The following is a 57,671-nucleotide window of genomic DNA, read 5'->3' on the forward strand; positions in this document are numbered from 1 at the left end:
GCGCCGCTACGCGCCGGTGCGCGGGTGCGCCGGTGCGCCGCTGGTGCGGCTGTTAAGAGGGGGCCCCTGCTATACACGAGGCGTTAATAGGGGGCCCTTCCTTACATCTCTATGTCGCGACGCGGACGGCGGCGGTTAGGACCAGTTGGGCGAGGGCGGTGGGGACGAGGACGAGCCAGCAGAGGCGCTGGAGCTGGTCTTCACGAAGCCGGGGATAGGCGACCCGGAACCAGATGATCACGAAGCTGACGGCGGCGACCTTGAGCAGGGTCCAGAGCCAGCCGAGCTGCGCGTCGGCGAACGGGCCCTGCCAGCCGCCGAGGAAGAGCACGGTGGTGAGCGCGGCGATCACCACGATGCCGACGTACTCGGCCAGCAGCAGGAACGCGAAGCGCAGGCCGGTGTACTCGGTCAGGTAGCCGAAGACCAGCTCCGAATCGGCCACCGGCATGTCGAACGGTGGCCGGCGGATCTCGGCGAGACCGGCCACGAAGAAGACCACCATCGCCGGGGCCTGCCAGAGCAGCCACCACGGCTGCCACGCCTCGACGATGCCGGAGAGGCTGAGGGTGCCGGCGGCCATCGCCACCGACGCGGCGGCCAGCACCAGCGGCAGCTCGTAGCCGAGCAGTTGGGCGGCGCCGCGCAGCCCGCCGAGCAGGCTGTACTTGTTGGCCGAGGCCCAAGCCGACATCAGCACGGCCAGCACCCCCACGCCGACCACCGCCAGCACGAAGAACAGACCGACGTCGAGCGGCTGGCCGACCAGGTCGTTCGGGCCGAGCGGGATCACCAGCAGGGCGAGCAGGTACGGCACCAGGGCCACCGCCGGAGCCAGCCGGAACACCGGCCGGTCCGCCGCGCCGGGAGTGACGTCCTCCTTCTGCACGAACTTCACCCCGTCGGCGACGAGCTGCGCCCAGCCGTGGAACGCGCCCGCGTACATCGGCCCGAGCCGGCCCTGCATGTGCGCCATCACCTTGTGCTCGGCCTGGCCCACCAGCAGCGGCAGGACGAGGAAGGCGACCAGCACTCCACCGACCCGGATCAGCAGTTCCAGCCACACTGGCATCAGCCCGTACCCTCCTCGTCGGACTCCGCGCGCCCACCAGCGGGACCGGCCGACGCCGGACCAGCCTCCGAGCCGGCAGACGGGCCAGCCTCCGAGCCGGCGGGCGGGCCGGGCTCGCGGCCGGCGGGCGGGCCGGGCTCGCGGCCGGCGGGCGGGCCAGCCTCCGGACCAGCGGATGGGCCGGGCTCGGCGCCGGCGGGCGGGCGGGCCGCCGGGGACGCGCCGGCAGCCCTGGGGGTACGGGGTGTGCGGGCGCCCGGGGCCGGCCGGGCGGGCCGCTCCCGGGCCGGCCGGGCCGGGGTGCCGCCGCGCGGGCCCTCGCCGACGCCACCGGCACCGGCCGGGGTGGGGATGATTCCCCACTCCCCCGACGCGGGTACGCCCGGCGGCCGGATCGGCCGTCGTCCGCCGCCGGCCTCCGACTCGCCCGGCTCCTTCGCCCCGGGCCAGGGCTTGGCCACCCGCGAGGCGAGCACGAACTCCTTGCGCAGTGGATGCCCCTCGAACTCCGGTGGCAGCAGCAACGGCCGCAGGTCGGCGTGCCCGGCAAAGTCGATGCCGAACATCTCGTGGGTCTCCCGCTCATGCCAGGCTGCACCCGGGTAGACCGCCACCACCGAGTCGACCGTCGGCGTCGCACGCGGTACCCGGGCGCGCAGCAGCACCCCGTGCCGGTGCACGGTGGACCAGAGGTGGGCCACCACGTCGAAGCCGTCGGCCAACTCGTCCACCGCGGAGAGCCAGTCGAAGTAGTCGCAGGCCAACGCGGCGTCGTCCCGGGCGGCCAGCAGCGCCGCGCGCCAGGACTCCGGGGGGACGTCGACGGTGGCGCGGGAGTGGGCCTGACCGCCGGAGACCGTCGCGGTGGCCTCGACGGGCGCGAGCAGCGCGACGAGCCGCCGGCCGACCTCTTCCGGTGTCATGTCGCTGATCCTAGGGCGTCCCCTGCCGATCTCGCCGAGCCGAGCCGAGGCCCCAGACCGGGACGAGGGGAGTCGCCGTCCCGGGACGGGGCGGGGTCGCCGGCCCGGGACGGGGCGGGGTCGCCGGCCCGGGACGACGGGAGGTCCCGGCGGCGGTCGGGCAAGCTGGAGGCCGTGGGCCCGGCACCGGGCCGCGCCGGTGTGCACGCGGCGGGGTGACGATCCGGGCTTTGCCGGCGGCGGCCCGCCGGTGGCCGCCACCATGGATCCGTGCGTGCTGTGACTGTCATACCCGGAGTGCCCGGCTCGCTGCGGCTGCTCGACGACTATCCGGAGCCGGCCACCGAGGAGGGGTCGATCCTGGTGGAGGCCCTCGCGGTGGGCATCTGCGGGACCGACATCGAGATCATCGAGGGGCAGTACGGCGAGGCGCCGCCCGGCACCGACCACCTGGTGCTCGGGCACGAGTCGCTGGGCCGGGTGCTGGAGGACCCGACCGGCACCCTGCAACCCGGTGACCTGGTGGCCGGGATCGTCCGGCACCCCGACCCGCTGCCCTGCCCGAACTGCGCAGTCGACGAGTGGGACATGTGCCGCAACGGCATGTTCACCGAGCACGGCATCAAGGCCCTGCCGGGCTTCGCCCGCCAACGGTGGCGGCTCCAGCCCCGCTTCGCCGTCGGGCTCGACCCGGAACTGGGCGAGGTGGGCGTCCTGCTCGAACCGACCAGCGTGGTGGTCAAGGCGTGGGACCACATAGACCGGATCGGCCGGCGGGCGGAGTGGCAACCACGTACCGCACTGATCACCGGCGCCGGGCCGATCGGCCTGCTGGCCGCGCTGCTGGCCAGCCAGCGGGGCCTTTCCGTACACGTGCTCGACCTGGCCACCGAGGGGCCGAAGCCGGCGCTGGCCGGCGCGCTCGGCGCGACGTACCACAGCGGCCCGCTCGACCAGCTCGACTTCGAGCCGGACGTGATCGTCGAGTGCACCGGGGCGCCGGTGGTCGTCCTCGAAGCGATGTTCAAGGTGGCCCCCACCGGGATCGTCTGCCTGGCCGGCGTCTCCACCGGAGGCCGGACGATCGACTTCGACGCGGGTGAACTCAACCGCACCCTGGTTCTGGAGAACAACGTCGTCTTCGGCTCGGTCAACGCCAACCGCCGGCACTGGAACACCGCCGCCGAGGCGTTGGCCCGGGCCGACCGCGACTGGCTCGGCTCGCTGATCACCCGCCGGGTGCCGCTCTCCGGGTACGCCGCCGCCTACACCCCCGGCGCGGAGGACATCAAAGTGATCATCGACTTCACGGCCTGACCCGGCCAGCCGGGCCAGAACCTGGCCGGCCGGGTGGGGCCGCTGGTCAGACGCCGGGAAGCCGGCCGTTGCGGAACAGGTCGACGAAGAGCTGGTGGTCCTCGCGCGCCCGCAACCCGTAGGCGTGGGCGAATTCCACCAGATGGGTGACGAAGCCCTCCGCCTCGGCCTGCACCGCCGCGACGATCGCCTCCTCGGTGGAGTAGTCGACCAGGTCGTGGCTGGACTCGTCGTCGGCCACGGAGTGCATCCGGGCCACCGAGCGGCCCAGGTCGGCCAGCACCCCGGCCAACTCCTCCGGCTCGTTCACGTCCGCCCAGTCGAGGTCGGCCGCGTACGGGGAGACCTCGGCGACGAGTTGGCCGACGCCGTCCAGTTCGGTGAAGCCCACCCAGGGATCGGCGTGCGCCTGCAACGCGCGCTGCGACTCGGCGGTGCGGTGGCCCTGGTGCCGGAAGTAGCCGCGGACGCGCTCGTCGTCGACGTGCCGGGCGACGGCCGGCACCTGCGCCTGCTTCATGTAGATGACGACGTCGTTCTCCAGCGCCTGGGTGTGCCCCTCCAACAGGAGGGTGTACGACGGCAGGCCGGCCGAGCCGATGCCCACGCCCTTGCGCAGCACCACGTCCTTGATCTGGGCCGCGATCGGCCGTCCCCGGGTGGTCGAGGCCGGCAGGGTGCCGAGATACGCCTCGAAGGCCGCGCAGACCCGGTCCCGGGTGTCGCCGTCGACCTCGTACACCCCGTCGCCGAGGGAGAACCGCCGCTCGTAGCTGTCGATGGTGGTCTGCGCGGAGAGCAGGCTGACCCGGGTGTTGAGCCGCGCCTGCTGGAGCACCCGGCGCAGCACCCCGTCGGCGTTCTCCAGGGTGATCGAACCGATCGCATCGTCGCCGCCCGCGGCGATGGCCCGCAGCTCGGTCAGGTACGAGTGGGCGAATCCGGCGACCAGGTCGCCGATCACCCGGTCGGAGAGCGCCTTGCCGTAGCCGATCAGCGCCACGCTGGCCACGAACCGCCGCAGGTCCCAGGTGAACGGCCCGACGTACGCCTCGTCGAAGTCGTTGACGTTGAAGACCAGCTGACCGGAGCCGTTCATGTAGGTGCCGAAGTTCTCCGCGTGCAGATCGCCGTGGATCCACACCCGACTGGTCCGGGCGTCCAGGAAACGGTCGTCGGCGAAGTCGCCCCGCTGGTCGGCGTAGAAGAGGCTGGCACTGCCACGGTAAAAGGCGAACGGGGAGGCGGCCATCTTGCGGAACTTGCGCCGGAAGGCGGCTGGGTCGAGCGCCATCAGGCTGCCGAACTCCTCGGTCAGCACCCTGACGATGAAGGCGGAACGCTGCTCCGCGGCATCGGTCATGGCCCGTACGCTAGCGAAGCTCCACGACCGCGACGACCAGCCGCACGACCGGCCGCGCCGCGAACCGTCAGGACGTCGGCGGGCGTACCGGCGGGGCGGTGAGGGAGGCGACGGGACGGGGTGCTGCGCCGTCACTCGGCGCGGCGTCGACCGGCGGGGCGAGCAGGTCGGGGCGGGGTACGCCGCCGATGCCGGACTGCTCGGCGGCGATCTTCTCCTGGAGCCGGAGGATGCCGTGCAGCAGGGCCTCCGGACGGGGCGGGCAGCCGGGCACGTAGACGTCGACCGGGATGAGCTGGTCGACGCCCTTGGTCACCGAGTAGGAGTCCCAGTACGGGCCGCCGCAGTTGGAGCAGGCGCCGAACGAGATGACGTACTTGGGCTCGGGCATCTGGTCGTAGAGCCGCTTGATGGCCGGAGCCATCTTGTCGGTGACCGTGCCGGAGACCACCATCAGATCGGCCTGCCGGGGGCCGTGCGCGAACGGGATCACGCCGAGCCGCATGAAGTCGTGCCGGGACATGCTGGTCGCGATGAACTCGATGGCGCAGCAGGCCAGCCCGAAGTTGAAGACCCAGAGTGAGTACCGCCGGCCCCAGTTGAGCACGAACCGGATCGGCTCGCCGAGCACCGCCGGCAGCTGCACGACCGCCCCCTTCCCCTCCCCCACAGTCAACCACAACCCCCACCCACCCCCAGCCCGGGTGAAAGGAGGGGCCCCCTATTAACGCCTGGCGTTGTACAGGGGCCCCCTCCTAACGTTCTGGAGCGCTTCGGTGGGTGCAGCGACCGGCTGGTGGGTGGGTGGTTTAGTGGGTCGGGCGTTGCAGCAGGCTGACGAACTCGACCAGCAGTCGTTCCCGCAGCGCCGGTGGCGCGGCGTCGAGCAGCGTGTTGACCGGTGCCATCCGCTCCGGCAGCCCACCGCCGCCACCGAGCCCCAGACCGGCGGCCAGACCGGCGACCAGGTCGGCGGTGAGAGCCTGCGGGGAGAGCGAGCCGGCCAGGGCGAGCAGTTCCGCCGGCAGCGCGATCGGCCCCGCCGCGCGGGCCGCGGCGACCGCCTCGGCCAGGTCGGGGGCGAACTCGGCGGCCCGGGGCGCCACCGCCGCGGTCACCGTGAGGTGCACGCTGCGCGGCAGACCGGCGTACGTCAGCTGCGGCTGGGTGTGCCAGCCGCGCGCGGCCAACTCGTCGACCAGCACGAACAGGTCCGGCCCGGAATCGGTGGTGGCGGTGGCGGTGGCGGTGGCGGTGGCGGTGAAGCAGACCACGGTCGACTCCGGCTCGGCGACCAACCGCAACCCGTCCACGCCGCGCACCGCATCGGCCAGCACCCGTACCGCCTCCCGGGTCCGGCGGGTCAGCTCCAGGTAGCCGTCGTCGCCGAGGTGCCGCAGGGTGGCGTACGCGGCGGCGATCGGACCACCGGAGCGGGTGGAGGAGATCACCGGGTTGATCATCGTGTACCCGGGCCAGTCGGCGTACGCGAAGTACTGCGGGGCACGCAGCGCCGGGTCGCGGTGCAGCAGCACCGAGACGCCCTTCGGGGCGTACGCGTACTTGTGCAGGTCCACCGAGATCGAGGTGACCCCGGGCACGGCGAAGTCGAACGCGGGCACCGGCGCGCCGAGGCGGCGCAGGTACGGCAGGGTCCAGCCGCCGAAGCAGGCGTCCACGTGGCAGCGCACCCCGGCCGCGGCGGCCACCTCGGCGATCCGCTCGACCGGGTCGACGACGCCGTGCGCGTACGACGGGGCGGAGCACGCCACCAGCACGGTCTCCGGCCGGATCGCGGCGGCCACGTCGGCGACTGCCGGCCGTAGGGTCGCCGGGTCGAGCGGCACCGTGTCGAGCTCCACCCGCAGGTAGTGGGCTGCCTTGGCGAACGCGGCGTGGGCGCTGGCGGGTACCACGATCCGGGGCGCGGCGACGCCCGTTCGGGCGTCCCGGGCCGCCTTCACGGCCAGGATGAGCGACTCGGTGCCGCCGCTGGTGACGCTGCCGACCGCCTCCGGCGCGCTCGTGCCGGGACCGCCGCCGAGCAGTCGCGCCGCCGCGCCGACCAGCGCGTTCTCCATCGTCAACAACGACGGGAAGGCGGTCGGGTCAAGCCCGTTGACATGCGCGCACTCCGCGTACGCCGCAGCGGCCAGCTCGTCCAACCCCGCCACCCCCGGGTCGTACACGTAGGCGAACAACCGCCCCCCGTGCGTAGGCCGGTCCCTCCCCCGCAGCTCCCGGATCTCCCCCAACACCCGCTCCGCGGGCACCCCGTGCGCCGGCAGCGCCGACCCGTTCTCGTCGATCATGGAATTGTGGTGCCCTTTCCGTGCGGCTCGGCGGCTTTCGTCCCCACCACAACTGCATGATCGACGGCGGAGGCGGGGGTGGGGGCGGCGAGGCGGGGGTTGGTGGGGATGCGGAGGAGGAGGGTGGGGAGGGCGATGAGGAGGGCGGGGAGGAGGGTGAAGCCGAGTAGGACGCCGAGGCGGGCGGTGTCGGACTGGGTGGCGGCGGTGCCGGTGCTGGAGGAGACGTAGCCGGTGAGGGCGAGCACCAGGCCGTAGATGCCGGGGCCGAGGGCAAGACCGAAGGTCTCGCCGGCCGTCCAGAGACCGGTGAAGACGCCGGCCTGCCGACGCCCGGTGCGGACCGTGTCGTACTCGATGCAGTCCGGGAGCATGGCCAGGGCGAACACCTGCTGACCGGCGTACCCGACGCCGAGCAGCGCGACCAGCAGGTAGATCACGACGGCGGGCAGGGCCGGCGCGGCGACCAGGGACAGCCCGCCGGCGGCCAGGATCAGCGAGGCGACGACCAGGCCGGCGAGCTTGCCCAGCCGGGCGCCCACCCGGGACCAGAGCGGCATCACCACCAGCGCCGGCCCGACGAAGCAGACGAACAGCACGGTCGGCCCGGTCGCCGGGTCGCGCAGGATCTGGCCCGCGAAGTACTGGACCCCGGCGAGGATCGTCGCCACCCCGGCGGACTGCACCACGAAGCAGAGCAGCAGCGCGCGGAACGGCCGGTTGCGTCCGGCGACGGCGAGTTGGGCGCGCAGGCTGGGCTCGCTCTCCCCGACCGTGCCCTGCGGTGCGGACCGGGTGCCGAGGAAGGCGCCGACCGCGCCCAACGCGATCAGCGCGGCCACGAACACGCCCATCCATCGGTGTCCCGGCACGCCCCCGCCGGCCGCGTCGCGGACCAGCGGGGCCACCGCCCCGGAGACCAGGATGGCCAGCGCCAGCACCGCGATCCGCCAGGTCATCATCCGGGTACGTTCGGCGTAGTCGCTGGTCAACTCGGCCGGCATGGCCACGTACGGCACCTGGAAGAAGGCGAACGCGGTCGCGGTGGCCAGGAAGGCGATCGCGACGTACGCCCCGGCGGCGGGACCGGCGCCGAACGGCGCGGCGAAGATGGCCCCGAAGAGCACGGCCAGCGCCAGCCCACCGACCAGCAGGTACGGGCGGCGGGCGCCCCAGCGCGACCGGGTGCGGTCGGAGATCCGCCCGACCACCGGGTTGACCAGCACGTCCCACGCCTTCGGCAGGAGCACCAGCAGGGCTGCCGCCCCGGCGGCCACGCCCAGCGTGTCGGTGAGGTACGGCAGCAGCAACAGGCCCGGCACGGTGCCGAACGCCCCGGTGGCGAGCGAGCCGAGCGAGTATCCGGCGTGCACCCGGCGCGGCAGCCCGGCCGACGCGGCCGAACCCACCGATGCGGCGGAAAGCGGCGATGCAGCGGCAGGCGGCGGCGCGATGGGAAGCTGCGGGGAGCCGGCAGCGGGCTGCGGCGGTGCAGCGGCAGCCGGCGGCGAGCCAACGACGGGGAGCGGCGGTCCAGCGGCAGGCGGCGGTGTAGCGGCAGGCGGCGGCGCGCCAACGACGGGGAGCGGTGCTGCGGGAAGCGGAGGGGAGCCGGCGGGTGGTGGTGGGCCGGATCCGCCCGGCGGCGCGCTCATGACGCCGAATGTTACTCACGTTATGGCGTCGGTCACATCCCCTCACCGGGCCACCAGGTGGCCGCCCGCATGTCCACCCGGTCCTGGCGCAGCGGTGTGCCCTCGGCCAGCCAGCGCGCCCGCGCCTCGGCCGCGAGTCGGGGCGGCATGCCGCCGGACGCGTTGACCACCCGGTGCCAGGGAGCGCCAGCACCGTGCCGGGCCATGATCGAGCCGACCAGTCGGGCCGACGCTCGGCCGGAGCGCTCGGCCAGCGCGTCGGCGACCGCCCCGTACGACATCACCCGGCCGGATGGGATCCGGTCGACAAGCCCCAGCACTGCCTCGACGTACTCGTCAGGTGTCACAAGCGGCCAGACTATGGGAACGCCCGCAGGCGGCGCGCGGGCGACCACGCAGAATAGGCGGGTGCGCGACGCAGTCACGGCGGCCCGGCGGGTCGTCGTCAAGATCGGATCATCCTCGTTGACCACCGCTACCGGTGGGCTGGACGACGGGCGGCTCGACGCGCTCGTCGACGCCCTCGGCGCCCGCACGGTCGACGGCCGCGAGGTGGTGCTCGTCTCCTCCGGCGCGATCGCGGCGGGGTTGGCACCGCTCGGGTTGACCCGGCGACCGCGCGACCTGGCCACCCAGCAGGCCGCCGCCAGCGTCGGCCAGGGCCTGCTGATCGGGCGGTACGCTGCCGCCTTCGCCCGGCACGGTCGTACCGTCGGGCAGGTGCTGCTCACCGTCGACGACGTGACCCGCCGGGCGCACTACCGCAACGCGTACCGCACCCTGCGCAAGCTGCTCGACCTGCGGGCGGTGCCGATCGTCAACGAGAACGACACGGTCGCCACCGAAGAGATCCGGTTCGGCGACAACGACCGGCTGGCCGCGCTGGTCGCCGCGCTGGTCGACGCCGACCTGCTGGTGCTCCTCTCCGACGTGGACGCGCTCTGGACGGGCGACCCGTCGCGTCCCGGCTCCCGCCGAATCCCCGAGGTGCGCGACGAGGCGGACCTCGCCGGCATCGACATCGGCGGCACCGGCCGGTCGGGGGTCGGCACCGGCGGCATGGTGACCAAGGTCGAGGCGGCGCGGATCGCCACCGGGTTCGGCATCCCGGTGGTCCTCACCTCCGCGCCGCAGGGCGACGCGGCGCTGGCCGGTGAGCCGGTCGGCACGTACTTCCACCCCAGCCTCCGCCGCCCGGCCGCCCGGCTGTTCTGGCTCGCCCACGCCACCGCGCCCCGGGGTCGGCTGCACCTCGACCCGGGTGCGGTCGCCGCGGTGGTGGGCCGGCGCAAGTCGCTGCTGCCGGCCGGGATCACCGCGGTGGACGGAGCGTTCACCGCCGGCGACCCGGTCGACCTGGTCGACACCTCCGGCGCGCCGGTCGCCCGGGGGTTGGTCAACTACGACGCGGTCGAGCTGCCCGGCCTGCTCGGGCGCTCCACCGCCGACCTTGCCGCGGCGCTCGGTCCGGCGTACGAAAGGGAGGTCGTCCACCGCGACGACCTGGTGCTGCTCTGAGCGGGCGATCCGCCGGGTGAAGTGATTGCAGGGGGCCCTTCCTATACACGAGGCGTTAAGAGGGGGCCCTTCCTTACACGAAGGAGCTTGGGATGAGCGTGAGCGAGCAGGCCCGTCGGGCGCGTACGGCGGCGGAGGCGCTGGCCGTGACGACGCGTACCGCGAAGGATGCCGCGTTGCACGCGATGGCCGACGCGCTGGTGGCGCGTACCCCGGAGATCCTGGCCGCGAACGGCGCGGACCTGGCGGCCGGGCGCGAGGCCGGGCTGAGCGCGGCCGTGCTGGACCGGCTCGCCCTCGACGATGCCCGGGTGGCCGGCATCGCCGACGCGCTGCGCCAGATGGCCTCGCTGCCCGACCCGGTGGGCGAGGTGGTCCGGGGCTCGACCCTGCCCAACGGGCTGGAGTTGCGGCAGATCCGGGTGCCGTTCGGCGTGGTCGGCATCATCTACGAGGCCCGGCCCAACGTCACCGTGGACGCCGCCGGCATCTGCCTGAAGTCCGGCAACGCGGCGCTGCTGCGCGGTTCCTCCTCGGCCGCGCACTCCAACGCGGCGCTGGTGGCGGTGCTGCGCGACGCGATCGCCGGCGCCGGCCTGCCGGCGGACGCGGTCCAGCTGCTCGACGCCGCCTCCCGCGACTCGGTCAAGGAGCTGATGCGCGCCCGCGGCCTGGTCGACGTGCTGATTCCGCGCGGCGGCGCATCGCTGATCCGGACGGTGGTCGAGGAGTCGACGGTGCCGGTGATCGAGACCGGGGTGGGCAACTGCCACGTGTACGTGGACGCCGGCGCCGACCTGGCGATGGCCGTCTCGATCGCGCTGAACGCCAAGACGCAGCGCCTCTCCACCTGCAACACCGCCGAGTCGCTGCTGGTGCACGCCTCGGTGGCCGACGCTTTCCTGCCGCCGATGCTGGCCGCCTTCGCCGAGGCCGGGGTCACCGTGCACGGCGACGCCCGCACGGCCGCGTATTCCGACGCGGTGGCCGTCGCCACCGACGAGGACTTCGCTACCGAATACCTCTCCGCAGACATCTCGGTCGCCGTCGTCGACTCGCTCGACGCGGCGGTGGCGCACATCCGGCGGTACGGCAGCGGCCACACCGAGGCGATCGTCACCGACTCGCAGTCCGCCGCTCGGGAGTTCGTGGCCCGGGTGGACTCGGCCGCGGTGATGGTCAACGCCTCGACCCGGTTCACCGACGGCGGCGAGTTCGGCTTCGGCGCCGAGATCGGCATCTCCACCCAGAAGCTGCACGCGCGCGGCCCGATGGGCCTGCCCGAGTTGACCAGCACGAAGTACGTGGTGACCGGCAACGGTCACCTCCGTTAGCGGGCCGCCTCGGCCGGCCCGCCACGCCGGTTCGGGCTACCGGTTCGACACCGAAAAATGATCAAATATATCTATGATCACCCCCACTCCCCTCATGCAGTTGGTGACCGGCTACTGGGCGTTCAAGACTCTCGCCGCCGCGGTCGACCTCGATCTGTTCGGTCGGCTCGCCGGCGGGCGGGTGGTGACCCGGCCGGAGGCCGAGAAGGAGTTCGGTCTCCCCGAGCGGCCGGCGGATCTGCTGCTCGCCGCCTGTGCCTCACTCGGCCTGCTGGAGCGGGCCGGCGAGGGCTACCGCAACACCGCCCTGGCCGAGGAGTTCCTCGTGCCGGGCCGTCCGCACTACTTCGGCGGCCAGGTGCGTTACTGCGACGAGCGCACCTACCTGCCCTGGCACCGGATCGGTGAGGCGCTGCGTACCGACCGGCCGCTGACCTGGGACCCGGACACCCAGGAGTCGATGTTCACCACCGCCGACCCGGTCATGCTCGCGTTGTTCTGGGAGGCGATGTACTCGACCTCCAGCTTCACCGCCCGCGCCCTCGGCGAGGCGTACGACTTCGGCGCGCACCGCCGGCTGCTGGACGTCGGCGGCGGGGCGGGGGCCTTCCCGATCGAGCTGTGCCGGCTCTACCCCGAACTGCGGGCGACCGTCTTCGACCTGCCGCACGTCGCGACCAAGGCGGAGGAGAAGATCGCCGCCGTCGGGCTCACCGACCGGATCGCCACGGCCAGTGGGAACTTCCTCACCGACCCGGCACTGCCGGCCGGACACGACGTCATCCTGCTCAGCATGATCCTGCACGACTGGGACGAGACGCAGAACCGCGCGATCCTGGCCCGCTGCCACGCCGCGCTCCCCTCCGGCGGGGCGATCGTGATCTCCGAACTGCTGCTCAACGACGAGCGGACCGGCCCACCGGCCGCCGCCCTGATGGGGATGAACATGCTGCTCGAAACGGAGGGCGGGAAGAACTACTCGGCCGCCGAGTACGCCACCTGGCTCGCCGACACCGGCTTCACCGACGTCCGAGCCATCACCTTCGACGCTCCCGGTGCCAACGGCGCCGTCCTGGCCCGCCGTCCCTGACCCCCGGCCCACACCCTTGTTGATCAAGAAGTTTGGGTCGCCGGCAGACGATTTCCAGAACCGAAACCTCTTGATCAGCAGGGCGGCGGCAGGCCGGGACGGGTTCAGCGGAAGGCGCGGATCACCGCGAGGGTGGCATGCACGTCGAACTGGTGGCCGTCGTCGCTGCTCCAGCCGCCGTCGCTGCGCTGGGTTTCGGTCAGCCGGCGGCGGGCGGCAACCATCGTCCACTCCTGCTCGTCCACGCCGACCCGGCGCAGCGTCGCGGCCAGCCAGGCGGCGTCGGTCGGTGACGCCTGCGGAAGCCGTTCGGCGAGCACCGCCTTGATCTGCGCCGACTCGTAGAACATTTGCTGGCGGTGCAGGACCGCCGCGCTCAGCCAGCCGGTGGCCAGGAAGGACGGCCAGCTGCCGTCCGGGCGCAGCTGGGCGGCGAGCGCCTGGCCGGCCGAGTGCACCACGCCCGCGTACGCCCCGCCGACCCGGTGGTCGAGCGGCCCGGCGGCCCGGGCGTCCAGGCCGGCCACGGTGAGCCAGAAGGCGGCGTTGGCGGTCAGGAAGAGGCGTGCCTCCGGATCGCCCGGCCGGGCCCACTCGGGCGCGGTGTCGGCGAGCGCCGCATCCTCCTCCCAGCAGCCGTCGCGCTGTTGCGCGGCGGCGAGCCAGTCCAGCGCCCGGCGGGCGGCCGGCCGGCCCAGCGCGCCGAGATCGTCCAGCTCGCCGAGGCGGAAGCAGGTCGCGTCGACCGAGGCGACCTCCGCACCCCAGGTCGCCGGCCAGCCGCCGCCGAGGGTCTGGCCGACCTCGGCGATGTCGAGCGCCTCCTCGGGCGGTGGCGTGCCGGTACGCAACCACGACAGACGGGCACGCTCCACCGCGTCCCCGTGAGCCACCACGAACCCGATCGCGGCGTCGATGTCGACCACGGCGGACACGCTACCGGCGCGAACGTGATCCCGCCTCGGAGAATCGGGCAGCCGAAACCGTCCCGACGGCAGGGCCGAGCAAGGCGTTGGGGCAGGTGTTAATAGGGGACCCCTCCTCTACCGGAGGCGTTAAGAAGGGGCCCTTCCTTACGTCAGTATGCGGGGAGGGAGGGGTCGATCTGCTTGATCCAGGAGAGCACGCCGCCCTGGACGTGGACGGCGTCGCGGAAGCCGGCCGCCTTCAACGCGGCGAGCGCCTCGGCGGAGCGGACCCCGGACTTGCAGTGCAGCACGATCTGCCGGTCCTGCGGCAGCTTGGACAGCGCCTCGCCGGAGAGGATCTCGCCCTTGGGGATCAGGGTCGCGCCGGGGATGCGGACGATCTCGTACTCGGCCGGCTCCCGCACGTCGACCAGGAAGATGTCCTTGCCGGCGTCCTGCCACTCCTTCAGCTCGGCCGCGGTGATGGTCGCGTCGACGACCGCCTCCTGGGCCTCGACCGAGACCGCGCCGCAGAAGTCCTCGTAGTCCTCCAGCAGGTCGGTGAGGGTCGGGTTCTCCCCGCAGAGCACGCAATCCGGGTCCTTACGGACCTTGATCTTGCGGTAGCTCATCTCCAGGGCGTCGTAGACCATCAGCCGGCCGACCAGCGGCTCACCGATGCCGGCGAGCAGCTTGATCGCCTCGTTGACCTGGATCGAACCGATCGACGCGCAGAGCACGCCGAGCACGCCACCCTCGGCGCAGGACGGGACCATGCCGGGCGGCGGCGGCTCCGGGTAGAGGCAGCGGTAGCAGGGGCCGTGCTCGGCCCAGAAGACCGACGCCTGGCCGTCGAAGCGGTAGATCGACCCCCAGACGTACGGCTTGCCGAGCAGCACCGCCGCGTCGTTGACCATGTAACGGGTGGCGAAGTTGTCCGTACCGTCGACGATCAGGTCGTACTGGGCGAAGATCTCGCGGACGTTCTCCCGGTCCAGCGCGGTGTTGTGGATCTCGACGTTGACCAGCGGGTTGATCTCGCGGATGCTCGCCGCGGCCGACTCGGCCTTGGAGCGGCCGACGTCGGAGACGCCATGGATGATCTGGCGCTGGAGGTTGGACTCGTCGACGGTGTCGAAGTCGATGATGCCGAGGGTGCCGACCCCGGCGGCGGCCAGGTACATCAGGGCGGGAGAACCGAGGCCACCGGCACCGACACAGAGCACCCGGGCGTTCTTCAGCCGCTTCTGCCCGGTGACCCCGACGTCCGGGATGATCAGGTGGCGCGAGTAGCGGCGGATCTCGTCAACGGTCAGCTCGGCGGCGGGTTCGACGAGCGGGGGCAACGACACGGTGGACTCCCCGGGGATCGATGTGGTGGACAACCGGGCCATTGTCGCTCGCCAACGCGCCCATCGACCATGAGCAGCGACACGTCGCCCGGCATGCGGGAGCGGGAATAGCCGGCCGCACGCCGAGCGCCGGTCAGGGCGGGTGGCGGCCTGGGCGGCGGCGGCCTGGGGTGCCGTGAAGCTCACCGCCGTTCAGTGCGGCGGTCTGGGCGGGTAGGCCGGCGGCGGACGGACGGCAGGCGGCGGGCGGCGGGCGGGCTCAGGGGATGAGGTCGCCGGCGTACCGGTGGCCGTCGAGGAATGGCCAGGCGTTCGGCAAGCAGCCGGCCAGGCCGTACGTCTGCTGCTGCATGACCGGCGCCGGCCGGCCCGGCGCGGGGCACGCCTCGTGCCCCGCGCCGAACTCGTGCCCGACCTCGTGGTTGATCACGTACGCCCGGTAGACCGCCAACGGCGCCCCGTAGTCCGGCACCGCCTCCAGCCAGCGCGCCAGGTTGATGATCACCTTTCCGGGCAGCCGGCAGGAGGTGTAGCCCTCCGTGCTCAGGCCCCCCTCGGCGCACATCGCCTCGGAGGTGACCGGGGTGGCCAAATAGACGGTGAAGTCCGCGTCGGCCACCTCGTTGATCCGTTGGACCCGCAGCTCACCGGAACCGATCCAACTGCGCGGATCGGCGAGCACCGCGTCGACGTCGGCCGCGAAGCCGTCCGGATCCTGGCCGGTGCCCTGCTCGACGGCCACCCGGTAACGGGCGATCGGCCCGTCCAGGCCGCGCACCGGGGATTCCTCACCGGCCAGCGCGAAGCTGCCGGCGCCGACCCTCGGGTACGCGCTGGGCCGGGCCTGCTCGTCCGCCCCCGCCCCGTACGCGATGCGGTTGCGGCCCGCCGGCTCCGGGTTGGCCCGGTCGCCGGGTCGGGCCAGCGACACGGTGGCGGTGGCCGAGAGTGCCAGCACCAGCCCGAGGGTCACGGCGAGCCGCCGTCGCCGTCGCCGCGCCGCCGGCCGAAGCCCAGTCGACCGATCCCGCCCCGCCAGCCTCGGCGGCCGATCCGGCCCCGCCGGGCGATCCGACCCGATCGGCCCCGGCGGGCGCTCTGGCACGGCCGGCCTCGCCCGCCGATCCGGCCCTACCGGACGATCCGGCCCTTCAGAGGGGCGATAGCGGGGTGAACGTGACATGGAACCATCGTCGCAGCCAATCGGTCATATACCCGCATTACGGCTACGGCCGCGCCGAGCCAGGCCGCGCCCTGCCAGGTCAGGTCAGGTCAGGCCGAGCAGCACCCTGCCGAGCCGAGCCGCGCCGAGCCCTGCCGGGCCGGGCCGGGCTGACAGTCAGAGTGGCGGACCGGCATAGCGCCGGCCGTCGAGGTACGGCCAGGGATTCGCCACGCACCCCTTCAGGAACAGCGTCTGCTGCATCATCACCGGGGCCGGCTCACCCGGCCCCGGGCAGCGCTCGTGCCGATGGCCCAACTGGTGCCCGACCTCGTGGTTGATCACGTATGTGCGGTAGACCGACAGCGGCACGCCGGCCTCGACGAAGTGCGGCACCGACAGCCGCCACCGGTCCAGATTGATGATCACCTTTCCCGGAGTCCGGCAGGAGGTGTAGGGCCGCCCGCCGACCCGGATGTCGACACCACCGGCGGCACAGAGTTGGCGCGCCGTCCCGGCGGTGACCAGGTAGACGGTGAAGTCGTACCGGGAGGTGGAGGCCACCTGCCGCAGTCGCAGCCGCCCGCTGTCCACCCAACTTCCCGGGCCGGCCAACGCGGTCCGCACGGCCAGCCCGAAATCGCCCGCGTCCACACCGGAGCCGGACTCCACCGCCACCCGGTAACGCCGCACCTCACCGGCCGTGCCGAGCACCGGGCCCGCCCGGTCGTCGTAGCCGTAACGGCCCTTTCCGGTCGCCGGAACCGGCCCCGGCTCCTGTAGCACCGGGGCCTCGGGCGGCAGGGCCTCGGGCGACGGGGCCTCGGGCGACGGGGTCACCGTGGTCGGCGCGGAGAACGGGGTCGCCGCGGGCGGCGGACCCACCAGCGTCGGGGAGGGCGCCGGGGCCACCTCGGCGCCGGCCGAACCCCTGAGTCCACCGGCGCCGCCGGCGACCAGCGCCACCGCAGCGCCCACCGCGGCCACCAGCACGACCGCCTTGACGACAGCCCCCGAGCGGCGCGGTCGGCGGTGCCCGCCGGTATGGCCCTCGGTGGCCGGTGCCGGAACAGCCGAGCGGACGTGCCGGCCGCCGCGGCGCTGGCTACGGGGACTGCGCATTCGGCTTATCCTGCCAGGTCAGCGCGGCGAACGGAGTCCCCCGTCTCGGTGAGCAGGCCGACCACGGCGCGGGCCACCAGGCGTGGCACCTCCAGTTGCGCCACGTGACCGACCCCGTCGAGCATCAGCAGCCGGCTGTCCGGGATCACCCGGGCGGTCTGCGGCGCCACGCGTACGTCGACCATCCGGTCCTGCCGGCCGCCGACGACCAGCGCGGGTGCCCGTACCGAGCGGGCCATCCGCCACAGCGAGCCGGACCCCGGCAGGTACGCCCGTACGAAGCTGGAGACCAGCCCGCGGAACGTCCGAACGTAGGCCGATGCGTAGTGCGCCGCCTCGTAGCGCACCCGGATCTCCTCCAGCGCCTCCTGCCGGCGCTGGTCGCAGATCCGGCTGAGGTCGGCCACACACGCCTCCATCACCTCCTGGGCCATCACCTCCGGCGACGTCTGGGCCAGCCGCCAGGCGGCCAGGCGTTCGCCGCGGGGGATCGCCAGCAGCGGCAGCATCCGACCCTGCAACGACCGGCGGAAGTCGAGGAACGGCAGGGCCGGCGAGACCAGGGTCAGCGTACGGACCAGGTCCGGCCGGAGGGCGGCCACCCGCACCGAGATCGCCCCACCGAGCGAGTTGCCGAAGAGGTGCACCGGGCCCCGACCGGAGTACTCGATCCAGCGGACCACCCGCTGCGCGAAGGCCGGCACGGTGTAGCGCTGACCCGGCTCGCTGCGTCCAAAGCCCGGCAGGTCGATCGCCTGGCCGTCGAGCCGGTCGGCGAGCAGCCCGGCCAGGTCGGTCCAGTTCTGCGACGAGCCGCCCAGCCCGTGCACGTACAGGGCCGGTTCCGCGTCCGGTCCGGTGGCCGGCGTCTCCCGAACGTAGGTGACCGTCCCGTCGAGGCGTACCTCGTGGCCCGGCCAGGGCGGCGGGACCGAGTGGGCGGGCAGCAGCCGGTCAGGCCAGAGGGTGGCAGGCTTCACCGTTCCAGTCTGCCCGGCCGGCTCAGGCGAGCAGTGCCTCCAGCCGCCGGTTCACCGCGGCCAGCGAGGCCCGCACCACCGCCTGCCGGGGGTCGCCGGCCACCAACGCCGAACCGGCGAGTTGCTCGACCCACCCGTCGCAGACCAGCAACACCACGACGGTGGCCACCTCGCAGTTGCCGAACGGCACCACGGCGGCGTGCTCCACGAAGCAGCGGCCCCGGTCGGCGGTGGTGCTGGCGCCGGCCAGCAACTCGTCGACCGCCGCCGCGGCGGCGACCGCGCAGAGCCGCAGCACGTACCCGTCCACGGCGGGACCGGTGGCGTAGCCGGCCGCGCTCTGCTCGCCGGCGATCAGCCGGACCTCGACGGTGGCGTCGAGCCCGAAGGTGCTCACCTGGACGTGGTCGAGCACGACGCGGGGACCGGGCGCACCGTCGGTGTTGATCGGCCGGGACGGAGCGGACTCCGTGGTGGTCAGCTGGCCACCGGAGTAGGAGGCGCCGAGCGTCGCCGGGCTGCCCGGCGGCCCGGTTTCCTCCACGGTGGCCCGGCCGCGATGCGGTACGGGTGCCGGGCGGCGCCGCCGTAAGGTGTCCGGCGCCGGTTCGGCCCGTGCCGTGCCGGCCTCCGCCCTGGCCCCCGCGGGGCGGGTGCCGGGACGGCGGGGCTCGGCGGACGGGCGGGACTCGTCGGCGTCGCCGCCCCGGGCCTCGGCGAGCCGGCGACGCACCAGTGCGGCGGGCAGCGCCGGCACACCGTGCGGCGCGGCGGCCAGCCCCATCCGCTCCTGGAGCAGGCGGGCGACCTGCCGGCTCACCTCGGCCGGGTCGGCGCCGTCGGCAAGATCGAGCCGCAGGCTGTGGGCGCCGGCCGGGGTACGGCGCAGGGCCGCGTCGCGTACGCCGTCGACCCCTCGGACGGCGTCGAGGATCGCGTTGACGTCGAAGCCCTCCGGCCGTTCGCGCAATGGCGCCGGCTCGTCGTCGCGACGGAGATGGGTGGCGATCCGGGCGAGTTCCGGAGTTTCGGCGGGTGGCTCCACGGCTGGCGGCTCCGGCACGACGGGCACGTCCGGCTCGGCGGGGACGCGCTGCGGCAACACCGCCGACGTGCTGTCCGGCGACCGGTCGCCGGCCGGCTCCGCCGGTTCGGGCGCGGATCGGCGTGCCGCGTAGGGGGCTGCGCTCGTCGGGGCGGGCGCGGTGGGGATGCGCTCACGGTAGCCGGGCACAGCGCCGGCCGGCCCGGTCAGCGGATCGCTCGCGGCCGGCGCCGTGCTCGGGCCGGGCGGGGCCGGAGCCGGCGCGGGCGGGCCGGGCGTCGGCTCGCTGGGGACCGGCCGGAGCCGGAACGGTCGATGGGCCGGCACGTCGGACGCCCCGGCCTGGGCGACCGGCGACGCCGGACCGGATTCGGGCAACGCCTCCCGCCCGGCCACCGAGCCACCGGCGGGCGGGGCAGCGGCCGGCGACGTGGCAGGGGGCGGGGCAGCGGCCGGTGGCGGGACAACGGGCGGCGCGCTGGCCGGGGACGGCGGCGGGTAGGGCGGGCCGCTGGCCGGGGGCGGAGTGAAGGGCGGCGCGCTGGCCGGGGGTGCGCTGGCCGGGCGGAGCGCCCAGGGCAGGCGCTCGTCGGCTGGCGGCTGGCTGGCGGCCCGGGAGCCCCAGGGCACCCCCTCCTCGGTCCGCGCGCCCCACGGCAGACCCTCGTCGCCCGGAGCCCCGCTCACCGGGCGCGATGCCCAGGCCGGGCGCTCGTCGGCCGGCGGCCCGCTGGCCGACCGGGCGGCCCAGGATGGGCGCTCCTCACCCGACGGCGCGCTGGTCGGCCCGGCCGCCCACGACGGGTGGTCGACCGGACCGGGTTCGACCGGCGGATCGTACGCCGGACCGGGGCGGTTCTCCGGCGGCGTCGCATCGTACGGACGGGGGCGCTCGGCGCGCACCGGCTCGTAGGGGCGGGTCGGCTCGGCGCGCACCGGCTCGTACGGCCGGTTGGGCTCGCTGGCCCAGCCGGGGGCGGTATCTCGCGCGCCTCGCGCGACCGACGGCCGGCCGGCTCGCCCTCGCCCCGGGCCCAGGACGGGGCCCAGTCGCTGGCCGGGCCGGAGCGGGCCCAGTTTGGCCGGTCGGCCTCGGTCGGTGGTGGCTCGGCCCGCGGCTGACCCGTCATCGGGTCGGGGCCGGACGCCGGCGGACGGGGGCCGACGGACGGTCGGTGGCCGCCGGAGCCGCGCTGCGGTCGCTGGCGGGCGGCGCGGGCCGAGGCTCGGGTGTCGGTTCCGGCGGGAACCCTTCGTCCCACCCGTACGGCTGGCCGTTCACCGGCTCCTCCCCGGGCCGCTCCGCACCGGGCGCGTGCAGGCCGGGCGGCATCTCGAAGCCGGAGGCGGCGGTGCCGACCGGCGGCACCTGCATCGCCGGCGGCGCGGAGGCCGGCAGGCCGGTGACCGGCGTCACAGGCTGTTCACCGGCCGGGGCGGGGCGGGGCGCCGGCACAACGAGCCGTTCGTTGCCGGTGTCGTGGTGGCCCGGCTCGCGCAGCCCGGGTGGGGCACTCACCGGGGCGTGTCGGCCGGCCGCCGGGTCGTCCGCGGGCTGAACGCCGTTGGCATGTTGAACGCCGTTGGCATGTTGAACGCCGTTGGCGTGGTGCACACCGTTGACGTGGTGGCCGTTGGCGCGTGCTGGTTGCTCGGGCTCCGCCGGCACACCGGCCGGCGCGGGCAGGTCGGCGTAGCGTGGGGAAGCGGTGGCCCAGCCGGAGGGCGGCTCGGGCCGACGCCAGGCCGGCACGGCGTCGCGGGAGTCCTCCGCACCCCAGGACCAGTCGGCCGCCGACGGGGCCCACCCGTTGCCGGAACGGGCCAGGTCATCCCATTGACCCGTACCGTCGCCGTGCTCTCCCGGGGTGGCGGCACCGGGTTGTCCTGTTTCACTCACCGCGCGCTCCTTGGTCGCCCCCGCTGAGGCTACCGTGTGGCGACAGTGGCGATAAGTTACAGCGGCGGGCCAATTCCGCGAGGGGCCGAGGGGTCCCGACCGGTTCGGGTGAAATGCCGGCCCGTACGACGAACTCGGAGGTTCCCATGACCGCTGTGGGGAACGGTGCCCAAACCGCCGGCCGGCCCACCCGCCTGCCCCGTTCGGCGCGCCGCAAGCAGCTTCTTGCCGCAGCTCAGGAGGTGTTCGTCGCGCAGGGTTACCACGCTGCGGCCATGGACGACATCGCCGAGCGGGCCGGGGTCTCCAAGCCCGTGCTGTACCAGCACTTCCCCGGCAAGATGGAGCTCTACCTCGCGCTGCTCGACACGCACTGTGACGCGATCGTCGCCAAGGTACGTGACGCCATGGCGAGCACCGCCGACAACAAGGAACGGGTCAGCGCCTCGGTACGGGCGTACTTCGACTTCGTCGACCACGAGAGCGAAGCCTTCCGCCTGGTCTTCGAGTCGGACCTGCGCAACGAACCGGCCGTACGGCAGCGCGTGGAGCGGGTCGAGCAGGGCTGCATCGCGGCGATCACCGACACCATCATCTCCGACACCGGGGTCAGCCGGGCGCACGCCGAACTGCTCGCCTCCGGCCTGGTGGGCGCCGCCGAGACGGCCGCGCAGTTCTGGCTGGCCGGCGGACGCCCGGTGCCCAAGGCCGAGGCCGAGGCGCTGGTCGCCGCGCTGTCCTGGCGGGGCATCGCCAGCTTCCCGCTGCAGGGTGAGTCAGCCTGAACTTCGGCCTCGCGATCGGATAGCCTTCGCACGGCGGCCATTTCGCCAGACGGAGGAGGCACAGTGGAGGTCAAGATCGGCGTGCAGTACGCGCCGCGCGAGCTGGTCCTGGAGAGCGCGCAGTCGCCGGCCGAGATCGAGCAGATTGTGACCGACGCCGTCGCCAGGGGCGAGGGCACCCTTTCCCTGACCGACGAGAAGGGCCGGCGGATCATCGTGCCGGTCGGCAAGGTCGCCTACGTCGAGATCGCCGAGGCGTCTCCCCGAGCGGTCGGTTTCACCGTCCGCTGACGGTCCGGTTTGTTGGGGCCGGCGGCGGCCAGCCGTGCGGTATGCGCGGCGGCCAGCCGCCGGAACAATCCCGCCACACCCACCACCTGCTCGCCCTGAATGATCAGGGTGGTGAGCGCCCCGCCGTCGGCGGCGGCCACCCATCCGGCCCGGGACAGGGCCTCACGGCACCGGCGTCGAGCCCACACCGACGGCAGGCCGGCCTCCTTCAGATTCGCCGGGATGGCGGCTTCGGACCCGCCGAGATGGCGAGCCGGATCTCGGCGGTGCCCATTTCACTCAGCGCCGCCCGACGACAAGCGTGCCAAAACCCCACTCTCAGAGTGAGCTAGGTCACATGGAAACGCGCCCGGCGATGCTTGCCCCCATGGAATCGGGACGACGTTTGGCCCGTTCAGGTAACATGGAGGAGTTGCCGTAGGTGCCGATCCCGGCCGGAGTCGCATCCGACCCCGGTCGAAGTCCGACCCGCGGCGCGCGTGCGGCCCGGTCCGCTCGGCTTTCTGCCGCCGACCGTGTGGCCCGCGCCATACCGAACGCGCCCTGAGGACATGATGGGGCGCACCCACGAGAGGGCACCCCCAAATCCACATGAGTGAGCCGATTCAAGACCTCACAGATGGCCAGGAACTGGCCCCGACCGCCCCGGTCCGACCGGAGGCACCGACCTTCGCCGAGCTCGGCGCGCGCGCCGAGACCGTCGACGCGCTGGCCGCGGCCGGCATCACCCGCGCCTTCGCCATCCAGGAGTACGCGCTCCCGATCGCGCTGCGTGGCGCCGACCTGATCGGGCAGGCCCCGACGGGCACCGGCAAGACGCTCGGCTTCGGCGTACCGCTGCTGGAGCGGGTCTTCGCACCCGGCGAGGGCGGCGACGGGCTGCCTCAGGCCCTGGTCGTCGTACCCACCCGTGAGCTGGGCATCCAGGTCGCCAAGGACATTGCCGCCGCCGGCCGCACCCGTGGCGTGCGCGTGCTGCCGATCTACGGCGGCGTGGCGTACGAGCCGCAGATCGAGGCGCTACGCAAGGGCGTGGAGATCCTCGTCGGCACCCCGGGCCGGCTGCTGGACCTCGCCAAGCAGAAGCACCTGCGCCTGCACGGCGTACGCGCGCTGGTGCTGGACGAGGCCGACCGCATGCTCGACCTGGGCTTCCTGGACGATGTCGAACGGATCCTGGCGATGCTGCCGGAGGAGCGGCAGACCATGCTGTTCTCCGCGACCATGCCGGACCCGATCGTGACGTTGTCCCGGCGGTTCCTCCGCCACCCGGTCACGATCCACGCCGGGCACACCGCCGAGACGGGTCCGTCGCCGCAGACCGAGCAACTGGTCTACCGTACCCACTCGATGAACAAGATCGAGATTGTGGCCCGGATCCTCCAGGCCGAGAACCGCGGCCTGACCATGATCTTCACGCGTACCAAGCGGGCCGCCGACCGGGTCGCCGAGGACCTGGACTTCCGCGGCTTCGCGGTCGCGGCGGTACACGGCGACCTCGGCCAGGGCGCCCGCGAGCGGGCCCTGCGGGCGTTCCGGGCCGGAAAGATCGACACCCTGGTCGCCACGGACGTCGCCGCCCGAGGCATCGACGTCAGTGGCGTCACCCACGTGATCAACTATGACTGCCCGGAAGACCAGGACACCTACACCCACCGGATCGGCCGCACCGGCCGGGCCGGAGCGAGCGGCGTCGCGGTGACCTTCGTCGACTGGGACGACATGCCCCGTTGGCGGATCATCGACAAGACGCTCGGGCTGGACATGCCCGAGCCGCCGGAGACGTACCACACCTCCGCGCACCTCTACACCGACCTGCACATCTCGACGGAGGTGACCGGCACCCTGCCGACGGCCGAGCGCACCCGCGCCGGCCTGGCTGCCGAGGTCGAGGAGGACCTGGGCGGCGGCCGTTTCCGCCGGGGCGGCGAGCCCCGCGGATCCCGTCGCCGGGGCCGCAACGAAGGCGGCCGCAGTGAAGGCGGTCGCGGTGAGGGTGGACGTGGTGAGGGCGGTCGCGGACGTGGTGACGGTGGTCGCGGCCAGGGCGGCGACGCCGCGCCGGACGCTGCCGGAGCCGCCACCGACGGCGAAGGTGCCCGTACCTCACGCCGCCGCCGGCGCCGCCGGGCCGGCGAGGTGGTGACCGGCACCGACGGTGCCTCGACCGCCGACGACGGCACGCCCACCGAGGCCGCCGCCACCGGCAGCGAGAGCGCCATGGGTGAAACCGCACCCCGTCCGCGCCGCCGGCGGCGCCGCCGTGGCGCCGGTTCCACCGCCGGTACGCCGGCCGAGGCGACCAACGACTGATCACGCGCCGCCCGGCCGCGTCCGCCCAATGCTCCGCCGGACCAGCTGATCGTGCGCTGCTCGGCCGGCTGGTCACGCTCCGTCCGGCCAACCGCCGAGCGGTGTCCACGACGACGACAGCTCCCGCCGCCCGGTCCGGTGCGGCGGGGAGCTTGTCGCGCCCGGCCGACCCCCGCCCGCTTCGGCGCCAAAGGCGAGAAGACGCGCCCGTGCCGCTGAGCACGCAGAATCGCTGAGCACGCAGGGCCGCTGAGCACGCAGGGCCGCTGGCGAGTCGCGGCACGTTGCTGGCCTTGGCCCAGTGTGGGTACAACAGACCCGGGGGCACGCCAAGAGGCCGGGGCCTCGGTGGAAGGCCGTGCGCCGCGTCACCGTCGCCGAGCCGATGTCGGTGCGGCCGGGCGAGACCTGGAAGATGGAACGATGCCCGAACCGTTGGACTCCGCCCTCGCCGAGGTCCGCTCGATGCTGCTCGGACCCGCGCTGACCAGGGCCGTGGCCGCGGGTCGGCGGCGCGGCCAACGCCCCTCGGTGGTCCGCGCCGAGCTGCGGCCGGTCGCTCTCAAGGCCGGTGCCCGGCTACAGATCGCCACCTCCGACGGCGCCCGCCCCTACACCCGCAACGTGGCACCGGGACCGGAGGCGGACGCGGCGGTCGAGGAGCTGCTGGCCGAGCCGTTCGGCAACTGGCACGTGGAGACCGCCGACCGCACGTTGCAGCTGCGGGTCACCAAGTCGGGCGAGGCGCAGGTGCACCGCACGGCGGCGGCGCGGCCGGCCACCGCGCCGAGCGGGCACGACCGGGCCAAGGAGTACCTCCTCGATCCCGGCGACCCGATCTTCACCGAGATCGGTGGCTCGGCGGCCAAGCGGCGGCAGGTGGACGCGTTCCTGCGGGCGTTGGTGGCCACGCTGCCCACCGAGCCCGCCCGGGAGCTGACCGGCCCGCTGCGCGTGGTCGACCTGGGCTGCGGCAACGCGTACCTGACCTTTGCCGCGTACCGATACCTCTCCCGGCTTGGCCTGGACGTCGAGTTGGTCGGCGTGGACGTACGCGAGGACCAGCGCCGCCGCAACACCGAGCTGGCCGAGCGACTCGGCTGGGCCGAGCGGGTGCGCTTCGTGGCCGGCACCATCGCCGACGCGGTCGTCGAACCGGCCCCCGATCTGGTGCTCGCGCTGCACGCCTGCGACACCGCCACCGACGAGGCGCTGGCCCGGGCGGTGCGCTGGGAGGCCCGCTGGGTGCTCGCCGCGCCGTGCTGCCACCACGACATCGCGGCGCAGTTGCGGGCCCGGCCGGCCCCGGCGCCGTACGAGTTGCTGACCCGGCAGGGCATCCTGCGGGAGCGCTTCGCGGACGTCCTCACCGACGCGCTGCGGGCCGGCCTGCTGCGGCTGCACGGCTACCGGGCCGAGGTGGTCGAGTTCGTCGACTCCGCGCACACCCCGCGCAACCTGCTGATCCGGGCCCGGCGTACAGATTCCGTACCGACCGCCGACCAGCGTACGGAGTATCGGGAGCTGGTCGCCCAGTGGCAGGTCACGCCGCGGCTGGAGATGCTGCTCACGCAGCTGCCGCCGGACCGGTCGCCGAATCCGGTCCCGCCACTGGGACCGGCTGGTCGGTCAGTCAATTGATTCGCACCCCTCCCGTACTACTCTCGAAGAACGCACCGTCGGGTGCCGGTCGGGAGGGAAGACCCACCGGATGGGTTCGGCAGAGGTTTCGCCACAGATGGCGTTCGCGCGCTTCGTGCGCCGGGCTATCGACGAGGCTCGCGAGGAACGCGGGTGGACGGTCACCGACCTGGCCACACACACCGGCGTCGGTCGCTCCACAGTCTTCCGCTGGTTGGCCGGCGACTGGCAGGACTACCCCGAGTTGGCCAAGGTCCGCGGCTTCTGTGCCGCGCTGGATCTACCGGTGGCGGCGGCGTTCCGGGCGCTCGGCCTGCCCGATGCCGGCGCGCCCCCGCGGCGGCGCGGGGACGACAGCCAGGTCGAGTCCGACGTGCGGGTGATCCTGCAACGGCTGGCGGACCCCAGCGTGCCGGTCGAGGAGAAGCACCACATCCGCGACCTGCTGCGCTACCTCGCCCGCCGGCCGATCCGCCGGGCCGGCTGACCCCCCGCCGGGTCTACTCGACGATCACCGTGAACTCGGCGGTCCGCACCTCGCCGCCGGTGGCGAAGTCCAGGTAGAGGCGGTACCGCCCCGGTCCCGGCGTGGTCAGCCAGAACCGGATCGTGCCGTCGATCAACTCCGGCTCCGGGTGCACGTGCAGGTAGCCGAGGTCACCGTCGCGCAACGCGACGAGGTGGCCGTACGCGCCGAGGTAGCGCTCCAGGGTCGGAGCCGCGCCGTCCGGACCGGTGACCCGGAAGGCGAGCGGCACCGTCAACCCGGGTTCCGGCGTGCCCTCGTAGCCGACGGTGAATCCGTCGACGGTGGTCGTGGTCGTCGGGGCGGGCAGCGGGCGCGGGGTGTAGTCGCCGGGGGCGACCAGGTCCACGCCGAGCGTGGTGGCCGTCTGTCGGCCGTCGTCGGCGAGCGCCGTGAAGTCGGCGTACGCCCGCCAGATGCCCGGCTGCGGCAGGGTGAGCGGCACCGACCAGGTGCCGTCCGGCGCCATGGTGGGGTGCAGGTGCTGGTAGCCGGTCAGGTCCCGGCGTACCACGATCACGTGCATCGGCTTGTCGTGCACGACCGCGAAGCGGGTGACCGTCCGGCGCTGCCCGTCGTCGATCCGGAACCGCAGCTCACCGGTGCGGCCGGCGGTGAACCCGGCGGTCAGCGGGGTGAGCGTGTAACCGTCCCGGCTGACCGCCAGACCACCGGCGTCGGCCGCCGCGGCCTGGTCCGCGCCGTGCGAGTGTGCCCCGACGCCGGGAGCGTGGCTGTGGTCGGCCAGCGCGCTCTCCGCCCCGCCCACCGCGGCCCCGCCGCCGTTCAGCCGGCCGAGCCCGAACCCGAGCAGCACGGCCAGCACCAGCCCGCCGACCACCAGGGCCAGCCGCAGCGTGGCCCGGTCCGGCACCGCGGAAACCGCAGCGGGGTCGCTGCCCGCCGCCGGCCGCTCGGCGACCCGCACCGACCCGAGCGCGGGCGCGGCGGGTTCCTGGTCAGCCATGCACCCACCGTAACCGCCCTGCCGGCCCCTGCCCGCCGGGGGTCAGCCGGTGAGGGCCAGGGCCAGTGGTAGGACGTCGGGAGCACCGGCGCGGCGGAGTTCGCGGGCCGCCATGGTCATGGTCCAGCCGGTGTCGATCAGGTCGTCGACGAGAAGGATCGGGGCGGCCAGGTCGGCGAGGGCGTCGGACAGGGCGTCCGGGACGGTGAGGGCGCCGTGCAGGGCGCGTACCCGCTGGGCGCTGTTGCCGCGCGGGCCGCCGCCGGCCGGCGGCCCGGCCGCGGTCACCCGGCCCAGCAGGGGCAGCCGCCCGACGGCGGCGATCCGTTCGGCCAGCGAGCCGACCAGCAGCGGGTGGGTACGCGAGTCGACCGCGACCACCCCCGCCGGGCGGCTCGGCCACGGGTCGTCGCCGTGCGCCCACGACTTGAGCACCTCGATCACCGCGGCGGCCACGTCGTCGGGCACGGTGCCGTCCGGCGCATCCGGCCCGACCAGGCCCCGCAGCCGCCCACCCCAGCCGAGGTCGGAGAGCCGCCCGACGGCCCGGCCGGGCAGCGCCTGCTCCGCCGGAGCGATGCGCCCCTTCAGCGGTACGCCGACCGCCGACAACCCGGTCGGCCAGAGCTTCTTTGGCGCGATCTGGACGCCGGGACGTCCGAGGAAGTTCTGCGCGGCGGTCAGCGCGGCCGGCGACACCTCGGGTGGGAACAGTGCCACCGCGCAGCGGTCACACCGGCCACAGTCGACGGCCTCCGCGTCGTCCAGGCATTCCCGCAGGTACCGCATCCGGCAACCGGTCGTCGACGCGTACCCGAGCATGGCCTGCTGCTCGGCGGTGCGAGCGGCGGCGACGCGGCGCAACCGGGCCGCGTCGTAGACCCAGGGCTCGCCGGTGGCGAGCCAGCCACCGCGCACCCGGCGGACCGCGCCGTCCACGTCGAGCACCTTGAGCATCAGCTCCAGCCGGGCCCGACGCAGGTCGACCAGGGGTTCCAGGGCCTGGGTGGAGAGCGGCCGGTCGGTGTGCAGGGCGGCGAGCACCGTGCGGACCTGCTCCTCGGGCGGGAAGGCGAGCGAGGCGAAGTAGCGCCAGATGGCCGCGTCCTCGGTGCCGGGCAGCAGCAGCACCTCGGCGTGCTCGACGGCCCGGCCGGCCCGGCCGACCTGCTGGTAGTACGCGATCGGCGACGGTGGCGCGCCCAGGTGCACCACGAAACCGAGGTCCGGCTTGTCGAAGCCCATGCCGAGCGCGCTGGTCGCGACCAGCGCCTTGATCTTGTTGTCGAGCAGGTCCTGCTCGGCGGCGCGGCGGTCGGCGTCCTCGGCCTGCCCGGTGTACGCGGCCACCGGCCAGCCCCGCGACCGCAGGAACTCGGTGGTCTCGGTCGCCGAGGCGACGGTCAGCGTGTAGACGATGCCCGAGCCGGGGAGCCGGTCCAGGTGGTCGGCGAGCCAGCCGAGCCGGTGTGCCGGGCTCGGCAGGTCGAGTACGCCCAGCCGTAGCGATTCCCGGTCCAGGCTGCCCCGCAGCACCAGGACGTCCGGCCGCGGCCCGGCCGGCGCGGCCAGCTCGGTGCCGAGCTGCTCGGCCACGTCCTGGGTGACCCGGGCGTTGGCGGTGGCGGTGGTCGCCAGCACCGGCGTCTGCTCTGGCAGGTTGCCGAGGAAGGTCCGCAGCCGGCGGTAGTCCGGCCGGAAGTCGTGCCCCCAGTCCGACACGCAGTGCGCCTCGTCGACCACCAGCAGGCCGGTGGTGGCCGCCAGCCTCGGCAGTACACCGTCCCGGAAGTCCGGATTGTTGAGCCGTTCCGGGCTGATCAGCAGCACGTCCACCACACCCGCGTGGATCTCGCCGGTGATCTCGTCCCACTCGTCGAGGTTGGCCGAGTTGATGGTCCGGGCCCGGATGCCGGCGCGCGCCGCGGCGTCGACCTGGTTGCGCATCAGCGCCAGCAGCGGCGACACGATCACCGTCGGGCCGGCCGGGCGGGTTTCGCCGCCCTGGCGCAGCAGCGCGGTGGCCACGAAGTAGACCGCGGACTTGCCCCACCCGGTGCGTTGCACGCAGAGCACCCGCCGCCGGTCCACCACCAGCGCCTCGATCGCCCGCCACTGGTCCTCGCGGAGCCGGGCGTCCGCGCCGGCCAGCCGCCGCAGCACCGCCTCGGCCCGCTGCCGGACCGCCGTCCGTTCCTGGCTCATCCGGCCTTTCTACCAGCGCCCGCCCCGTCCCGGCGGCCCTGTCATACGATGCCCGTTCGAGCCGCGAGAGAGAGACGAGATGACTCAGCGAACCGGCACCACCACGATCATCCGGCGCTCCGCGGTCACGGCGGTCGCCCTGCTGGCTGCGACCCTGGTGGCCGGCTGCGACGTCAAGTTCGGCCGGGAGGCGGCGCCGCCGGACCCGAAGCAGCAGCTGCTGGCGGCGGTGCCGAACGAGCAGGATCTGCCCTTCCGCTTCACCACCAGCGACGCCTCGGGCGACGTCTCCGGTGTGGTCGACCCGGCAAACCGCGGCATGGACATCGACACCGTCACCGAGGACAAGGACTTCACCCTGGAGATGTCCTTCCGGATGGTCGAGTCACGCACCTGGATGAAGGTCAACTTCAAGGGTGCCCAGGACATCCAGAAACTGATGAAGCTGCCCACCAAGTGGATGGAGCTGGACCCGACAAAGATCGAGGGCCCGGATTCCCTGCCCACCTACGAGGGCACCGACCCGGGCAACGCGGAGGCGATCATCCGCGCGGCCACCGACGTCCAGGCCGGCGAGGGTGGCACGTACAGCGGTCTGATCGATCTCGCCACCGCGCCGGAGCTGGCGGATGCCCTGGAGGGTGTGGTCACCCTCGGCGACGACGCCGCGCAGATCCCGCTCAGCGCGGTCGTGGGCGCGGACGGCAACCTCTCCTCGCTCACGCTGGAGATCCCGGCGGCCGGCAAGCAGAAGGAGTCGACGTACGTCGTCGAGTACTTCGACTTCGGCAGCGCCCCCGAGATCGTCGCCTTCACCGAGGACGAGGCACAGAAGGCACCCACCGCCGCCTACGACCTCCTGAACGGCTGACCCCGGTCCCCGAGGCGCAGGGAGTTGCGGAGCAGGGCGAGGCGGGGGGCGAGGCTGGCCAGGCCGCCGGGGAAGAAGTAGACGGCCAGGATGAAGACGGTGCCGAGGACGAAGAGCGGCTGGGAGAGCGGCCGGCTGAGAAAGGCCGGCAGCGCGTTCACCGCGTCGGAGGTGCCGAAGGACACCAGGCGGTGGTCCAGGTACATGTAGAGGATGCCGCCCAGCACCGGGCCCCAGCGCGTGCCCGGCCCGCCGAGCACCACCATCACCAGCAGCGACAGGGTGAGTTCGCTGCTGGTGATGTGCGGCGAGGCGCCGCCGACGATCAGGCAGTAGACCACCCCGCCGGCCGCCGCGAGGCCGCCGGCCAGGGTGAAGGCGACCAGCTTGTAGCGGTACGGATCCAGCCCGAGCACGCCGATCCGCCGCTCGTCGTCCCGCACCCCGGCCAGCACCCGTCCGGTCGGCGAGCCGGTCACCCGGTGCACCACGAAGACCACCACGACCAGGTACGCCAGCGCCAGCCAGTACAGGTTGACCGTGTTGGCGACCCCGACCAGCCCGGCCGGCAGCCCGGCGACATCCAGCGGCAGCCCCTCCTCGCCGCCGGTGAGCCCGCCGAAGTCCCGGGCCACCAGGATCGCCCCGACCTGGGCGAAGGCCAGCGTCACCATGGCGAAGGCGATGCCGACGGTACGCAACGCCACCGCGCCGACCAGGCCGGCGAGAGTGGTCCCACCGACGATCGCCAGTGGCGCGGCCTGCCAGAGTGGCAGCCCGGCCCGGGTGATCAGGATGTCGGTGCCGTACACCCCGGCGGCGAAGTAGAGGGCGTGCCCGAAGGAGAGCATCCCGGTCCGCCCGAAGAGGAGGTCGTACCCGGCCGCCAGGCCGCCGAAGACCAGGCAGACGGCGAGCAGTTGCAGGGTGCCCGGCGAGTTCAGCGCGCCCTCCAGGATGCCCGGCAGGTGCAGCGTCGAGTACGGCAGGAACAGCGCCACGGCCAGCACGGCCAGCGGCAGGAACGGGCGGATCCGGGCCCACCGGGTCGACGCGGCGGTCGGCTCCGGCGGTGCCGCGGCAGGCGTCGACACTTCGGGACTCTTGACCTCGGTCATGCCGTAGCCACCTTTCCGGCAATGCCCTGCGGGCGCAGGAGCAGCACCACGGCCAGCAGCGCGACTACGCAGATGTCGCCCAGCCCGGAGGTGCCGTAGTAGTTCACGAACTGTTGCAGCAGCCCGACCGCGACCGCCGCGTACGCGGACCCGACCACCGAGCCCATGCCGCCGATGACCACCACGATGAACGCGAAGATCAGCAATGAGCCGCCCTGCTGGGGCGAGACGGTGCCGAAGTAGACGCTGCCCAGCGCCCCGGCCAGCGCCGCGGCCGCCCCGCCGATGGCGAAGACCAGGGTGAACGCCTTGCGTACGTCGATGCCCAGCGCGGTGACCATCTCCCGGTTCTCCACTCCGGCCCGGATGATCAGGCCGTAGCGGGTCCAGCGGAGGAAGGCCAGGATCGCGCCGAGCACCAGCGCCGCGGCGACGATGAGCAGCAGCCCCCCGTTGGGCACCTGCGCACCGAGGATCGACGTCACCTGCCGGGTCCACTCCGGGCGGGGGAACGGCCGGGCGTCCGCCCCCCAGGTGGCCTGCAACAGCGCCACCCCGGCCAGCGAGAGGCCCACGGTGACCAGCACCTGCTCGATGGTGCGGGAGTAGAGCGGCCGGATCAGCACCAGCTCCACCAGCACCGCCATCAGCGTGCCGGCGGCCACCCCGAAGGCGACCGCCACCACGAAACCGAAGCCTTCCGGCCCGGCGCCGGGCAGGTTCCCGGCCGCCCACCAGGTGGCGTACGCGCCGACGCCGAGGAAGAGCCCGTGCGCGAAGTTGAGCACGTCGGCCAGGCCGAAGACCAGCGACAGGCCGGAGGCGACGAGGAAGTAGAGCGCCGCCAGGCCGAGCCCGGTCAACGTCAACAGGATGATCGTGTCCATCAGTGGTGCACCTCCGCCGAGCCGACGCCGAGCAGCGACCTGGTCAGCGCGGTCTCCCGCAGCAACTCCTGGGCGTCACCGGTCCAGGCCACCCGGCCGGCGGCGAGCACCACCGCGTCGCGGGCCAGCCGCCGGACCACGGCCAGGTTCTGTTCGACCAGCAGCACCGGTACGGATTCCGCCACCCGTTCCAGCACCTCGGCCACCTCGGTCACCACCTTCGGCGCCAACCCCTTGGTCGGCTCGTCGACCAGCAGCAGCCGGTTGTCGTTGAGCAGCACCCGGCCGATGGCGAGCATCTGCTGCTGCCCGCCCGACAGCGAGCCGGCCCGTTGCCGGGCCCGCCGCTCCAGCTCGGGGAAGAGCGCGAACACCCGGTCGTACGCCGGGGTGGTGCCGCGCCGCTCGGCGAGCCGCAGATTTTCCGCGACGGTGAGCCCGGCGAAGACGCACCGGTCCTCCGGCACGTAGCCGAGCCCGCCGCGGACCAGGCGGTGGGTCGGTTGGGAGAGCAGGGTCTGCCCGCCCATCCGGACCGTGCCCTGCGCCTCGCCGTTGCGGGGGGTCAGCCCGACGACGGCACGCAGGGTGGTGGTCTTGCCGACGCCGTTGCGGCCGAGCAGCACGGTCACCCCGGTGGGCCCGACCGTGAACGACACCCCCTGGAGGATGTGCAGCCCGGCGATCCGGACCGACAGCGCCTCCACCGTCAAGATCGGCTCCATCAGAGCGACTCCCCCAGGTACGCCTCTTGCACGGTCGGGTTGGCCATCACCGTCTCCGGGGTGTCGCAGGCCAGCAGCGCGCCGTGGTGCATCACGGCGATCCGGTCGGCCAGCTCCAGGATCACGTCCATGTGGTGCTCGACCATCAGCACCGCTCGCCCGCTGTCCCCGGTCAGCGACCGGATCACCCGGACCAGTTCCGGCACGTCCTCGGCGCTGACCCCGGCCATCGGCTCGTCCAGCAGCATCACCCGTGGTTCGCCGGCCAGCAGCAGGGCGATCTCCAGCTTGCGCTTCTCGCCGTGGGCGAGGGTGCCGGCAAGCGCCGTACCCCGGTGGGTCAGGCCGACCCGGTCGAGCGCCGCGTCGGCGGCGGCGGCCACCTCCCGGTCGGCCGCCGCCCGCCGCCACAGCTTCATCGAGCCCCCGCGGTGCGCCTGTACGGCGAGCCGGACGTTCTCCCGCACGCTGAGCGAGCCGAAGACCGAGGACGCCTGGAAGGTACGACCCAGCCCGAGGCGGGCCCGCCGGTGCGGCGGGAGGGCGGAGATGTCCCGCCCGTCCAGGGTGACCCGACCTTCGGTGGCCCGGCGCAGGCCGGTGATCAGGTTGAACAGTGAGGTCTTGCCGGCGCCGTTGGGCCCGATCACGCCGAGGAACTCCCCGGGCGCCAGGTCGAGGTGGACGGAGTCGACGATGGCGACCTCACCGATCCGCCAGGTCAGACCGCGGGTGGCGAGCATCCTTTCGTCAGCCCTTCATCGCCTGGACCGGCGGGGCGGTCTCGTCACCGGCGAGCGCCTTCTGGGCGCTGGCGGTGAAGGTGTCGCCGCTGCCGGTGAGGCTGGCCTGGTACATCGGCTGGAGCAGGGCGTGGTCCTCGGCCCGGATGGTCATGGTGCCCTTCACGCCCTCGAAGCTCCACCCCTCCAACGCGGTGATCATCTTGTCGACGTCGTCGCCCCCCTCCTGCACGGCCCGGACCACCATCTGCGCGGCGGCGAAGCCGTCCGGGTGGAACAGGTCGAGCGTGCCGCCGGGAATCTTCGCCTTCGCGGCCTTGGCCGCCTCGGTGTCGCTGGCCCCGTCGAAGTAGTGCGAGAGGAAGGAGATCTTGCTGCCGGCCGCGCCGAAGGTGGGCCACGAGGCGCGGATGTCCAGCCCGGTGACGACCGTGGTGGCGGTGAGTACGCCCTGCTGGTCGAGGGTCTGCCACATGGCCGGGGCGGTGGTGCCGGCCCAGGCGACGAAGAGCAGGTCCGGCTTGGCGGACTTGATCTGGCTGGCGAACGGGGTGAACTCGGTCGCGCTGGCCGGGGCCCGCACGGCGCTGACGGTCGCGCCGGCACCACCGATGACGGCCTTGACGGCCGCCTCGTTGGCGTCGCCGAACGCACCGTCCTGGGCGAAGACCACGACCTTCTTGCCGGCCGGGTCACCGATGAACGACCTGGCGGTCACCACGTCCTGGTACGACTGCCGGCCGGAACGGAACGTGTACCTGTTCGCGCCGGTCACCGCGTCGGTGGCGGCCGGCCCGGAGATGAACAGGACCTGGTTCTGGGCGGCGATCGGGGCCACCTGGAGCGCCACGCCGGACGCCGTCGAACCGGCGATGATCTTGTGCCCCTTGCCGATCAGGTCCTTGGCCGCAGAGACCGCCTTCGCCGGGTCACCCGCGTCGTCGACCTCGGTGATCTCGATCGCCCGGTCGCCCACCTTGTTGCTGCCGTTGGTGGCGAAGTCCAGGCCGGCCCGGAACCCCTCGATGTACTGCTTTCCGTAACTGGCCAGCGCTCCCGACTGGGAGTAGACCAGACCGACCTTCACCGGGGCGGCGCTGTCGCCGCCGCCGTTGGCGGTGTCCTGCGGGCTGCCACAGGCCGTGGCGGCGATCGCCGCGGCCATCATCGTTGCGGCGGACAGCAACACCCGCCGCGTCGTCCGGACCGTCATTGCGACTCCAGGTGAGAATTCAGGGGGAGGAAACCTTATGTGTCGGCTCACGCTAGAAGTGACGTCACCCACGGGCCATGTGGCGGAAACACACAAGTAACAGGGGTGGGGTGGCCCTCGGTTACAACCGCGATGACCAGACGGTGACGGCCCAGCAGGACGATGGTCCACGGTCCCACGGCGACGGGCGGCCGTGTGTCGCCCCCCGCCACTACCGTCGCCGAACCGCACGGGCCCGGGTGACCGTGCTGAAGTCACGTCAGGCCCCGGGCGATCGACAGGGCCCGTCGTGGTCGGCCAGGCGGCAGCATCGGCCCCCGCCGTCGGGCGGACGGTCGCAGAACACCCAGTGGCCCGACCGCGCCCGTGTGGGGCTTCCGGGCCCGCCCCTGCCGCAGCGGCAACTTCCCTGATGTTGCTGGGTCAACTCAAGTCGAGACAGCAACATCAGGGAAGTTGCGGTGCCGAGCGGCGCGAGCGGGCCGTCGTCCGGGTGGGGCGGGGTGGGGTGGGATGGCGAGGCGGGGCGGGGGGCGGGGTGAGAAGCGGGTTAGCGGCGGGGTAGGGCGGCGCGGGCGGCCACGGCGGTGTCGGGGTGATCGGTGAAGACGCCGTCCAGGCCGAGGCGGTAGAAGAGTTCGTATTCGGCCTGGATGTCGCCGCGGGCGTTCGGGTCGGCGCCGATGCGGAAGTCGACCGGAAGGAACTGATTCTCCGCCCGGAAGGTCCAGGCGTGCACGATCAGCTTCTCCTTGTGCGCGTCGCGGACCAGCGTGGTCGGGGCGAGCAGCTTGCCGGCGGCGTCGCGCGGCACGATCAGGTTCTTGTGCGCACCGATCCCGTCGGCGTACCGGGCGATCCACTTCAGGCCGGCGGGGGTGGCCAGGTCACGGTACGTGCGGGGGTCGCCGGAGACGGTGAAGTCGTACGGGCGGCCGGCGGCGTCGAGCAGCTGGGCCAGGCGTACGTCGATGATCCGATCCAACCGCCGCAGGTTGGCCGTCTCGAAGGACTGGATGATGACCGGCGCGGACCGTTTCGTCCAGCCGGCCCGGCGGAGCACCTCGACCAGCGGCTCCTCCAGGGGCAGCCCGATCGAGGCGAAGTACGTCGGGTGCTTGGTCTCCGGGTAGACGCCGATCACCCGGCCCCGGGCCTTCCCCTCGGCCCTGGCCAGGTCGATCACCTCCTGGAAGGTGGGCACCTGGAACTGGCCGTCGAAGGCGGTGTTGGTCACCCGCACCTGTGGCAGCCGCTCCTTGGCGCGCAGCGTCCGCAGCTCGGCGAGGGTGAAGTCCTCGGTGAACCAGCCGGTCACCGACACGCCGTCGATGGTCCGGCTGGTCCGGCGATCGGCGAACTCGGGCCGGGTCGCCACGTCGGTCGTACCGCTGATCTCGTTTTCGTGCCGGGCGACCAGCACGCCGTCGGCGGTCGCGACCAGGTCCGGTTCGATGTAGTCGGCGCCCATCCGGATCGCCAGCCGGTACGCCTCCAGGGTGTGCTCCGGCCGGTAGCCGCTGGCACCCCGGTGGCCGATCACGACCGGCTGGTCGCCGGCCCGCGCCGGGTCCGCGTCGCCCGGCGGCCTTGCCGAGGCGACCATCGTGGGCGTGGCCACCGCGCCGGCCAGCAGGGCCACCGACACACCGAGGACGGAAAGGGTACGTCGCAAAGCGGTCTCCTCTCATCGATGGAACCCGCTCAGCAGACCCTTCCGTCCTGACCGAAGGTTGGTGCTTACCTGACCATCCGGTGAATCCTCGGGATTTCGGTTTCCGCACCCTGATATCGGGTGGAGTCAGAAGATTGTCTGGTGCGCCGGCAACTTCGTCACCCCGTACGGCTGGTGCCGCTCGGGTTCCTGGTGGCGATCATGCTCGGCACCGTCGCGCTGATGCTGCCCCTGGCCACGGTCGAGGGGAAGAACGCACCATTCGTCACGGCGTTGTTCACCTCCACCTCGGCGACCTCGGTCACCGGCATGGCGATCACCGACACCCCGCACTACTGGTCCGGCTTCGGGCTGGCACTGATCACCATCCTCACCCAGCTGGGTGGCCTCGGCATCCTGACCGGCGCGGCGCTGGTGATCCTCACCGTGTCGCGGCAGCTCGGCCTGCGCAACCGGCTGCTCGTGCAGGCCGAGTCCGCGGAGTACCGTCCCGGCGACGTACGTCGCCTCCTGGCACACATCGCCGCGACGGTGCTGGCCTGCGAGGCGGTGATGACGGCCATCGTCACCGCCCGACTCTGGCTCGCCTACGACTACCCGCCGTGGCGCGCGCTCTGGTCGGCCACCTTCCATTCGGTCCAGGCTTTCAACAGCGGCGGCTTCTCGCTCTACTCGCACGGCCTCCTGGGCTTCTCCGGCGACCCGTGGATCCTCCTGCCGCTCACCTTCGGCGGCATCATCGGCGGGCTCGGCTTCCCCGCGCTCTTCGAGGCGGCCCGCGGGTGGCGTCGGCCGGTCCACTGGGGAGTCGCCACCAAGTTGACCATCTGGGGCACGGTCGTCCTCCTCGTCTTCGGCTCCCTGATCCTGCTGATCGCCGAGTGGACCAACCCGCAGAGCATCGGCCGGCACGGCGTTCCCGGCAAGGTCATGGACGCCTTCAGTCAGCTGGCCCTCGGCCGGTCCGCCGGTTTCGAGGTCATCCCGATCGATGCGCTCCGGGAGGAGAGCTACCCCCTGCTGATCGCCCTGATGTTCATCGGCGGCGGCAGCGCGAGCACCACCGGCGGGATCAAGGTGACCACCTTCTTCCTCCTCGCCTTCGTCATCTGGGCCGAACTGCGCGGCGAGCCGGACGTCACGGTCGGGCAGCGCCGGGTCGCCACGTCCAGCCAGCGGCAGGCGCTCACCGTCGCCCTGCTCAGCGTCGCCGTGGTGGTGCTCGGCACATTCCTGCTGATTCTGATCACCCAACACGTCGCCTTCTACCGGGCGCTGTTCGAGGTCACCTCGGCATTCAGCACCGCCGGCCTGTCGGTCGGACTCGCACCGTCGCTGCCCGCCGAAGGGCAACTGCTGCTGACCACACTGATGTACATCGGCCGGGTCGGGCCACTCACCCTGGGATCCGCGATCGCCCTGAACACCCGACGACGGCTGTACCGCTACCCAGAGGAGCAACCCATTGTTGGCTAAGGGCAAGGAACGGGAAGGCATAGTGGTGATCGGGTTGGGGCGCTTCGGCTGGCACCTCACCGACTCGCTGGTCAAGCTCGGCCACGACGTGCTGGCCGTCGATCGCAACGCCGAGCAGGTGCAGAAGTGGTCGAGCCAGCTCGACCGGGTCGCCCAGGCCGACGGCACCGAGGAGCAGGCGCTACGGCAACTCGGGGTAGCGGATCTCCGCCGCGCGGTGGTCGCCATCGGCGCTTCGGTGGAGGCCAGCGTGCTGACCGTGCTCGCGCTGGTCGAACTCGGCGTGCCGGAGATCTGGGCCCGGGCGACCTCCGGGCAGCACGCGAAGATCCTTTCCTCGGTCGGCGCCCACCACGTGATCTTTCCCGAGCGGGAGACCGGAGAACGGGTGGCCCACCTGATCGTCAGCAACCTGCTCGACTTCATGGAGTTCGGCGACGCCTTCGCCATCGCCAAGATGCGGGTGCCCCGAGCGCTGGTCGGTCAGGTACTGACCGAGTTGCAGCTGTTGGACCGGTACGGGATACGGGTCATCGGGATCAAACCGCCGGACGAGGGCCGGTTCCGCTACGTCTCCGACGGTCTGGCACTCGACCAGGACAGCACGCTCATCGTCGAGGGGACCATCGACCAGATCCAGCGCTTCTCCGCGCTTCACTGACCGCCTGCCGGCCCGGCGTTCGGCCTATCCGCCCTCGCCGGGGCTCGCCGGCTTCGGCTGCTCCTTGCCCGGCTCGGCCTCCTTCCCGGCCCCCGTCTCCTTCCCCGGCTTGGCTGCGGCCCCCTCCGACTTCGCCTTGGCGCCGTCCGGCTTCGCCTTGGGCCCCTCCGACTTCGCCTTGGCGCCCTCCGGCTTCGCCTTGGAGGCTGGCTTGGCCTTGGCGGAGGCTGGCTTGGCTTTGGCGGAGGCCGGCTTGGCCTTGGTGCCACCGGCGCCGCCGGACCCGGCCGCGGCCTTGACCGACTTGGCGGGCGTCGGCTTCGGGCTCGGGGCGGTGCCGGCGATGCCGGAGACCTGCACCCCGCAGAGCGCGTCACCGATCCGGAACTCCACCGGGAGCGGATTTACCCCGGTGTACGTCCCGGTCAGGGTCACCTTCTCGGTGGCGCCCGGCGCCAACGCCGGCCGTTTCGGGGCGGCCTGCACGGCGACCGCCCGCCCCTGCTGGCGTACCGACGCGGGTTTCGCCCCGGTCACCTGCTGCTGGCTGGGGAAGGCGAACCGCATGGTCCAGTCACGCAGCTCCCGGTCGCCGGTGTTGGTCAGGCTCAACTCGGCGGTGAAGTCCTTGCCGGAGTCCTTGCGCAGCGCGTACGCGACCTGGCAGGGAATCCGCTGCTCGCCACCCATCCGGGCCTGGGTCGGCCGGTCGATGCCCCCGCTGGCCGGGCGGTACGAGGTGACGCCCCAGACCGTCACCGTCACCGCCATCAGCGCGGCGGCGGCCAACACCGACTCGACCCGACGGCGACGGTCCAGCGTGCGGCGGGTGCGCAGGCCGACGAAGGGCAGCGCGCCGGTCGCCGCCGACCAGGGCAGGATCGTGGTCCCGGCACCGGCCAGCAGCATCGGGTCGGCCTCGCGGTCGGCGGCGGGCACCGGCACGATCGGCGCCTTTCCGGCCGCCTCGCCGAGGGTCCGGGCCAGCTCGGCGGAGGCCGGCCGGTCCGTCGGCCGCTTCGCCAGGCAACGGTGGACCAGGTCGGCGACCAGGTCGGGCAGGTCCGGCACCGGCGGCATCGGCTCGGGCTTGCGGTACATGTGCGCCCGCAGCATCTGCGTGGTGGTCTCGGCCTGCCAGGGCAGCCGGCCGGTGAGCATCCGGTACAGCAGCAGCCCGACCGCGTAGACGTCGGTGGCCGGGCTGACCTGGCCGTCGTCGAGCCGTTCCGGCGCGAGGTAGGCCGGGGTGCCGAGCAGGGTGCCGTCCGGACCCTTCTCGCTCTCCCCGACCAGCGCCGAGATGCCGAAGTCGACCATCTTCACCCCGGTGGCGGTGAGCATCACGTTGCCGGGTGTGACGTCCCGGTGCACCACACCGCGGGCGTGCGCGGTGGCCAGCGCGGAGGCGACCTCCGCGGCCACCGTCACCGCCTCCCGCCAGGGCAGGCGGCGGTCGCGGCCGAGCCGCGCGGTGAGCGGGCCGCCGTCGATCAGCTCCATCACCACGTACGGCACGGCCAGCCCGGCCTGCTCGGACTCGCCGTAGTCGTACACGTTGGTGATGTTGGGGTGGCAGAGTCGGGCGGCGGCCTGGGCCTCGATCCGGATCCGGTGCCGGAACGCCCGGTCGCTGGCCAGCCGCGACGCGAGCACCTTGACCGCCACCTGGCGGCCGAGCACCTCGTCGTAGCCGCGCCAGACCACCGACATCCCGCCCGCGCCGAGTTGCTCGATGAGCCGGTACCGCTCACCGAGCAGCTGCGCGCCCCTGCCTGTCCCGCCACCCATGGTCGGCGTTGTTGCCCGACGCGAACCCGGCTACACCTTTCTGGGCGGATTCGGTCGGCGATATCACCCGATCAGGCGGTCGCGAGCAGTTGGTCCACCGGGGCGTAGTCGTCGGTCAGCACCATCGCGTCACCGACGAAGTCCGCCAGATCACCGCCGGAGAGGAGGCTGACCGGCTCGTTGCCGGCGTCCAGCCGGGCCCGCACCGCCGCCAGCGGCAGCGGCGAGTCGGAGGCCATGATGACGAAATTGGCGCCCCGTTCACCGGCCAGCGCCTCCGGCGGCGCGACCAGCGCGACGTGCCGGAACTCGGCGGCGACGGTCGCCACCTCGCTGCGGATGAACCGCAGCGGCGGGTAGTCGATGACGTTCTGCACGTACACCCCGGTGGGCCGGGTGACCCGCCGGATCTCCGCGGCCATCTCCCGGGTGGCCAGGTGCCAGGGCACCACCAGGTGCCCGAAGGCGTCGCCGACCACCAGGTCACGGCTGCCGGTCGGCTCCGCGGCCACCAGCAGCCGGGCGTCGCCCACCACCGCCCGCAGGTCCGGCCCCTGGCGTACGCCGAGCCGCCGCTCGCCCAACTCGACCAGCCCGCCGTCGATCTCGAAGACCAGGTTGTCGGTGCCGGGCCGGGTGGCGGTCAGGTAGCGCGGCACGGTGAACCCGCCCCCGCCCAGGTGCAGCGCGTCGAGCCGCTGGCCCGAGGGGGCGACCACGTCGGCCACCGCCCCGATCCACCGGGTGTACGCGTACTCCAGGTGGGTCGGATCGGCCAGGTCCACGTACGAGTGCTGGGCCGAGTTGAGCAGCAGCGTCCGCCCGCTGGCCCGGCCGGGGTCGGCCTCGACCCGGGCGCAGTGGTAGGCCGTCTCGACGTCGCACGGGTTCGGCGCGACCATGGTCAGCCCGGCCCCGGCCAGGCCGAGCACCGCCAGGGCGGCCTTGAGCCGGGCCGGGCCGGGCAGCGCCGCCTTGTCCTGCCGGTGCAGGTACACGCCGAGCGCGATCCCGGTGATGCCGAGCGAGGCGGCCAGCCCGAACAGGATGACCGTGCTGGGCAGGGCGGCCACCAGCACGAAGCCGGTGACCAGGGTGGCCGTGACGGCGCCCAGCGTGCCGATGCCGGAGAGCCGGCCGACCACCTGACCGGTCCGCCGCAGATCGGCGAGCTGGAGCTTGACCACCAGCGGGCTGACCGCGGAGAGCAGCATCGCGGGCGCGAAGACGGCCACCGCGACCAGCAGCAGCACGCCGCTGACCGCACCGCCGCGCAGCACCTCGCCGGCGTACCGCACCGCGGGCAGGGTGATCGCGGTGGCGATGCCGGAGAGCACCAGCGCCGGCGCCAGCAGGGTGCGCGGGTTACGCCGGTCGGCCAGCCAGCCGCCGGCCCACGCCCCGTACGCGATGGCGGCCAGCGCGATGCCGATGACCGAGCTGGTCACCTGGAGGGTGACCCCCACGTACGGCCCGACCAGGCGCAACGCGGCGGTCTCCAGGACCAGGACGGCACCGCTGGAGTAGAAGACCAGGAACGCGGCGAGCCCGTTGGGCAGGGCCCGCGGCGCCGTCGGTTCGGAGGGCGCGGACGGGACCGCGAGGTCCGGCGATCGAGAGTTCACCGTGGCGATGGTACGCAGCGACCGGCGGGGCACGGGTCAGTACATCGAGAGATGAACATGGTTCGTGTGGTCGGCGGCGGGGCTGCCGCTGCCGCCGTACGCCCGCCACCCGGTGCCCGGGTGCCAGATCTGCCGGTACCAGATCACGTAGAGCACGCCGAGCCGGTCGGCGTTGCGGACGTGCCAGGCCGCCAGGCTGTCCCCGTACGACTTGTCCCCGCCGGTGGCCGACCGGTTCTCGAACCCGTTGGTGGCGGCGGCGAAGTCGCAGGCCCGGCCCTTGGGGTGCTCACCCGAGCCGCCGCTGCGGTAGCAGGAGACGTGCCGCTTGTAGCCGGCGGCCTGGGTCTGCTGGAGCGCGTGCAGGGTGCGCGGCGTGATGCAGCCGGAGGTGGTCGGGTCGTTCACCGAACAGGACTCGCTCGGCCAGGAGCCGTCGGAGTTGCGCGGGGCCGGCTTCGCCGACGTGGAGCTGCCGCCGCTGAAGCCGCCGCTGCTGCCCGAGCTGACCGCCGCCAGGGCCGACTCGGCCTCTTTCTTCTTCTTCGCCATCACGGCGAGCTGCTTGGTCTGCTCGCGCACCTCGGCGTTGATCGCGAGCTTGGCCTGCCGGGCCTCCTCGCGCGCCTCGGACAGCTCGCGTACCCGGCGTCCGTCCCGCTGGGCCATCATGTCGAGGCTGGCGGCCCGCTGCACGAACGCCTCCGGGCTGGCGCTGTCCAGCAGCACGGCCGCCGCGCTCAGCCGGCCGACCCGGTAGGACTGCGCCGCCACCTCACCGACCTGGACGTTCAGCTCGACCAGCCGGCCCTCCACGTCGGCCAGCTCGGTCGCCAGCTGCTTCTGCTTGCGCTTGGATCCGTCGAGCTTGCGCTTGGCCTCGATGTGCGCCTTGGCGGTGGCCTCCAGGGCGTCCCGCAGCTTCTTGCTGCCCCCCTCGTTGGGCTCGGCGTACGCCGGCACGGCACCGACCCCGACCAGCAGCGCCACGGCGGCGAGCAGGGTGATCAGCGGCCGATGAGCACGCCGCCAGATAGGCATGGACCTGCGCACGAAAGCATCCTTCCGTCGGCCGCCGGCCCCCGGTGAGATCACTGCGCGGCGGCGGCCCTCGCCGGCGCCGGTCGGCGGCCTGCTGGCGAAGACCGCCGGTCAGGATACCGGACCCACCCCCCACCACCAGCCCCCCGACCCCGGCGCCCCGCCAACTATCGACCCACCGCAACCCCGCCCCCACCCTCCGGGGTCAGCTGGCGAGGAGGGCGGCGTGGACCTCGGTCCAGATCTGGTCGTCGACGGCCACCAGGAGACCGTGGTCGGTGCCGGTGGGGTGGTAGTCGGTGCCGTCGAACCGGCGGGCCACCCCGCCCGCGGCCCGGACCAGGAAGGTGCCCGGGCCGTGGTCCCAGGGCAGGGTGCGCCAGAAGAGCACGAACTGCTGCCGACCGGTGAGCAGGTCGAGGTACTCGCGGCCGGCGCAGTGCTGGCCCGGCAGCAACTCGCCGATCCGCGCGCCGCCCGCCTCGACCCTGCGCCGGATGGGCTCCGGGAGGAACCTGGTCATCGCGGCACCCCGCAACGCGCCGACCGGCGGCGCGGTGGGCAGCCGCAGCGGGCGTCCGTCCAGGTACGTCCCGGCACCGCTGCGCGCGGTGGCCAGCGTCCCGGCCAGCGGGTCGAGCACCCAGCCGGCGACCGGTTCGCCGTCGGTGATCAGGGAGACCATCAGCACGAACGGGCACCGGCCCGCGGCGAAGTTGGCGGTGCCGTCGATCGGGTCGACCAGCCAGACGTCGCCCGCGGACCGCACCTGACCCAGCAGGCCGGGGTCGTCCGCCACCGCCTCCTCACCGACCACGACCGAGCCCGGCCGCAGCCGGCGCAACCCGGCGGTGATCATCTCCTCGGCCCGGCGATCGGCGACGGTGACCAGCTCACCGGGGGCCTTTTCGGTCACGTCGGCCGCGCCGAGGTGACGGAACAACGGCAGTACGACTCGGTCAGCGGTCTCCCGCAACAGCCCGGCGACGTCGTCGAGCAGGGTGTCAGCCACGCGGCGGCAGCTTCACCACGCTGACGAAGAACTCGTCGATCTGCCGGACCACCGCGATGAACCGCTCGAAGTCGACCGGCTTGGTCACGTAGGCGTTGGCGTGCAGCTGGTAGCTACGCAGGATGTCCTGGTCGGCCGCCGAGGTGGTCAGCACCACCACCGGGATCCGGCAGAGCTGCTCGTCCTTCTTGATCTCCTTCAGCACCTCCCGGCCGTCCCGGCGGGGCAGGTTCAGGTCGAGCAGGATCAGGTCGGGCAGTACCGCGTCGGCGTACTGGCCCTCGCGGCGCAGGTAGGCCAGCGCCTCGGCGCCGTCGGAGACGACGTTCAGCCGGTTGCGCAGCTTGTGCTCCTCGAACGCCTCCCGGGTCATCAGCACGTCACCCGGGTCGTCCTCGACCAGCAGCACCTCGATCGGGCTGTTGCCGTCCGCCGGCGCGGTCATCCCACCGCCTCCTTCACGCCACCTGTTCCGCCACTGTCCGACGCGCCGCCGCGCTCCGTCGCATCGCCGCGCTCCGTCGCATCGCCGCGCTCCGGCACATCGCCGGGGCGCGGCACGTCGGCGGGTGCCGTCCCGCCCGCGTCGGCCGAGGGCCGTTCCGCCGGCTGGCCAGCGGCCTCCCCACCGACCGTACCGTCACCGGCGGACGGCGCTGCGCCGGCTCCGGCGTCGGCCTGCTCGGCCTCGACGTCGGCCGGCAGCGCGGGCAGCGTGAACCGGATCGCCGCGCCCTCGGGGACATCGGTTTCCACCCAGACCCGGCCGCCGTGGTATTCCACGATCTTCTTGACGATCGCCAGCCCGATCCCGGTGCCCGGGTACGCGTCCTTGGCGTGCAGCCGCTGGAAGATCACGAAGATCTTGTCGGCGAACTCCGGCTCGATCCCGATGCCGTTGTCCTGGCAGGTGATCTCCCACTCCGCGCCGACCAGCCGGGCCGAGACGTGCACCGCCGGCGACACGTCGGGCCGGCGGAACTTGACCGAGTTGCTGATCAGGTTGACCAGCAGATTGGTCAGCAGCGGCTCCTCGCCACGGATCACCGGCAGCTCACCCCAGGTCAGCTCGGCGTCAGCGTACTGCCGGGCCGGCTCGGTCTGGGCGGCCACGTCCTCCATCAGGCGGTTCAGGTCGACGTCGGTGAAGCCGGTGGTGAGCCGACCGATCCGGGAGAAGGCCAGCAGGTCGTTGATCAAACGCTGCATCCGCTGCGCACCGTCCACCGCGAACGCGATGTACTGGTCGGCCCGCTCGTCGAGCCGGCCCGCGTACCGCCGCTGCAACAGCTGGCAGAAGCTGGCCACCTTGCGCAGCGGCTCCTGCAGGTCGTGCGAGGCGACGTAGGCGAACTGCTCCAGGTCACGGTTGGACCGGGTCAGCTCCTCGGCCTGCTTCTGCAACTGCGTGTTGACCCACTCGATCCGCTCCCGGGCCTCGCGCACCTCGGAGAGGTCCGCCGCGATCTTCTGGCGCATCGCATCGACGTCATCGCCGAGTTGCCGGAACTCCGGCGGCCCGCTGCCGGCGATGTGGTGACGGTAGTCGCCGGTGGCGACCAGCCGGACCTGCCCGGCCAGGTTGGTCAGTGGGCGCAGCACCATCCGGTCCAGCGAGAGCAGCAGCGCGATGGCGGCCAGGGCGACCACCAGGGCGGCGACGATGAGGAGTACGACCAGAAGGTTGCCGGTCCGCTCCACGTCCCGGGCGGTCTCCTCCCGGGCGGCGAAGATCTCGTCCTGGAGCGCGGCGACCGCGTTGCGCAGCTCGTCGAAACGCTGCCGGCTGTCGTCGTTCAGGAGCGCCTGAGCCGCGGCGGTGCCACCCGTGTTGGTGGTGTCGATGACCGGCTGGGCGACGGTCCGCCGCCACTCGTCCGCCTGCCGCTCGACCACCAGCAGGTCCGCCTCGATGCCGGGATAGCTGGTGGCCAGTTCCCGGATCTGCGCCGCGGTCGCCCGCTCCTGCGCCAGGCCCTGCTCGTACGGGGTGAGGTCTTCGGGGTCGGCGGTCACCGCGAACCCGCGGACCCCGGTTTCCTGGTCGAGCAGGGCGTTGAGCATCTCCTGGCCCTGCACCCGCAGCGGCCCGACCCGCGTCAGCAGCACGTCGGTGTACTCGCGGTTCTTGGTGGCGACGTACGCCTCGGCCCCCGCGACGCTGAGCAGCATCGCGCCGACCATGCCGAGCAGCACCAGCACCCGGCGCCGCAGGGTCCACGTGCCGGCCCGGATGCTCATCGGCCGCCACCCCGGGTGACCAGCAGCATCGCCACGTCGTCGGCGAACGGTCCGCCGTTGAGCTGCTCGGCCCGCCCGACCAGCCACGGCGGCAGCTCGGGCAGCGGGACCGTCCGGCTGGCCGGCTCGGCGAGCAGCGCGGTCAGGCCGGGTACGTCGAGGCGCTCGTCGCCCTCGCCCACCCGGCCCTCGATCAGGCCGTCGGTGTACATCAGCAGGGACCAGTCGTCGGTGTCGAATTGCAGGTCGAAGGCGACCGGCCGGCGTGGGCGTACGCCCAGCAGCAGGCCACCCGGCGCCGGCACCGGCGTCACCCGGCCCCCGGCGAGCAGCACCGGCGGCGGATGGCCGGCCAGCCGGACCGTCGCCCGGTTGGCGGCGAGGTCCAGCCGGACCGTCGCGACGGTCGCGAAGATCTCCTGGAGTCGGCGCTCGCTCATCAGCACCTGTTCGAGCGCGGGCAGCACCTCGTCGTCCGGCACCCCGGCGAGGATCAACGCCCGCCAGGCCACCCGCAGCTCGACGCCGAGCGCCGCCTCGTCCACCCCGTGCCCGCAGACGTCGCCGACGATCAGGTCGACCCGGTCGGGACGGGTCTGCACCACGTCGAAGAAGTCCCCGCCGATCAGGGCGGCGTGCCGGCCCGGCCGGTAGAAGGTGTGCACCGCGATCTGGTCGGTCGACATCAGCGGCTGGGGCAACAGGCCGCGTTCCAACCGCGCCGACTCGGCCTGCCGCAGCTCCACCTCGCGCAGCCGGCGGGCGTTCTCGTCGGCCCGCTTGCGCTCCACCGCGTAGCGCAGCGCCCGGGTCAGCAGCACCCCGTCCACCTGGCCCTTGACCAGGTAGTCCTGCGCCCCCTCGGCGACCGCGACGGTGCCCAGGTGCTCGTCGGAGCGGCCGGTCAGCACGCAGACCGCCGCGCTGCCGGACATCTCCAGCACCCGCCGCAGGCCGTCCAGCCCCTGCGCGTCGGGCAGGCCGAGGTCGAGCAGGACGCAGTCCACGCCGGCGATCCGCTGGCGGGCCTCGCTCAGGCTGGTGGCGACCAGCAGCTCGATCGCCGAGTTCGTCTCGGCCAGCAGCTCACCGACGAGGAACGCGTCGCCCTCGTCGTCCTCGACCAGCAGCACCCGCAGCCGCTCGCCGGGCGGCAGGTTCGGATTGCTGCCCAGACCTCCCTGCGGGTACGGCCACGACACGACGGAGGGACCGGTTGTACCGGTCCCCCGGTGCGGCCGGGTCGCCGCCGCGACGGGCGGGAGATCGCTGGTGATGTCGGGCTCCTTCCGAGTGCCCTGCTGATCCTGTATTAGACAACGTTCGCACACAACACACCGGAGCGCCCCGGGGCGGCATGGAGGATGATGTGCACCCCAGGTCCCACCCCCGAGGAGCCACCGTGGGCGCACCCCCCAGCCCCGCCGCCGGCCGCGTCTTCGCCCGGCCCGCCCGCCGCCCGCTCGCCGCGTTGGCAGCGCTCGTCGCGCTCCTCGCCGTCGGCGCGGGCGTTCTCTCCGGCCTCCGCCCACCGGCGCCGGTGCCGGCCGACGCGCCGGCCGAGGAGTTCAGCGCCGGCCGCGCGTACACCCATCTGCCGGTCGTCGCCGGCCGGACGCACGTCGCCGGCAGCCCGGCCAACGACGCGGTCCGCGCCCACCTGGAGACCGTCCTGCGCGGCCTCGGGTTGGAGACCGAGGTGCAGGACACCGTCGCCGAGGAGGCCGGCCAGCTCAGCGGCGCGGCCGGCGGGGCCACCCTGGCCCGGGTCCGCAACGTGATCGCCCGGCTGCCCGGCACCGGGCCCACCGGCACGGTGTTCCTGGTCGCCCACTACGACGCGGTGCAGACCGGCCCCGGCGGCAACGACGACGGCGCGGGGGTCGCCACCATCCTGGAGGTGGCCCGTGCGCTGACCAGCGGCCCCCGCCCCCGCAACGACGTCGTCCTGGTGCTCACCGATGCCGAGGAGGCGTGCCTCTGCGGAGCTTCCGCGTTCGCCGCCGACCATCCGCTGGCCGCCGGCAAGGGAGTGGTGCTCAACCTGGAGGCGCGCGGCCGTACCGGCCCGGTGATCATGTTCGAGACCTCGCCGCGGAACGCCGCCCTGGTCGACGTCTTCGGCCGCGCCGCGCCGCACCCGGTGGGCACCTCGTTCGCGGTGGAGGTCTACCGCGCGCTGCCCAACGACACCGACTTCACCGCCTTCCTGGACCACGGGTTCGTGGGGCTGAACTCGGCGTACCTCGACGGCGGCGCGATCTACCACACCCCGCTGGACACCCCGGCCTCGATCGACCGGGCCAGCCTCCAGCACCACGGCGACAACGCGCTGGGCCTCGCCCGCGAGTTCGGCCGGATCGACCTGGGCGCCCTGCGCTCGGGCCACGACGCCACCTACTTCCCGGTCCCCGGCGGACTGGCCCGCTACCCGGGCTGGCTGGTGCTGCCGTTGGCGCTGCTGGCACTGGCCGGTGTGCTGGCGCTCGGCTGGCTGGCCCGGCGGCGGGGGCGGGTCACCGTCGGCCGGCTGGCCGCCGGGTTCGGGCTGGCCCTGGTGCCGATCGTGGTCGCGCCGGTCGGCGCCCAGTTGCTCTGGGCGGCGGTCACCGCCGTCCGGCCGGGCTACGCCGAGCTGCTCGACCCGTACCGGCCGATCTGGTACCGGTCGGCCGTGCTGGCGCTCGCCGCCGCGGTCCTGTTCGCCTGGTACGCGCTGACCCGCCGCCGGGTCGGCCCGGCCGCGCTGGCCATCGGCGGGCTGGGCTGGCTGGCGCTGCTCGGCGTCCTGCTCGCCGTCCTGGCCCCCGGCGGGGCGTACCTGGCGACCGTGCCGGCGCTGGCCGGCGTCCTCGCCGGCCTGCTGGCGGTGGCCACCCGCGTCGACGGTCCGGTACCGGTCATCGCGGTGACCGTCGGTGCCGCGGTGGCGGTGGTCGTCCTGCTGCCGACCGTGGTGCTGCTCTTCCCGGCGCTGGGCATGGAGATGGGCGGCGTCGCCGCCCTCTTCGCGGTGCTGCTCGGCCTCGCCGCGCTGCCGGTGGTGGACCTGCTGCACCCGGAGGCCGGCGGCCAGCGGGGGCTGGTGGCGCTGCGGGCCCGCCGGCTCGGCGCGCTGCCGGCCGGCGCCGCCGCGCTGGCGGCGGTGGTGTTCGCCGGGGTCGGGCTCGCCGTCGACCGGTTCGACGCCGCACACCCCACGCCCACCCACCTGATGTACGCGCTGGACGCCGGCACCGGCCAGGCCCGCTGGCTCAGCCACGAGTCCGCGCCACAGCCCTGGACCGACGGATACGTCGACGGGCCGGTCTCCGTCGCCGACGACTTCCCCGGCCTCGGCGGTGGCGACCTGCTCGGCGGCCCGGCGCAGGCCGCCACCCTGCCCGCCCCCCGACTCGACGTGCTGGCCGACACCACCACGGCCGGCGAGCGCACCCTGCGGCTGCGGCTCACCCCGCAACGCCAGGTACGCCTGGTCACCCTGCACGTCGACACGTCCACCGCCGAGGTGCGGCGCGCCGAGGTCGCGGGCCGGCCGGTGCCGGTGGAGCAGCGTGCCGGCCGGTGGGGTTTCGGCGTGGTCTTCCACGCCCCGCCAGCCGAGGGAGTCGAGATCACCCTGACGGTCACGCCGCGCGACGGGCAGGTCCGGCTGCGGGCGATGGACGCCAGCGACGGCCTGGAAGACGTGCCCGGCTTCCGGCCCCGCCCACCCGGCGTCGGCATCGCCGGCTCCCACACCTCCGAAATGCTCGCCGTGGCCCGCACCTACCCCCTGTAGCTCGCCGCCGGGCCCGGCGGGCTCCCGGGCGGTCAGGCGTCCTGGGGTTGGCCGGCACCGTCGCGCCGCCAGCGGTTGCCATCATGATCCGTGAAGGTCAGCTCCACGGCGACCTGGTCGGCGGTCTCCAGCCGATGCTCGGCGCCGAGGTCGATGAACACCTCGTGGCTGGACCGTCCGTGGATCCGGGGCACGAATCGAGCCGTTCCGGAAACGGCGACGTCGGGTTGACCGATCGTGTGCCATGTCAATTTGGGCATTACGGAGACATCCAGCACGGGCGCGTCACTTTCGTTGGAAATGACCACCCGCACGATGGAACTTCCACGCTTCTCGACAACCGCCGAGACCAGCCGGGCATGACTCGCCCGCGCTCTCTGCTCGTCGGCCCGACGCGCCCTGATCTCCCGGCGCAGTCCCACATACACGAAGAGCACGCTCCCCACCGAGCCGACGGCACCGAACCAGTCCGGCACGGTGCCCCAATCGATCACGCTCTGAAAATTCGACCAGCCCATAGCCACATGGTCGTCGGCACGGACAAGTGCGGCTTCGGTCGCGCTTCGATCGCGCTTCGATCGCCTCCGGTCGTTCACAGCGACAATTTCTTTCAATGGGAATCCCGCAAGTTCGCGCCGTCCGAACAGAGGGATCGGATTTGGGCACCGCAGACCGGATCGATATCCTGAGCAACGAGGCAGCGACTGGCATCCCGACACCACCCCGAAGTCGATATCCCGTCGTCCGCCGTACCATTCCGGCGAATTCGGCACCGAAGGGGGAGCGCATTGCATGCGGTAATTCCGCCCGAGGATCCGCTCGCTCCGGCACACCTTCCCATGTACGACCGCCCGAGCCGGGTGTCGGTGGACCCGCCGTTCGGCCGGATCGACAGCACCCTGCACGGCCGGCAGGACCTGATCGATGCCATTCTCACGCCGGCTGCCGGGCCACGCAGCGCGGTGCACGTCCTGTGGGGCATGGGCGGGTCCGGCAAGAGCCACCTGGCGCTGGAGATCGCCCGCCGCATGAAGCAGACCGGGCGCACCGTCTGGTGGGTCCAGGCCACCCGCCTCAACTCCGGCATGCGCGAGGTGGTCAGCCGGCTGGGCGCCTCGGAGAGCCAGGTCGGCCAGGCCTGGGCCGGGTTGATCAGCGCCACCGACCTGGTCTGGAGATTCCTCAACGAGACGGAGCAACCATGGCTGCTCGTCTTCGACGGCGTCGACGAGCCGGCGAGCCTGGGGCCGACCGGCGGCACGCTCGTGGACGGCACCGGTTGGCTCCGCCGGCCCGACACGGACCATGGCACCGTCCTGGTCACCACCCGCGACGGCAATCGCAGCACCTGGGGCAACTGGTCCACCCTGCACGCGGTCCGGCCGCTGGACGTGCGGTCGGCGGCCCAGGTGCTGATGGATCGCGCCGGCACCGCGGCCGGCAGCGTCTCCGACGCCGAGGATCTGGCCCGGGACCTCGGCGGCCTACCCCTCGCGCTGCGGGCCGCCGGCACCCTGCTGGGCTCGGTGAACACCGACCGGGTCCGGCATGGTTCCACCACCGTGACCACGTTCGCCGGCTACCGGGCCGCATTGCGGCGTCAGGTCTCCGCGCCACTCGGCCAGACCGGCGGTGACCTTGACGAGTCGCTCGGGCTGGAGATCGTCCGCGAGGTCAACGACCTGTCACTTGACCTGCTGGTCCGCCGTGGACTGAGCCAGTGCCGCCCCCTACTGGGCGTCCTGGCCCGACTCGACGCCTCGCCCGTGCCCTACCTGGCGGTCCTCAAGCCGGCCGTGCTGAGTTCGTCCCCACTGTTCCGCGGGCTCACCGTCCAGCAGCGCAACAGGCTGCTGGAGGGCCTGGGCGACCTGGCCCTTGCGGACTTCGACGTCCGCCCCGACGTGGCGGTGCCCGCCTTCGCCGGTGTGCTCTCCCTGCACCCGCTGGTCCACGCGACCTTCCGAGATCACCCGGGCCAGCCGACCGACGACGGCGGGTACCACCGTCTGATCATGCAACTGCTGCTCGCCGCGACCACCGGGCAGGATCCGGACGACTCCGCGGCCTGGCCCAACTGGGACGTCCTGGTTCCGCACCTGGTCGCCGCGGTCCGCGAATACCTGCTACCACGGGAGCAGAAGCACGACCGGGAGGTGGTCCGGACCGCCCTGGAACTGACCCGACTCATCGCCCGTTACCTGATCGCGGTCGGCCTTCCGGCGTCCGCCTTCGACATCCTCGATCCGATCGTGCGGGACTGCGGGACGTACGACCACGAGCCGGCCAGTCCGGAGATCCTCGCGCTGCGTCACGAGTTGGGTCGGACCTGGCTCGAACGGGACCAACCGGAAATGGCCGAGCGGGTACTGCACGTGGTCATCGCCGACCGCACCCGCGTACTCGGCCCGGACGACGCCAACACCCTGGCCAGTCGGCACAAGCTCGCACGAGCGATCATGGCGCAACGCCGCTGGCCGGAGGCCGAGGCCGAGTTGCGGCAGATCCTGTCGGCGGAGGACCAGGTCCGCGGTCCCGAGCACTCCGACACGATGGTGGTCCGACACAGCCTGGCCAGCACGATCTTCTCGCAGGGCCGGGCGGCGGAGGCCGAGCAGATGCTGCTCACGATCCTTGAGATCCGGTACCGCCGCTGGCCCCACAACCACCCCGAGACCTGGGTCGCCCGGCACACCCTCGCCCGCTGCATGCAGGAGCAGGGCCGGTTGGCGGAGGCGGAGCAGGAACTGCGCGACACCCTGGCGACGGTGGAGCCCCGCTACACCGACCGCAGCGAGGTTCTGGACATCCGGCGGGACCTGGCCGCCCTGCACCTGCTACAGGGCGAGATAGACGAGGCGCTGGCCGCCTACGAGGGCCTGCTCGCCGATCTACGCCGGCTGCTCGGGGACGCCCACGACAAGACCGTCCAGGTGGAGCAGGTGCTGCACAAGCTCCGCACGACCGCCCCTCAGTGAGCGCGCGGTGGGCCCAGATCACTCGGATCGGTGTTCCCGCCACAAACCACCACGACCACCCGCTCCCCCGACTGCGGCACGTACGCGCCGGTCAACAGCGCCGCCAGCGCGGTGGCCCCACCGAGTTCGGCCGCGACACGCAGCTCCGACCAGAGCAGCTGCCGGGCCCTGATCAGGTCGTCGTCGCCCACCAGCACGGACCGCACGCCGGTCCGGGTGGCCACGTCGAAGGCGAGTCCGCCGATGCGCCGGGCACCCAACGAGTCGGCCGCGATGCCACCGACCTCGATGTCCACCGGACGCCCGGCGGCCAGGCCGGCGTGCAGCGTGGGTATCCGCGCCGGCTCGACCGCGACGACCCGCGGCCCGCCGTCGAACCAGGTGGCGATGCCGCCGATCAGCCCGCCACCACCCACCGCCACCAGGACCGTGTCGATCCGGTCCAACTGCTGCTCCAACTCCCGGGCGAGGGTGCCCTGCCCCGCCACCACCTCGGGCTGGTCGTACGCGTGCACCACGAGCGCGCCGGTCTCCTCGGCCCGGCGGGAGCTGGCCTCCAGCGCGTCCGCGTAGTGCTCGCCCACCTGCCGCACCTGGGCGCCCAGCCTGGACAGCCGCTGCACCTTCACCGGCGAGGCGGTGACCGGCACGAATATCTCGGCGGGCACGCCCAGCTCCCGCGCCGCGTAGGCGACCGCCAGCCCGTGATTGCCACCGGAGGCCGCCAGCACGCCGGCCCCGGGCAGCGCGCCCTGAAGCAGCCGGTTGAACGCGCCTCGCGGCTTGAAGGAGCCGGTGTGCTGGTGCAGCTCCAACTTCAGGCTCAGCTCGCCCGGCAGGCCGAGATCCCTGCCTCGCACGGTGATCACCGGCGTACGCCGTACCCGCTCCCCGACGAGCTTCGCCGCCGCCTCGACGTCGTTCCGGTCAACCATCTGCGGGACTCCCTCAGGACCAGAGGATCATTTGGTCGTCGGCGTCCAGACCGACGAAGCAGCCGATCGACACCCGCCGGCCGCCGTGCGCGCGCCGGACGGTGTGATAGTTGCGGGGGTCGAAGAGGAGCCCCTCGCCCACGGCGGGACGTACCACGACCTGGCTGGCCCCGGCGGTCACCACCTCGTCGTAGCCGTACCCGCCCGGGATGCCCGTGGCATCGTCTCCGGGCAGCCACCGTCGCTGCCAGACAACCGTTTCGCCGCCGCTCGGCGGCACGGTCAGGTAGACGTTGAAGGCGAATTGTGCGGTCAGGGCCAGCCCGACGAGGTTGTCCCGGTACTCCCGGGACACGTCGTCGACGTGCACCTGGAGCCCACCGTTGATCTCGCGCACGACCCCGACGTGCAGTTCCTCGAAGCCCCGACGGGCCGGCCGGACCTCGGGCCAGTCATCTTGGAAGGCGGCCAGGCAGACCTTCCGAGGGCTCGCCGGCACACCCAGGCGTGACCACGCCTTCTCCGCCGCGCGGGCCGCCTCCCAGTAGGCCGGATCGAGGACGCCCGCCCGGCGGTGGTCGTTCACCGCCGGCCCGAACTTGGCCACGACCGGGAAGACCCGCGCCCGGTCGTAGTGGTCCATCGGCACCGCCGCCAGGGCCATCAGCAACGCCTGGCACTCTTCGGGCGTCAACAGCCCGGGTACGCGCACTGCGGCCACCCCGCCGGCAGCGAGATCGACGATATCCGCTCGGCGGAATCGGTCCGCCACACGGATGCCGGGCGGCGGGTCCGGCTTATCCGTCTTGACCACGGCGCCCCCCGGAAGAGAAACGCAGCTCGCATCCGGACAGTGAATACGGGCTGACCCTGAGCAAATGTACCGAGCCCCGGCCACGGACGCCATCATCGTGCGGTCATGTCGCGCCGAGTGCACGATCTTGAACAGTTCCGGACGAATGCTGTGACGTACCGATACCATCGCCAGACGTGACAGATCCACGACCGCCATGTGATCGCGAAAGGGACCGCGACCGTCACGAATGGCGGACGGGATCAGGGCGTACACCCGAGGAGTGCGACATGACCGGCGGCCCCACGAACGTCAACGATTCCGTTGACCGCCTCGAACTGGCACGACGGATAGCCGAGGAAATGCTGGCCAGCGACCGCCATGCGCTCGACATCGCACTTCGGCGACCACAGTGCTGGTCGCGGCGTTCGGTCGGCGGCAGCGCCGGAGGCGAGTCGGCCGGGCAGTGACTTCTCACTTCCAGCGGAAGTGGACGAAGAGACGACCGAAGTTCTTGGAGTCCTTCTCGACGCGGTGGTAGAGCTGCTTGACGTCCTTCTGGTCCAGAAAGCGCAGCACCCGCTTCTTGAGCTGACCGGAGCCCTTGCCGGGGATGATCTCGACCAGGGTGGCCTTCTTCGCCACCGCCTCATCCATGATCCCGCGCAGCGCCCGGTCGATGTCGTGGCCCTTGTTGAAGATGTCGTGCAGGTCGAGCTTCAGCTTCATGCCGCGTCCACCGTCCGGTCGGCTCCCATGCCGCCATCGTAGGCACGCCGACTGGCGGCTCCGGAGACGGCGAGAGGGCAGCTGGTCAGGGCTGCCCTCTCGCGGCATGTCACGTCGCTTGTCACCAACACCGCCTCAGCGACCGCCGCCGACCCTGCTCTCGACCCGGCGCAGGGCGGACGTGTAGTCGTCGTTGGCGGAGTGCATGGCCGCCGCGATGCGCAGGTGGCGCAGGGCGTCGGTGTACCGGTTCAGCCGCTCCAGCGTACGGCCCAGCACATGGTGTGCGTAGTGGTCGCTGGGGTTGCGGTCGACCAGTTCCCGCAGCTGCTCCTCGGCCCGGGTGAGCTGGGCCGACTGGAAGTACGCCCGGGCCAGCAGCTGCCGGACCGCGGCATTGTCGGGCTCGGCCGCGACGATCGGTTCGAGCAGCCGGGCCGCGCCGCTCGGGTCCCCGGATTCGAAGAACAGGTTCGCCCGCCGGTACTCGGCCAGAAGATCCATTCCGCCATCCCCTCCGTGTCGTGCCACTGCTCCGACGCTGGCACAACGCCGGCCGTACCGCGACTGTTCCCGGGCGCTGTTTCCCGCCACCCCCGCCGCCGCCCCCGCTCGCCCTGCGGCAGGGCTGTTAATAGGGGGCCCTTCCTCTACCTGAGGCGTTAATAAGGTGCCCTTCCTTACACGGTGGCGAGGGACCAGGCGCGGACGCCGCCTACTATGCCGGCGCTGTTGGGGACGACCACCACGTCGTCGCCCATCCGGGCGAGTTGCTCGGGGCGGATCAGGCGGGAGTTGCCGCCGCCGAGGTAGAGCCGGTCCCAGCGGAAGACCGGGCGCAGCCCCTCCACCACCTGCCGGATCCGGCGGGACCAGAAGGCGTCGCCCAGCCGTCGACGTTCCGGTTCGCCGACGTAGGTGTCGTAGGTGGTGCCCCAGCGCACCGGGGCGTGCGACAGCTCCAGGTGTGGGGCGAGCACCCCGCCGTCGAAGAGCGCGCTGCCCAGCCCGGTGCCGAGGGTCAGCACCAGCTCGCAGCCGGTGCCCGCGACCACCCCGGCACCGTGCACCTCGGCGTCGTTGAGCACCAGTGCCGGCCGCCCGAAGGCCGCGGCGAGGGCGCTGCGGGCGTCGAATCCGGACCACTGGGCGAGCAACGCCGGATCGACCCGGCTGCGCGGGCCCGAGCGGGTCACGTAGTGCGGGGTGGCCACCACCACACCGTGCCGGATCATGCCGGGCATCCCCACCGTCATCCGGTCCGCCGCCGGCAGCCGGCCGCCGAGGTCGAGCAGGGTCTGGACGAAGAGGTCCGGCGGCAGGGGATACGGAGTGGGTACCCGCAGCGGTCGGACCCGCATCGTGCCCGCGGCGTCGAGGACGGACGCCTTGATCCCGCCGCCCCCACAGTCAATCGCCAGAGTCGTCAGCACGACCGTGAGTCTGCCTCGTGTCCCGGCTCCGGGCATGGCGGGCCGCACCAACCACTCCGCCAGGGGCCCGGGGCGGCGATAACGAGCGGCCCGACCGGACACCGACGGGTAGGCTCGGCTGCTTGTGAGCGCCACGATGATCGCCAAGGACCTCGCCGCCGG

General features: G+C 73.0%; 49 protein-coding genes and 2 pseudogenes (1 of these 51 running past the window's edge). 16 read left to right on the top strand and 35 right to left on the bottom strand.

Annotation, left to right across the window (positions count from 1 at the left end; translation table 11 throughout):
* Positions 1–109 precede the first annotated feature (109 nt).
* Entirely contained in the window at positions 110–1,072 is a 963-nt protein-coding gene (locus tag ACQPYA_RS27770; RefSeq protein ID WP_433529970.1) for a complex I subunit 1/NuoH family protein, read from the bottom strand.
* A 326-nt stretch (positions 1,073–1,398) separates the two neighbouring features.
* Positions 1,399–1,995 (bottom strand): annotated as a pseudogene (locus ACQPYA_RS27775) (NADH-quinone oxidoreductase subunit C); the annotation flags it as partial.
* 270 nt (positions 1,996–2,265) lie between these two features.
* Between ACQPYA_RS27775 and ACQPYA_RS27780 the strand changes: the two are divergent.
* Positions 2,266–3,312, top strand: a complete 1,047-nt coding sequence (locus ACQPYA_RS27780; RefSeq protein ID WP_433529971.1) for a glucose 1-dehydrogenase — start codon at positions 2,266–2,268, stop codon at positions 3,310–3,312.
* 46 nt (positions 3,313–3,358) lie between these two features.
* Here ACQPYA_RS27780 and ACQPYA_RS27785 read toward each other — a convergent pair whose 3' ends face one another.
* The 5 genes from ACQPYA_RS27785 to ACQPYA_RS27805 all read right to left on the bottom strand — a co-directional run bounded on the left by ACQPYA_RS27785 (position 3,359) and on the right by ACQPYA_RS27805 (position 8,989).
* Positions 3,359–4,675, bottom strand: coding sequence for a DUF2252 domain-containing protein (locus ACQPYA_RS27785; protein ID WP_433529972.1), 1,317 nt, complete (start codon positions 4,673–4,675; stop codon positions 3,359–3,361).
* Positions 4,676–4,742: 67 nt separating this feature from the next.
* Positions 4,743–5,321 (bottom strand): NADH-quinone oxidoreductase subunit B, encoded by a 579-nt coding sequence (locus ACQPYA_RS27790; RefSeq protein ID WP_433529973.1) that lies wholly within the window; start codon positions 5,319–5,321, stop codon positions 4,743–4,745.
* Between the two features lie 163 nt (positions 5,322–5,484).
* Positions 5,485–6,987 (bottom strand): pyridoxal phosphate-dependent decarboxylase family protein, encoded by a 1,503-nt coding sequence (locus ACQPYA_RS27795; RefSeq protein WP_433529974.1) that lies wholly within the window; start codon positions 6,985–6,987, stop codon positions 5,485–5,487.
* A complete protein-coding gene (locus tag ACQPYA_RS27800; RefSeq protein ID WP_433529975.1) occupies positions 6,984–8,396 on the bottom strand; it encodes an MFS transporter in 1,413 nt (470 codons plus the stop codon). Before ACQPYA_RS27800 ends, ACQPYA_RS27795 begins: the two co-directional genes overlap by 4 nt.
* A 278-nt stretch (positions 8,397–8,674) precedes the next feature.
* Positions 8,675–8,989, bottom strand: coding sequence for an MGMT family protein (locus tag ACQPYA_RS27805; RefSeq protein WP_433529976.1), 315 nt, complete (start codon positions 8,987–8,989; stop codon positions 8,675–8,677).
* 61 nt (positions 8,990–9,050) lie between these two features.
* Here ACQPYA_RS27805 and proB point away from each other — a divergent pair, with 61 nt between their 5' ends.
* The 3 genes from proB (at position 9,051) to ACQPYA_RS27820 (ending at position 12,584) form a co-directional block, all read left to right on the top strand.
* Entirely contained in the window at positions 9,051–10,160 is a 1,110-nt protein-coding gene (proB, locus tag ACQPYA_RS27810; protein ID WP_433529977.1) for a glutamate 5-kinase, read from the top strand.
* 92 nt (positions 10,161–10,252) lie between these two features.
* Positions 10,253–11,494 (top strand): glutamate-5-semialdehyde dehydrogenase, encoded by a 1,242-nt coding sequence (locus ACQPYA_RS27815; protein ID WP_433529978.1) that lies wholly within the window; start codon positions 10,253–10,255, stop codon positions 11,492–11,494.
* Positions 11,495–11,567: 73 nt separating this feature from the next.
* A complete protein-coding gene (locus tag ACQPYA_RS27820) occupies positions 11,568–12,584 on the top strand; it encodes a methyltransferase (RefSeq protein ID WP_433529979.1) in 1,017 nt (338 codons plus the stop codon).
* Between the two features lie 104 nt (positions 12,585–12,688).
* Here the strand turns inward: ACQPYA_RS27820 and ACQPYA_RS27825 are convergent, their stop codons facing one another.
* From ACQPYA_RS27825 to ACQPYA_RS27855, 7 genes and pseudogenes are all read right to left on the bottom strand, one after another.
* Positions 12,689–13,582, bottom strand: a complete 894-nt coding sequence (locus ACQPYA_RS27825) for a prenyltransferase/squalene oxidase repeat-containing protein (protein ID WP_433533653.1) — start codon at positions 13,580–13,582, stop codon at positions 12,689–12,691.
* Positions 13,583–13,662: 80 nt separating this feature from the next.
* Positions 13,663–14,915 (bottom strand): annotated as a pseudogene (gene moeZ, locus ACQPYA_RS27830) (adenylyltransferase/sulfurtransferase MoeZ).
* 188 nt (positions 14,916–15,103) lie between these two features.
* On the bottom strand, positions 15,104–15,802 hold the full coding sequence (locus ACQPYA_RS27835) for a DUF3152 domain-containing protein (protein WP_433529980.1): 699 nt from the start codon (positions 15,800–15,802) through the stop codon (positions 15,104–15,106).
* Positions 15,803–16,183: 381 nt separating this feature from the next.
* Positions 16,184–17,128: a DUF3152 domain-containing protein gene (locus tag ACQPYA_RS27840; RefSeq protein WP_433529981.1), complete on the bottom strand. Its 945-nt coding sequence runs from the start codon at positions 17,126–17,128 to the stop codon at positions 16,184–16,186.
* 5 nt (positions 17,129–17,133) lie between these two features.
* Positions 17,134–18,108, bottom strand: a complete 975-nt coding sequence (locus ACQPYA_RS27845) for an alpha/beta fold hydrolase (RefSeq protein ID WP_433529982.1) — start codon at positions 18,106–18,108, stop codon at positions 17,134–17,136.
* 22 nt (positions 18,109–18,130) lie between these two features.
* The gene (locus ACQPYA_RS27850; protein ID WP_433529983.1) at positions 18,131–20,089 is read right to left on the bottom strand and encodes a hypothetical protein; all 1,959 of its coding nucleotides are present in this window, start codon (positions 20,087–20,089) and stop codon (positions 18,131–18,133) included.
* Positions 20,090–20,279: 190 nt separating this feature from the next.
* On the bottom strand, positions 20,280–21,053 hold the full coding sequence (locus ACQPYA_RS27855; protein ID WP_433529984.1) for a hypothetical protein: 774 nt from the start codon (positions 21,051–21,053) through the stop codon (positions 20,280–20,282).
* A gap of 146 nt (positions 21,054–21,199) precedes the next feature.
* On the opposite strand from ACQPYA_RS27855, the gene ACQPYA_RS27860 reads away from it, so the two are divergent.
* The 5 genes from ACQPYA_RS27860 to ACQPYA_RS27880 all read left to right on the top strand — a co-directional run bounded on the left by ACQPYA_RS27860 (position 21,200) and on the right by ACQPYA_RS27880 (position 26,570).
* On the top strand, positions 21,200–21,838 hold the full coding sequence (locus ACQPYA_RS27860) for a TetR/AcrR family transcriptional regulator (protein ID WP_433529985.1): 639 nt from the start codon (positions 21,200–21,202) through the stop codon (positions 21,836–21,838).
* Positions 21,839–21,901: 63 nt separating this feature from the next.
* Positions 21,902–22,129, top strand: a complete 228-nt coding sequence (locus ACQPYA_RS27865; protein ID WP_137776560.1) for a DUF3107 domain-containing protein — start codon at positions 21,902–21,904, stop codon at positions 22,127–22,129.
* 591 nt (positions 22,130–22,720) lie between these two features.
* Positions 22,721–24,442, top strand: coding sequence for a DEAD/DEAH box helicase (locus ACQPYA_RS27870; RefSeq protein WP_433529986.1), 1,722 nt, complete (start codon positions 22,721–22,723; stop codon positions 24,440–24,442).
* A gap of 423 nt (positions 24,443–24,865) precedes the next feature.
* Positions 24,866–26,083: a class I SAM-dependent methyltransferase gene (locus tag ACQPYA_RS27875; protein ID WP_433529987.1), complete on the top strand. Its 1,218-nt coding sequence runs from the start codon at positions 24,866–24,868 to the stop codon at positions 26,081–26,083.
* A 70-nt stretch (positions 26,084–26,153) separates the two neighbouring features.
* Positions 26,154–26,570, top strand: coding sequence for a helix-turn-helix domain-containing protein (locus ACQPYA_RS27880; RefSeq protein ID WP_433529988.1), 417 nt, complete (start codon positions 26,154–26,156; stop codon positions 26,568–26,570).
* Between the two features lie 13 nt (positions 26,571–26,583).
* On the opposite strand, the gene ACQPYA_RS27885 is transcribed toward ACQPYA_RS27880, so the two are convergent.
* The gene (locus ACQPYA_RS27885) at positions 26,584–27,576 is read right to left on the bottom strand and encodes a hypothetical protein (protein ID WP_433529989.1); all 993 of its coding nucleotides are present in this window, start codon (positions 27,574–27,576) and stop codon (positions 26,584–26,586) included.
* 42 nt (positions 27,577–27,618) lie between these two features.
* Positions 27,619–29,781 (bottom strand): DEAD/DEAH box helicase, encoded by a 2,163-nt coding sequence (locus ACQPYA_RS27890; RefSeq protein WP_433529990.1) that lies wholly within the window; start codon positions 29,779–29,781, stop codon positions 27,619–27,621.
* Positions 29,782–29,860: 79 nt separating this feature from the next.
* Between ACQPYA_RS27890 and ACQPYA_RS27895 the strand changes: the two genes are divergently transcribed.
* Positions 29,861–30,652, top strand: coding sequence for a hypothetical protein (locus tag ACQPYA_RS27895; RefSeq protein WP_433529991.1), 792 nt, complete (start codon positions 29,861–29,863; stop codon positions 30,650–30,652).
* Here the strand turns inward: ACQPYA_RS27895 and ACQPYA_RS27900 are convergent.
* From ACQPYA_RS27900 to ACQPYA_RS27925, 6 genes are all read right to left on the bottom strand, one after another.
* Positions 30,631–31,770: a branched-chain amino acid ABC transporter permease gene (locus ACQPYA_RS27900; RefSeq protein WP_433529992.1), complete on the bottom strand. Its 1,140-nt coding sequence runs from the start codon at positions 31,768–31,770 to the stop codon at positions 30,631–30,633. The two genes, ACQPYA_RS27895 and ACQPYA_RS27900, sit on opposite strands and share 22 nt — an antisense overlap.
* The gene (locus ACQPYA_RS27905; RefSeq protein WP_433529993.1) at positions 31,767–32,657 is read right to left on the bottom strand and encodes a branched-chain amino acid ABC transporter permease; all 891 of its coding nucleotides are present in this window, start codon (positions 32,655–32,657) and stop codon (positions 31,767–31,769) included. Before ACQPYA_RS27905 ends, ACQPYA_RS27900 begins: the two co-directional genes overlap by 4 nt.
* Positions 32,657–33,382 (bottom strand): ABC transporter ATP-binding protein, encoded by a 726-nt coding sequence (locus ACQPYA_RS27910; protein ID WP_433529994.1) that lies wholly within the window; start codon positions 33,380–33,382, stop codon positions 32,657–32,659. The genes ACQPYA_RS27905 and ACQPYA_RS27910 overlap by 1 nt, the downstream gene beginning before the upstream one ends.
* Positions 33,382–34,125, bottom strand: coding sequence for an ABC transporter ATP-binding protein (locus ACQPYA_RS27915; protein ID WP_433529995.1), 744 nt, complete (start codon positions 34,123–34,125; stop codon positions 33,382–33,384). Before ACQPYA_RS27915 ends, ACQPYA_RS27910 begins: the two co-directional genes overlap by 1 nt.
* 7 nt (positions 34,126–34,132) lie before the next feature.
* Positions 34,133–35,338: a substrate-binding domain-containing protein gene (locus ACQPYA_RS27920; protein ID WP_433529996.1), complete on the bottom strand. Its 1,206-nt coding sequence runs from the start codon at positions 35,336–35,338 to the stop codon at positions 34,133–34,135.
* A gap of 550 nt (positions 35,339–35,888) precedes the next feature.
* Positions 35,889–37,013 carry a glycerophosphodiester phosphodiesterase gene (locus ACQPYA_RS27925; protein WP_433529997.1) on the bottom strand — a complete coding sequence of 375 codons (1,125 nt, stop codon included), beginning with the start codon at positions 37,011–37,013 and terminating at the stop codon, positions 35,889–35,891.
* A 201-nt stretch (positions 37,014–37,214) separates the two neighbouring features.
* Between ACQPYA_RS27925 and ACQPYA_RS27930 the strand changes: the two genes are divergently transcribed.
* Positions 37,215–38,489, top strand: a complete 1,275-nt coding sequence (locus ACQPYA_RS27930; protein ID WP_433533654.1) for a TrkH family potassium uptake protein — start codon at positions 37,215–37,217, stop codon at positions 38,487–38,489.
* Complete coding sequence (locus ACQPYA_RS27935; protein ID WP_433529998.1) at positions 38,479–39,150, top strand: NAD-binding protein; 672 nt, start codon at positions 38,479–38,481, stop codon at positions 39,148–39,150. Before ACQPYA_RS27930 ends, ACQPYA_RS27935 begins: the two co-directional genes overlap by 11 nt.
* 24 nt (positions 39,151–39,174) lie before the next feature.
* On the opposite strand, the gene ACQPYA_RS27940 is transcribed toward ACQPYA_RS27935, so the two are convergent.
* From ACQPYA_RS27940 to ACQPYA_RS27970, 7 genes are all read right to left on the bottom strand, one after another.
* Positions 39,175–40,941, bottom strand: a complete 1,767-nt coding sequence (locus ACQPYA_RS27940; RefSeq protein ID WP_433529999.1) for a serine/threonine-protein kinase — start codon at positions 40,939–40,941, stop codon at positions 39,175–39,177.
* 71 nt (positions 40,942–41,012) lie between these two features.
* The gene (locus tag ACQPYA_RS27945; RefSeq protein WP_433530000.1) at positions 41,013–42,566 is read right to left on the bottom strand and encodes a fused MFS/spermidine synthase; all 1,554 of its coding nucleotides are present in this window, start codon (positions 42,564–42,566) and stop codon (positions 41,013–41,015) included.
* A 36-nt stretch (positions 42,567–42,602) separates the two neighbouring features.
* Positions 42,603–43,607: a coiled-coil domain-containing protein gene (locus tag ACQPYA_RS27950; RefSeq protein WP_433533655.1), complete on the bottom strand. Its 1,005-nt coding sequence runs from the start codon at positions 43,605–43,607 to the stop codon at positions 42,603–42,605.
* Positions 43,608–43,812: 205 nt separating this feature from the next.
* A complete protein-coding gene (locus tag ACQPYA_RS27955) occupies positions 43,813–44,619 on the bottom strand; it encodes an inositol monophosphatase family protein (RefSeq protein WP_433530001.1) in 807 nt (268 codons plus the stop codon).
* A complete protein-coding gene (locus tag ACQPYA_RS27960; RefSeq protein WP_433530002.1) occupies positions 44,612–45,064 on the bottom strand; it encodes a response regulator in 453 nt (150 codons plus the stop codon). The genes ACQPYA_RS27955 and ACQPYA_RS27960 overlap by 8 nt, the downstream gene beginning before the upstream one ends.
* Positions 45,061–46,860 (bottom strand): sensor histidine kinase, encoded by a 1,800-nt coding sequence (locus ACQPYA_RS27965; protein ID WP_433530003.1) that lies wholly within the window; start codon positions 46,858–46,860, stop codon positions 45,061–45,063. Before ACQPYA_RS27965 ends, ACQPYA_RS27960 begins: the two co-directional genes overlap by 4 nt.
* On the bottom strand, positions 46,857–48,062 hold the full coding sequence (locus ACQPYA_RS27970; protein ID WP_433530004.1) for a PP2C family protein-serine/threonine phosphatase: 1,206 nt from the start codon (positions 48,060–48,062) through the stop codon (positions 46,857–46,859). The genes ACQPYA_RS27965 and ACQPYA_RS27970 overlap by 4 nt, the downstream gene beginning before the upstream one ends.
* Positions 48,063–48,262: 200 nt before the next feature.
* Here ACQPYA_RS27970 and ACQPYA_RS27975 point away from each other — a divergent pair, with 200 nt between their 5' ends.
* The gene (locus ACQPYA_RS27975) at positions 48,263–50,641 is read left to right on the top strand and encodes a M28 family peptidase (protein ID WP_433530005.1); all 2,379 of its coding nucleotides are present in this window, start codon (positions 48,263–48,265) and stop codon (positions 50,639–50,641) included.
* Between the two features lie 32 nt (positions 50,642–50,673).
* Here ACQPYA_RS27975 and ACQPYA_RS27980 read toward each other — a convergent pair whose 3' ends face one another.
* Positions 50,674–51,255: a hypothetical protein gene (locus tag ACQPYA_RS27980; RefSeq protein ID WP_433530006.1), complete on the bottom strand. Its 582-nt coding sequence runs from the start codon at positions 51,253–51,255 to the stop codon at positions 50,674–50,676.
* Between the two features lie 225 nt (positions 51,256–51,480).
* On the opposite strand from ACQPYA_RS27980, the gene ACQPYA_RS27985 reads away from it, so the two are divergent.
* On the top strand, positions 51,481–53,619 hold the full coding sequence (locus tag ACQPYA_RS27985; protein ID WP_433530007.1) for a tetratricopeptide repeat protein: 2,139 nt from the start codon (positions 51,481–51,483) through the stop codon (positions 53,617–53,619).
* Here the strand turns inward: ACQPYA_RS27985 and ACQPYA_RS27990 are convergent.
* Together ACQPYA_RS27990 and ACQPYA_RS27995 are read right to left on the bottom strand one after the other, a co-directional pair.
* On the bottom strand, positions 53,613–54,554 hold the full coding sequence (locus tag ACQPYA_RS27990) for a threonine/serine dehydratase (protein WP_433530008.1): 942 nt from the start codon (positions 54,552–54,554) through the stop codon (positions 53,613–53,615). The two genes, ACQPYA_RS27985 and ACQPYA_RS27990, sit on opposite strands and share 7 nt — an antisense overlap.
* A gap of 13 nt (positions 54,555–54,567) precedes the next feature.
* A complete protein-coding gene (locus ACQPYA_RS27995; RefSeq protein ID WP_433530009.1) occupies positions 54,568–55,266 on the bottom strand; it encodes a hypothetical protein in 699 nt (232 codons plus the stop codon).
* A gap of 371 nt (positions 55,267–55,637) precedes the next feature.
* Here ACQPYA_RS27995 and ACQPYA_RS28000 point away from each other — a divergent pair, with 371 nt between their 5' ends.
* Positions 55,638–55,817: a hypothetical protein gene (locus tag ACQPYA_RS28000; RefSeq protein WP_433530010.1), complete on the top strand. Its 180-nt coding sequence runs from the start codon at positions 55,638–55,640 to the stop codon at positions 55,815–55,817.
* A gap of 4 nt (positions 55,818–55,821) precedes the next feature.
* On the opposite strand, the gene ACQPYA_RS28005 is transcribed toward ACQPYA_RS28000, so the two are convergent.
* From ACQPYA_RS28005 to ACQPYA_RS28015, 3 genes are all read right to left on the bottom strand, one after another.
* The gene (locus tag ACQPYA_RS28005; protein ID WP_013736060.1) at positions 55,822–56,076 is read right to left on the bottom strand and encodes a Smr/MutS family protein; all 255 of its coding nucleotides are present in this window, start codon (positions 56,074–56,076) and stop codon (positions 55,822–55,824) included.
* 135 nt (positions 56,077–56,211) lie between these two features.
* Complete coding sequence (locus tag ACQPYA_RS28010) at positions 56,212–56,580, bottom strand: tetratricopeptide repeat protein (protein ID WP_433530011.1); 369 nt, start codon at positions 56,578–56,580, stop codon at positions 56,212–56,214.
* Positions 56,581–56,756: 176 nt separating this feature from the next.
* Positions 56,757–57,509 carry an ROK family protein gene (locus ACQPYA_RS28015; protein ID WP_433530012.1) on the bottom strand — a complete coding sequence of 251 codons (753 nt, stop codon included), beginning with the start codon at positions 57,507–57,509 and terminating at the stop codon, positions 56,757–56,759.
* A 124-nt stretch (positions 57,510–57,633) separates the two neighbouring features.
* On the opposite strand from ACQPYA_RS28015, the gene ACQPYA_RS28020 reads away from it, so the two are divergent.
* Positions 57,634–57,671, top strand: the 5' portion of a protein-coding gene (locus ACQPYA_RS28020; RefSeq protein WP_433530013.1) for an ABC-F family ATP-binding cassette domain-containing protein. It continues 1,600 nt past the right edge of the window; only the first 38 of its 1,638 coding nucleotides appear in the window; its start codon is at positions 57,634–57,636; its stop codon lies off the right edge, out of view.

It is taken from the genome of Micromonospora sp. CA-263727 (assembly GCF_050942455.1).
Lineage (GTDB): Bacteria > Actinomycetota > Actinomycetes > Mycobacteriales > Micromonosporaceae > Micromonospora.

Coding starts and splice junctions, on each gene's coding strand:
- ACQPYA_RS27770 (WP_433529970.1), bottom strand. CDS start 1,072: ATGCCAGTGTGGCTGGAACTGCTGATCCGGGTCGGTGGAGTGCTGGTC.
- ACQPYA_RS27785 (WP_433529972.1), bottom strand. CDS start 4,675: ATGACCGATGCCGCGGAGCAGCGTTCCGCCTTCATCGTCAGGGTGCTG.
- ACQPYA_RS27795 (WP_433529974.1), bottom strand. CDS start 6,987: ATGATCGACGAGAACGGGTCGGCGCTGCCGGCGCACGGGGTGCCCGCG.
- ACQPYA_RS27815 (WP_433529978.1), top strand. CDS start 10,253: ATGAGCGTGAGCGAGCAGGCCCGTCGGGCGCGTACGGCGGCGGAGGCG.
- ACQPYA_RS27820 (WP_433529979.1), top strand. CDS start 11,568: ATGATCACCCCCACTCCCCTCATGCAGTTGGTGACCGGCTACTGGGCG.
- ACQPYA_RS27840 (WP_433529981.1), bottom strand. CDS start 17,128: ATGCGCAGTCCCCGTAGCCAGCGCCGCGGCGGCCGGCACGTCCGCTCG.
- ACQPYA_RS27860 (WP_433529985.1), top strand. CDS start 21,200: ATGACCGCTGTGGGGAACGGTGCCCAAACCGCCGGCCGGCCCACCCGC.
- ACQPYA_RS27870 (WP_433529986.1), top strand. CDS start 22,721: ATGAGTGAGCCGATTCAAGACCTCACAGATGGCCAGGAACTGGCCCCG.
- ACQPYA_RS27875 (WP_433529987.1), top strand. CDS start 24,866: ATGCCCGAACCGTTGGACTCCGCCCTCGCCGAGGTCCGCTCGATGCTG.
- ACQPYA_RS27880 (WP_433529988.1), top strand. CDS start 26,154: ATGGGTTCGGCAGAGGTTTCGCCACAGATGGCGTTCGCGCGCTTCGTG.
- ACQPYA_RS27885 (WP_433529989.1), bottom strand. CDS start 27,576: ATGGCTGACCAGGAACCCGCCGCGCCCGCGCTCGGGTCGGTGCGGGTC.
- ACQPYA_RS27890 (WP_433529990.1), bottom strand. CDS start 29,781: ATGAGCCAGGAACGGACGGCGGTCCGGCAGCGGGCCGAGGCGGTGCTG.
- ACQPYA_RS27895 (WP_433529991.1), top strand. CDS start 29,861: ATGACTCAGCGAACCGGCACCACCACGATCATCCGGCGCTCCGCGGTC.
- ACQPYA_RS27900 (WP_433529992.1), bottom strand. CDS start 31,770: ATGACCGAGGTCAAGAGTCCCGAAGTGTCGACGCCTGCCGCGGCACCG.
- ACQPYA_RS27905 (WP_433529993.1), bottom strand. CDS start 32,657: ATGGACACGATCATCCTGTTGACGTTGACCGGGCTCGGCCTGGCGGCG.
- ACQPYA_RS27910 (WP_433529994.1), bottom strand. CDS start 33,382: ATGGAGCCGATCTTGACGGTGGAGGCGCTGTCGGTCCGGATCGCCGGG.
- ACQPYA_RS27915 (WP_433529995.1), bottom strand. CDS start 34,125: ATGCTCGCCACCCGCGGTCTGACCTGGCGGATCGGTGAGGTCGCCATC.
- ACQPYA_RS27920 (WP_433529996.1), bottom strand. CDS start 35,338: ATGACGGTCCGGACGACGCGGCGGGTGTTGCTGTCCGCCGCAACGATG.
- ACQPYA_RS27930 (WP_433533654.1), top strand. CDS start 37,215: ATGCTCGGCACCGTCGCGCTGATGCTGCCCCTGGCCACGGTCGAGGGG.
- ACQPYA_RS27940 (WP_433529999.1), bottom strand. CDS start 40,941: ATGGGTGGCGGGACAGGCAGGGGCGCGCAGCTGCTCGGTGAGCGGTAC.
- ACQPYA_RS27950 (WP_433533655.1), bottom strand. CDS start 43,607: ATGCCTATCTGGCGGCGTGCTCATCGGCCGCTGATCACCCTGCTCGCC.
- ACQPYA_RS27960 (WP_433530002.1), bottom strand. CDS start 45,064: ATGACCGCGCCGGCGGACGGCAACAGCCCGATCGAGGTGCTGCTGGTC.
- ACQPYA_RS27965 (WP_433530003.1), bottom strand. CDS start 46,860: ATGAGCATCCGGGCCGGCACGTGGACCCTGCGGCGCCGGGTGCTGGTG.
- ACQPYA_RS27985 (WP_433530007.1), top strand. CDS start 51,481: ATGTACGACCGCCCGAGCCGGGTGTCGGTGGACCCGCCGTTCGGCCGG.
- ACQPYA_RS27990 (WP_433530008.1), bottom strand. CDS start 54,554: ATGGTTGACCGGAACGACGTCGAGGCGGCGGCGAAGCTCGTCGGGGAG.
- ACQPYA_RS28000 (WP_433530010.1), top strand. CDS start 55,638: ATGACCGGCGGCCCCACGAACGTCAACGATTCCGTTGACCGCCTCGAA.
- ACQPYA_RS28005 (WP_013736060.1), bottom strand. CDS start 56,076: ATGAAGCTGAAGCTCGACCTGCACGACATCTTCAACAAGGGCCACGAC.
- ACQPYA_RS28010 (WP_433530011.1), bottom strand. CDS start 56,580: ATGGATCTTCTGGCCGAGTACCGGCGGGCGAACCTGTTCTTCGAATCC.